Origin of the sequence: Variovorax nivicola, assembly GCF_051216475.1 — a bacterium.
Taxonomy (GTDB): Bacteria; Pseudomonadota; Gammaproteobacteria; order Burkholderiales; family Burkholderiaceae_C; genus Variovorax.
Map to the genome: position 1 here is coordinate 1 of NZ_JBPJZK010000006.1, position 55,015 is coordinate 55,015.

Genomic DNA, 55,015 nt, shown 5'->3' on the forward strand with positions numbered 1-55,015 from the left:
CTTCTGCCACCACCCGTTCATGCGGCTGGACTTGAACTCCTTGCTTGTAAAGCGCTAACCTGCCAACGTGTTTCCTATGTCCGCGCACACCTGTTTCCAAGGTCCCCGGTCCATACAGCGAAGCAAAAGAAAGTAGCTCGCCCGCCGGGGCGAGACCCGGCCTCGGGAAGCAAACCCCGCCGGAGGTCAGCCACATGCTGAGCCCAGGCAAGCCCTTCCCGCTAGGAGCAACACCTTCACAACAAGGCGTCAACTTCGCCCTGGCAGCCCCAACAGCAGAAGCAGTAGAACTCTGCATCTTCGACAGCACAGGCAAAAACGAACAACAACGCCTAAAACTGCCAACACAAACAGACGGCATCTGGCACGGCCACCTCCCCAGTGCAGCCTCAGGCCTGGTCTACGGCTACCGAGTCCACGGCCCCTGGTCCCCACACGAGGGAACCCGCTTCAACCCAGCCAAGCTCCTGCTAGACCCCTACGCCAAAGAGATCGTGGGCAGCTACGACGGCAGCGACATCTTCCTAGGCCATGACCCAGCGAATCCAGACAAGAGGGACACCCGAGACAACGCCGCAGTAGCCCTCAAAGCCCGGGTAACTGCCTCCGCCCCAGCACCAGCCACTCCCGGCCACGCTCGCATCGCAGCAAGCAACCGAGTCCTCTACGAACTGCACGTAAAAGGCCAGACAAAGCTCCACCCCGCCGTCCCCGCAGCCCTGAGAGGCACCTACGCCGCCCTGGCAGAACCCGCCGTACTCGACCACCTCCAGGCCCTGGGCATCACCACCCTGAACCTCATGCCCGTCCAGCACCGAGCAGACGAACAACGCCTGCTGCACATGGGCCTGAGCAACTACTGGGGCTACACCACCATCGGCTGGTTCGCCCCCGAAGCCCGCTACTGGAGCGGCCGCCCCGGCACCACCCCCGCCGGCGAATTCCGCGCCATGGCCGACGCCATCCACGCGCGCGGCATGGAACTGGTGATCGACGTCGTCTACAACCACAGCGCCGAAACCGACGAGCTCGGCCCCACGCTTTCGCTGCGCGGCATCGACAACACCCTGTACTACCACCTTCGCCCCGACGACCGCGCCCTCTACGAGAACTGGACCGGCTGCGGCAACTGCCTCAACCTCGGCGAGCCGCGCGTGCTGCAGTTGGTGATGGACAGCCTGCGCTTCTGGGCCTGCGAGATGGGCGTGGACGGCTTCCGCTTCGATCTCGCGCCGGTGCTCGGCCGCGATGCACAACGGGGGTTCGATGCTCGAGCGCCCTTCTTCGCCGCCATCGCCCAAGACCCGGTGCTCTCGCGCACGCTGCTCATCGCCGAGCCATGGGACATCGGCCCCGGCGGCTATCGCCTCGGCGAATTTCCGCCCGGCTGGCTCGAATGGAACGACCGCTACCGCGACACGCAGCGCGGCTTCTGGCTGCGGCAAGACCACGACGACAAGGCCAGCCTCGGCGACTTCGCCCATCGCTTCACGGCCTCCAGCACCCAGTTTGCGCACAACGGCCGCGCGCCGACCGCGAGCGTCAACTTCGTCACCGCGCACGACGGCTTCACGCTGCGCGACCTCGTGAGCTACAACGAGCGCCACAACCTCGCCAACGGCGAGAACAACCGCGACGGCCACGGCCACAACATGAGCAACAACTGCGGCGTCGAGGGCCCGAGCGACGACCCCGCCGTGCTGGCATTGCGCAGCCGCCTGCAGCGCGCGCTGCTCGCCACGCTGATGCTGTCCCAAGGCACGCCCATGCTGCTGGCCGGCGACGAGCTTGGCCACAGCCAGCAGGGCAACAACAACGCCTACTGCCAGGACAACGAAACCACCTGGCTCGCATGGATAGGCGCATCCGCCCCCGGCAGCGACGCCGCTCGCATGAGCGCCTTCGTGGCGCGCCTGGCCGCCCTGCGCCGCGAGGCCCCGGCACTGCGCAGCACCCGCTGGTGGCCGGCCGAAGCGCCGCAGGGCACGCCACCGGGCATCCGCTGGCTGCGCCCCGACGGCGAACCGATGACGCCCGCCGACTGGAACAGCACGGGCACGGCCCTTGCAATCCTCTTCGGCGATGGCACTGACAACGACAGCAGCGCATGGCTGGTGATGGTGAACGCAGGCCCGCAGACCGTGTCTTTCACGCTGCCCGCGGGCACGTGGCGCCTGAGCCTTTCCACCGATCCCGGGCTCGACCCGGGCGAGGTCGCTCAACCGCTCGGCGACACGGCACAAGTGCCTTTTTCAAGCATCGGGATTGCAAGAACGTAGGAGCCAGGCGCACGGCGCGGTGCTAGTCTCGATGCAGAAACTCTGACGACGAATTCCAACAAGCGAACGATCGAACGAACGGAGACACAGGATGGACAACCTCACACCGCAAGCGCACCCGCAGCAGGAGCTGCAGGCCCATCAACTGGTACGCCGCACCATCGCCCTGGTGCTGGCCGGCGGGCGCGGCTCCCGGCTCAAGCAGCTGACCGACCGGCGCGCCAAGCCGGCCGTGTACTTCGGCGGCAAGTTCCGCATCATCGACTTCGCGTTGTCCAACTGCCTGAACTCGGGCATCCGGCGCATGGCGGTGGTCACGCAGTACAAGTCGCACTCGCTCATGCGCCACCTGCAGCGCGGCTGGAGCTTTTTGCGCGCCGAGCTCAACGAGATGGTCGACGTGCTTCCTGCGCAGCAGCGCGTGGGCGACGAGCACTGGTACCGCGGCACGGCCGACGCGGTGTTCCAGAACCTGGACATCATCCAGACCCGCTCCACCCGGCATGACTACGTGGTGGTGCTGGCCGGCGACCACATCTACAAGATGGACTACTCGATCATGGTGAAAGACCATGCCGAGCACGGCCTGGGCTGCACGGTCGGCTGCATCGAGGTGCCGCGCATGGAAGCCACGGCCTTCGGCGTGATGGCCATCGACGACGGCCGCCAGATCACGGCCTTCCTGGAAAAGCCCGCCGATCCGCCCGCCATGCCCGGCAACCCCGACGTGGCGCTGGCGAGCATGGGCATCTACGTGTTCGACTCCGAGTACCTCTACCAGCTGCTGGAAGAAGACAGCGTCAACCCCGATTCGAGCCACGATTTCGGCAAGGACATCATCCCGCGCGCCGTGGCCCAGGGCCGCGCGCTGGCCCATCCTTTCGGCATGTCGTGCGTCACGCGGGCCTCGCGCGGGCCGGACGCCAAGGCCTACTGGCGCGACGTGGGCACGATTGATGCATTCTGGGCAGCCAACCTCGATCTGGCCTCCATCACCCCGGAGCTCGACATCTATGACACGGACTGGCCCATCTGGACCTACCAGCGGCAGCTGCCACCGGCCAAGTTCGTGCTCGACCGGCACGGCCAGCACGGCATGACGGTCAACACCATCGTCTCGGGCGGCTGCATCGTCTCGGGCTCCAAGGTCAGCAGCTCGGTGCTGTTCTCGGGCGTGCGCATCCATTCCTTCTGCGAGATCAACGAGGCCGTGCTGCTGCCCGACGTGGAAGTCGGGCGCGGCGCCCGGCTCAACCGGGTGGTGATCGACCGCGCCTGCGTCATACCCGACGACATGGTGATCGGCGAAGATGCCACGGCCGACGCCGCGCGCTTCGAGCGCACCGAGAACGGCGTGGTGCTGGTCACGCGCGAAATGCTCAAACGATTGGCCGCCTGAGGCCACAACGCCACACGATGCGAATCCTCCAGGTCAGCGCCGAACTCTTCCCCCTCCTCAAGACCGGCGGCCTGGCGGACATTGCCGGCGCCCTGCCCCTGGCGCTAATGGCCGAAGGCGAGGACGCGCGCGTACTGCTGCCGGGCTTTCCGGCCATCGTTGCGGGTGTGCGCGACCTGGCGCCCGTGGACGGTTTCAACGCGCCCTGGGGCGAGCGCTTCGGGTTGCGCCTCGGGCACATCGACATCGACGGGGCGCCCGGCATCCCGGCCTACGTGATCGACGCACCGGCGCTCTACGGCCGGCCCGGCAATCCTTACGAAGACACGTCGCGCCAGCCCTACGGCGACAACCACCGCCGGTTCGCGCTGCTCGGCTGGACCGCGGCGCAGCTGGCGCAAGGGCTCGATCCGCAGTGGCAGCCGGAGGTGGTGCACGCGCACGACTGGCATGCCGCGCTCGCGCCGGCCTACCTTCACTTCGCGCGGCAGGCCGGTGGCCCGCACGTAGGCAGCGTCTTCACCGTGCACAACCTGGCCTACCAGGGCATCTTCGCGCCCTGGCACTTCGCTGAGCTCGGCCTGCCGGGCACGGCGTTCCAGATGAACGGCCTCGAATACCACGGCCAGGTCTCGTTCATGAAGGGCGGCCTGTACTTCGCCGACCGGCTCACCACGGTAAGCCCCACATACGCGCTCGAGATCCAGACGCCCGAGCAGGGCTGCGGGCTCGACGGGCTGCTGCGCCAGCGCAGCGGGGTGCTCAGCGGCATCCTCAACGCGGTCGACGACAAGGTCTGGAACCCGGCAACCGACGCCGCGCTGGTTCAGGGCTATCACACGCCCGAAGGCCGCCACATGGCCGGCAAGGCGCGCTGCAAGTCGGTGCTGCAACATCAGTTGGGGCTGGCCGAGCGGCCGGATGCGCCGCTCTTCATTCTCGTGAGCCGGCTCACCGAGCAGAAGGGCCTGCACCTGGTGCTGGGCGGGCTCGATGCACTGCTCGCCCAGGGCGGCCAGCTGGCGCTGCTGGGCAGCGGCGAGACCTGGCTGGAGGAAGCCTTCCGGCAGCGCGCGGCGGCGGCGCCGCAATCGGTCGGCGTCACCATCGGCTACAACGAGACGCTGGCGCACCAGATGTTCGGCGCGGGCGACGTGACGCTGGTGCCTTCGCTCTTCGAGCCCTGCGGCCTCACGCAGATGTACGGCCTCAAGTACGGCAGCCTGCCGCTGGTGCGCCGCGTCGGCGGGCTGGCCGACACGGTGGTCGACAGCTCTCTCGAAGACATGGCCAGCGGCGAGGCCACCGGCTTCGTATTCGACAGCTTCGAGGTTGCCGACTACGAGCGCGCCGTGCGCCGTGCCTTCGCGCTTTACGAGCGTGCGCCCGACTGGCGGCGCGTGCGCGGCAACGCCATGCGGCGACCGGCCGATTGGGCCACTGCAGCCGCGCAGTACATCGATGTTTACCGGCAGGCGCTCGAACAGCCGCGTGCCTGACCACCACAACAACTTCCACGCAACAAGGGCGCCCATGACGATCAAAGACTTCGCCTATGACCACCCCGACCGCGACGTCGCGGCCTTCAAGCGCGCGGTGGCCAACAAGCTGATCTACGCGGTCGGCAAGGACCCGGTCGCCGCCAGCCAGGACGACTGGCTCAACGCCACCTCGCAAGCGGTGCGCGACCAGCTGGTCGAGCGCTGGATGATGACCACGCGCGCCAACTACGCACAGGACCTGAAGCGCGTCTACTACCTGTCGATGGAGTTCCTGATCGGGCGCACCTTCACCAATGCGCTGCTGGCCGTGGACCTCTACGACACGGTGCGCGAGGCGCTGGCCGACTTCGGCGTCGACATGGACGCGCTGGCCGAGCGCGAGCCCGACGCAGCGCTGGGCAACGGCGGCCTGGGCCGGCTCGCGGCCTGCTTTCTCGACTCGATGGCCACGCTCGGCGTGCCGGGCATGGGCTACGGCATCCGCTACGAGTACGGCATGTTCCGCCAGCGCATCGTCGATGGCCAGCAGGTCGAGACGCCCGACTACTGGCTCACGCGCGGCAACCCGTGGGAGTTCCAGCGGCCAGAGGTGAACTACCGCGTGCGCTTCGGCGGCCACGTGCAGAAGCGCGAGGGCACCAACGCACCCTACGGCGCCGCAGACTGGGTCGACACGCACGACGTGCTGGCCGTGGCCTACGACACCATCATTCCGGGCTATGGCACGCAGGCCACCAACACGCTGCGGCTGTGGTCGGCACGCGCCACCGAGGAAATCGATCTCTCGGCCTTCAACCGCGGCAACTACATGCAGGCGGTGGAAAGCAAGAATCACTCGGAGAACGTCTCGCGCGTGCTCTACCCCGACGACTCCACGCCCTCGGGCCGCGAGCTGCGGCTGCACCAGGAGTATTTTTTCTGCAGCGCGAGCGTGCAAGACCTGCTGCGCCGCTACCTGCGCAACCACAAGACCTTCGACCAGCTGTCCGAGAAGGTCAGCATCCACCTGAACGACACGCACCCCGTGCTGGCAGTGCCCGAGCTCATGCGCCTCTTGCTCGACGAACACGGCCTTGCGTGGGACATAGCGTGGGCGCACACGCAGAAAGTGTTCAGCTACACCAACCACACGCTGATGCACGAGGCACTGGAGACCTGGCCGGTGGAGATGCTGGGGCGCATCCTGCCGCGGCACCTGCAGATCATCTACGACATCAACGCGAAGTTCCTCGCCACCGTGACGCAGAAGGTCGGCAACGACGTGGAGCTGATGCGCAGACTGTCGCTGGTCGACGAGGCCGGCGAGCGGCGCGTGCGCATGGCCTACGTGGCGGTGCTGGCCAGCCACTCGATCAATGGTGTGTCGGGGCTGCACTCGGAGCTGATGAAGCAGTCGATCTTCTCGGACTTCGCGAAGATCTTTCCCGAACGCTTCAACAACAAGACCAACGGCGTCACGCCGCGCCGCTGGCTGGCGCAGGCCAACCCGCCGCTGGCGGCGCTGCTCGACCAGCGCATCGGCAAGGGCTGGCGGCGCGACCTGTCGCAGCTCGAGGCGCTCAAGCCCATGGCCGCGCAACCGGCGTTCGTGCGCGCATTCCGCCATGCCAAGCGCGAGAACAAGCTGCGGCTGGCCAACTGGGTCGAGCAGCACCTGAAGCTCGACATCGACACCGACGCGATGTTCGACGTGCAGGTCAAGCGCATCCACGAATACAAGCGGCAACTGCTCAACGTGCTGCACGTGGTGGCGCGCTACCACCGCATCCTCGACGCGCAGGCAGCGGGGGGCCCCGTCGACATCGTGCCGCGCGTGGTGGTGTTCGCGGGCAAGGCAGCTTCGGCGTATGCGATGGCCAAGCTCGTCATCCGGCTCATCAACGACGTGGCGAGCACCATCAACGCCGACGCGCGCGTCGGCAAGCTGCTGAAGGTGGTGTTCCTGCCGAACTACAGCGTGAGCCTGGCCGAGATCATCATGCCGGCGGCCGACCTGTCGGAGCAGATCTCCACGGCGGGCACGGAAGCCTCGGGCACCGGGAACATGAAGTTCGCGCTCAACGGCGCGCTCACCATCGGCACGCTGGACGGCGCCAATGTGGAAATGCGCGAGAACGTGGGACCGGAGAACATCTTCATCTTCGGCAACACGACGCCCGAAGTGGCCGACATCCGCGCGCGGGGCTACCAGCCGCGCGAGATCTACGAAGAGAACGCCGAACTCAAACGCGTGCTCGACGCGATCCGCGACGGCGCGTTTTCACCCGGCGAGCCAGCGCGCTACCAGGGCATCTACGACGCGCTGGTGAACTGGGGCGACCACTATCTGCTGCTGGCCGATTACGCGAGCTACGTGGCCAAGCAGGCCGAGGTCGATGCGCTGTACCGCGATTCGGATGCGTGGACGCGGATGGCGATTCTCAATGTGGCGGGGATGGGTGCGTTCTCGTCGGACCGCACCATTGCGCAGTACGCGCATGAAATCTGGCACACCAAGCCCGTGGTGCTGGGCTGACCAGCTAGCTTCCCGGCTTCTTAGGCGGCTCGGCCTCGGTCACGAAGCCGATGCGGCTCAGCCCGGCCTTGTTCGCGATGCCCATCAGCGCCACCACCTTGCCGTAGGGCACGGTCTGGTCGGCGCGCAGCTGCACCTCGGTGTCCTTGTTGTCGGCGGCGGCCTTTTCGAGGCGGGTGGCGAGTTCCTCGTCGGTCACGGGCTGGTCGTTCAGGAAGACCTTGCCCGAGGCGTCGACGGAGAGGCTCACGAACTTGGGCGCGTCGTTGGGCTGGCCCGCATCGGTCTGCGGCAGGTCGAGCTTGATCGAGCTGGCCATCAGCGGCGCGGTGATGATGAAGATCACCAGCAGCACCAGCATCACGTCGACCAAGGGCGTGACGTTGATGTCGGACAGCGGCCGCTGCGCGCCCGCCCCCATGGCACGCCCACCGCCGCCGGCGCTGCTACCCAGTGAAGTGCGACCGAAGGCCATCGTGTGGGGTGCTCAGACCGGCATCGGCCGCGCGGGCGGCGGCGCAGCGGGCTCTGGTGGGGCGCCGAAGCTGCCCAGCAGGTCGTGCGCGAAGCCTTCGAGCTCGGCTTCGATGCGGCCGATGACGCGGCCGAAGACGTTGTAGGCCAGCACGGCCGGAATGGCCACGGCCAGGCCGAAGGCCGTCATGATGAGCGCCTCGCCGACCGGGCCGGCCACCTTGTCGATGGTGAAGCCGCCGGTCTGGCCGGCAATGCCCGTCAACGCACCGTAGATGCCCCAGACCGTGCCCAGCAAGCCGACAAAGGGCGCGGTGGCACCGACCGTGGCGAGCAGGATCTGCCCCGCCTGCAGCCGGCGCAGCGCGCCGTGCAGGGCGTCGCGCAGCACGCGCGTGAGCCGCTGGTTGCGGTCGACCGTGGCGCCCAGCGTGCCGGCCGGCGCACCGGCGGCCACGCTCTTGATGGCCGACACGGCGGGCGACACCAGCGTCGCGCGGTCGAAGGCCTTGAGCTTCTGCTCGGCGTCGGCCAGCGTGGACGACTGCCAGAACGCCGCGATGCTGCGCAGCACGTCGCGCGTGCCGCCGCGCAGCAGCCACGCCTTCCAGAGAATGATGACCCAGCTTGCGATCGACATCGCCAGCAACAGCGCCGCCACCGAACGGCTGACGCCGTCGCCATGGGTCAGCAGATCGAGCACGCTCATCGACGGTCCTTTTGGTTAGCGCAAGCCCAGCACGTCGTACATGTCGAACAGGCCTGCGCGCTGTTCGGCCAGGAAGCGCACCGCGCGCAGGCTGCCCTGGGCGTAGGTGGTACGGCTCGACGACTTGTGGGTGATCTCGATGCGCTCGCCGGTGCCCGCGAACAGCACGGTGTGGTCGCCCACGATGTCGCCGCCGCGGATGGCCGAGAAGCCGATGGTGGAGGGGTCGCGCTCGCCGGTGATGCCTTCGCGGGCGTACACGGCGCAGTCCTTGAGGTCGCGGCCCAGCGCATCGGCGATCACTTCGCCCATCTTGAGTGCGGTGCCCGAGGGCGCGTCGACCTTGTGGCGGTGGTGCGCCTCGATGATTTCGATGTCGTAGCCCGTCGACATGGCCTTGGCCGCCATTTCGAGCAGCTTGAAGGTGACGTTGACACCCACGCTCATGTTGGGCGCCATCATGATCGCGATGTCTTTGGCGATCTCGGCGATCTCGGCCTTCTGCTCGTTGCTGAAGCCGGTAGTGCCGATGACGGCCTGCACGCCGAGTTCGCGGCAGACCGCGAGGTGCGCGAGCGTGCCTTCGGGGCGGGTGAAGTCGATGAGCACCTGCGCATCCTTCAGGCCGGTGCGCAGGTCGGACACGATGGACACGCCGCTGTCGAAGCCCAGGAAGGCGCCGGCATCGGTGCCGAGGGCCGGGCTGCCCGCGATGTCGAGTGCACCGGCCAGGCGCAGGTCGGGCGCATTGCGCACGGCCTCGACCAGCATGTGGCCCATGCGGCCCGAAGCCCCGGCAACGGCGACACGGCGCGGTGCGGCGATGGAACTGGAAGGAGTGGAGGTGGATTCAGTCACGCGGATTCAGTCTTCGAAATTTCGAAATGGCCAATGGCATGCATGGACACGGGACGGACGCCGCCTGACTCGGCGGGCGCCGCCCGCGGTTGCTGCTGATGCTCGTGCGCTCAGCGCGCGGCTTCGAGCGGGGGGTAGGCGGCCGGCAGCGGCGGCAGGGAGGCCGACGTATCTGCGGCAGTGCCGGCTTTTTTCTCGTCCTTGGCGGGTGCGTATTTCTTGAGATCGTCTTCCGAGGCCTCGAGCGGCGGCACCTTGCCCGATTTTTTGCGGGTGTCGAGCGTGGCGACGAATTCTTCCTCGCTGGGCATTTCGTCGCCCTCGAAGCGGTCCATGAGCTCGCCGTTGAAGAACACGGTCAGGTGGCGTTCTTGCGGGTCGACGCCCTGGCGGCGGATGGTGAACACGTAGTCCCAGCGGTTGGCGTGGAACACGTCGTTCAGCAGCGAGGTACCGAGGATTTCACGCACCTGCTGGCGCGACATGCCCGGCTTGAGCGCCGCGACCTGTTCCTTCGACACGAAATTGCCCTGCACCACTTCGACTTTGTAAGGAGTTACAGCAGCCAGCGCGCCACGCGTGCGATCGCTGAAACCGCTGCAGGCACCAAGGCAGAGCGTTGCGGCAACGGCAGCAACCAGCAGCCAGGGACGGCGTTGGAGAATGGCAGGCATGGGAGGAAAAAGGGGGTAGCGATATGATCGGCCATTGTAGCGGCTGGCCTTTTTCGGGGCCTTTTTGCCGCAGCCCCAGGGCGCAGGAACCAACATGGCCAACATCGACGAACTGAAGAACACCGGCCTCAAGGCCACTCTGCCACGCCTGAAGATCCTCGAGATCTTCCAGACCGGCAGCCAACGGCACATGACGGCGGAAGACGTGTTCCGCGTGCTGCTGAACGAACATTCCGACATCGGCCTGGCCACCGTCTACCGGGTGCTGACGCAGTTCGAGCAGGCTGGCATCCTGGAGCGCAGCCACTTCGAAAGCGGCAAGGCCGTGTACGAACTGAACGAAGGCACGCACCACGACCACCTGATCTGCACCTCCTGCGGCAAGGTCGAGGAGTTCTACGACGCCGAGATCGAACGCCGCCAGCAGATGATCGCCAAGGACAAGGGCTGGATCCTGCAGGACCATGCCATGTCGCTTTATGGCCTGTGCGGAGACTGCGCAAAAAAGCGCTGATCCGTCTCCCTCGTTTTCAGTCCCCGTCGCGGGAGTTTTCCATCGCCTTGTGGTGGCGCGCCACGAAGTCGGCATACGTGTCGATGCCGCGCAGCTGCAGGATCGAATTGCGCACCGCCGCCTCCACCAGCACGGCGATGTTGCGCCCGGCCACCACCTGGATGATGACCTTGCGCACCGGGATGCCCAGCACGTCCTGCGTGAGCGGCGCCGAGGGCATGCGCTCGTAGTCGCGCTCGAAGCTGTCACGCCGCACGAGGTGCACGATGAGCTTGAGCCGCATCTTCCGGCGCACCGCTGTCTCGCCGAAAATCGCGCGAATGTCCAGCAGGCCGATGCCGCGCACTTCGAGCAGGTTCAGCAGCAGGTCGGGGCAGCGCCCTTCGATGGTGTTCTGGTTGATGCGGAACAGGTCGACCGCGTCGTCGGCCACGAGGCCGTTGCCGCGGGAGATCAGCTCCAGCCCCAGCTCACTCTTGCCCAGGCCCGACTCGCCCGTGATCATCACGCCCATGCCCAGGATGTCCATGAACACGCCGTGCATCGAGGTGCGCTCGGCAAAGTGCTTGGACAGGTAGGCGCGCAGCAGGTCGATCACAAAGGCCGACGACTCGCGCGTGGCGAACAGCGGCAGCTGGGCGCGCTCGCAGATCGACAGCAGCTCATCGGGCGCCGCCTGGCCGTCGGCCAGCACCAGCATCGGCGGCTCCAGCGTGACGATGCGGGCGATGCGCCGCGCGCAATCTTCCTCGCTGCCGCGCGTCAGATAGGCCACCTCGCGGGCGCCGAGGATCTGCACGCGGTACGGATGGATGTAGTTGAGATAGCCAACAAGGTCGGCCGCCGACTGGGCGCGGCTGATGACTTCGGGGTCGAACTGGCGCTCTGAAGCACCGAGGCCGGCGAGCCATTCCCAGCGGAGCGAACCGCGGAACTCCTCGAACATGGCATCGGCGCTGATGACGGTCGGCTTCATGCGTTCAGGAGGCGGCGCCCGGCGCCGGCATTGGATGAGTGACGGGAAGAAGAGCCGCGCAGCTTATCAGCAGCCGCACGCGCCGACACATGCGCTCAGGCGACTTGGGTCGACTGCCAGCCGGCGATGAGACCGTGCAAGGCGGCGGCGTCGGTGCTGGACTTGATCTGTTCGCGCAGGCTGGCGTCGCTCAGCAGTTCGGCGATTTCAGAGAGGATTTCGAGGTGTTTCTGCGTGGCCGCTTCGGGCACCAGCAGGAAGATCAGCAGCGCGACGGGTTGCTCGTCGGGTGCGTCGAAGCCGATGGGGTTGGCCAGCTGGAATACCGCGGCCATCGGCGCCTTGAGGCCCTTGATGCGGCCATGCGGAATGGCAACGCCGTGGCCCAAGCCGGTGGAGCCGAGGCGCTCGCGGGCAAACAGGCTGTCGGTGATGAGGGCACGGCCCAGACCGTGAAGGCTTTCGAACAGAAGGCCGGCTTCTTCGAAAGCACGTTTCTTGCTAGTAGCGTCAACGCTCACAAGCACTTGAGCGGGCGGCAGGATGGACGCGAGGCGATTCATGGTGGGTGCAGAGCGGGGGCGATTATGCACCCGCTTGGTAAAAACCCCCAGTCCCCCTATTTACTTTCTGTCTACATGTTGTCCAGAGACCTCGTGCTCCCTCTGGGGGCTTGCCAAAGCCCTACCGCAGCAGTCGGAAAACAAAAAGCCGCCCGAAGGCGGCTTTGATGCGAGCTCAGGGCTCTTACATCACGCGCTTGGGCGCCGCGTGATGATGGTCCTGCAGGCGATCCTTGTGGCGCACCACCTGGCGGTCGAGCTTGTCGACCAGTTCATCGACCGCAGCGTAGAGATCAGCGTGGCTCGACTCCGCGAACATGTCATTGCCCTTGACGTGAATGTTGCACTCCGCCCTTTGGCGGCGTTCCTTTTCCTTCTGCTTTTCCACCGTGAGGATCACCTTCACATCGACCACCTGGTCGAAGTGTCGGATGACCCGGTCCAGCTTGCTCGTGACGTAGGTGCGCAAGGCAGGGGTGACGTCGAGGTGATGACCGCTGATCGTCAAATTCATGAATGACCTCCTGGAATTGACGGTTGGGGAAATGACCGCGCTACGGAATGCAGCGTGGCCGGCGAAACGGGAGTTTTGAGAGGGAGCGGGGGGAAGGGGGAAGAAGGAGAAAGAGGGGTAGGTCGATTCACTATGCCCAAGCTGTCACGGTATTGCAATACCTGAGTTGCCCGGGGTTTTGCGGCTTCGTGCGCAGCTTTTCACACGCTAGCGAATCAATAGCAGTTGGCGCTCGCGGGGCAGGCGATGCGGCGCTTCGGGAACAAATGTTTCAGCGTCGGGCCGCGTGTGACCCTGCCACCGGAAGGGCCAGCAGCCCGCTCAGTGGTTCAGCGCCAGGCCGCACGCATCCGGTTGCGCAGGTCGATCACCGCACTTGGCGGCGGCACGGCCGGCGGGCGCTCGGGCGGGGGCGGCCAGATCTGTTGCTCGAAGCCTTCGAGATCGGCATCGGCGATGAAACGCGTGCGGTTGGCGTACAGGTGCCGGTCGCCGCGCGCCGCTTGCTGCGTGATGTGGAAGCGCTGCGGCATCAGCAAGTGCAGGTGGTCGCGTGCACGGGTCATTGCCACGTAGAGCAGCCGGCGCTCTTCTTCCAGCTCGTGCGCGCTCTGCGCCACATCGGCCGGCAGGCAGCCGTCGACCACGTTGAGCACGTGCACCGAATTCCACTCCTGCCCCTTGGCCGAATGGATGGTCGAGAGGATCAGGTAGTCCTCGTCGAGCAGCGGCGGCCCAGGGCGGTCGCTGGTGGCTTCGGGTGGATCGAGCGTGAGTTCGGTGAGGAAGCGTTCGCGCGAGGCATACCCGGCCGCGAGCCGCGCGAGCTGTTCCACGTCGGCGCGCCGCACGCCGGAGGTGTCTTCGTACAGCCGCTCCAGGTGCGGCAGGTACCAGTCCATTGCCAGTTCGACATCGGCCGGCCACTTCAGCGCGGGTGCGCGCAAGGCTGCGTAGGCCTCGGCAAAGTCGGCCCACTGCGCGCGTGCCGCGGAAGGCGGTACAAACTCGCGCACCGCCGCGGCGGGGTCGGCAGCCTGGTCCATTGCATCGAGCAGGCGCGAGCCCGTGACGGGGCCGATGCCCGGAATCAACTGCGTCACGCGAAAACCCGCCATGCGCCCACGAGGGTTCTGCGCAAAGCGCAGCACCGCGAGCAGGTCCTTCACGTGCGAGGCTTCGAGAAACTTGAGCCCGCCGAATTTCACGAACGGGATGTTGCGGCGTGCCAGCTCGAGCTCGAGCGCCGCGCTGTGCGTCGAGGTGCGGAACAGCACCGCCTGCGACTTCAGCGCGAGCCCGCCCTCGCGGTGCGCCAGCACCTTGTCGGCCACCCATCGCGCCTGCCCCGCTTCGTCGGGAACGAGCACCAGCAGCGGCTTGCCGGCCGAGGGCTTGTCGGTCCACAGCGTCTTGGCATGCCGCTCGGCCGCATGCGCGATCACGCGGTTCGAGGCATCGAGGATCGGCTGCGTCGAGCGGTAGTTGCGCTCCAGCGTGACCACGCGCGCGGCCTGCGTGAACTGCGACGGAAAGTCGAGGATGTTGCGCACCGTCGCGCCACGAAAGGAATAGATCGACTGCGCGTCGTCTCCCACCACGGTCACGCCGCGCCCATCGGGTTTGAGCGCCCGCAGGATCGAAGCCTGCAGCAGGTTGGTGTCCTGGTACTCGTCGACCAGCACGTGGTCGAAGCGCGCGCCGACGTGCGCGGCCAGCGCGGGCTCGGCGGCCATCTCGGCCCAGTAGAGCAGCAGGTCGTCGTAGTCGAGCACGCTCTGCCGCTGCTTGGCCTCTACGTAGGCGCCGAACAGCTTCTTCAGCTCTGCCTCCCATTCGTCGCACCAGGGAAAGGCCTCCTTCAGTACCTCGGCCAGCGGCGCGCGCGTGTTCACGCAGCGCGAGTAGATCGACAGGCATGTGCCCTTGCGCGGAAAACGATTGACGGTGGAAGACAGGCCCAGCTCGTGACGCACCAGCCCCATCAGGTCTTCGGCATCGCCGCGGTCGTGGATGGTGAAGTTCTCGTCGAGCCCGATCTGCGGCGCGTACTCGCGCAACAGCCGCGCGCCGATGCCGTGGAAGGTGCCGGCCCACGGCAGTGCGGGCGGCGCCTCCGACTTCAGGCCGAGCACACGTGCCAGCACCTGGCCTGCGCGGCGCTCCATCTCCTGCGCGGCGCGGCGCGAGAAGGTCAGCAGCAACAGGCGCTGCGGATCGACACCGCCGGCAATGAGGTGTGCGACGCGATGCGCCAGCGTGCTGGTCTTGCCCGAACCGGCGCCGGCAATGACGAGCAGCGGCCGCTCGTCGCGCTCGCCGATGGCTGCACCCACCCCGTGTTCGACCGCCGCGCGCTGCGCGTCGTTGAGCGTGCTCAGCGCGGCGGCCAGGCGCTCGGCCTGGGTCTTCGCGGCAGCGGAAAAAACGGGGAGCGCAGCGGTCTGCATGGGGCAGACTTTACTGTATGCCCGTCCAGTCCAGCCACCGCACTGCCATGTGGCCGGTGACATAATCGCGCCTCGCTGCAACCGGAGATTCTTCCCAATGGAAACCGCCCCGTCTCGGCAGCTTTCAACTCCCTTTCACTGACGCGTTTTTCTTAGCGCACGTCGGGCCCGGGAATTGAAAGCGCCCCTCCCTCGCCCATCGTTCAGTCATTCCCGGGAGTGAGCCAATGCTCAACATCTTCACGCTCGCCAACGGCCGCCTCGTTCAGGAAGAAATCGAGGCACTCGAGGAGCTCTCCAAGTTCCAGCCGATCTGGGTCGACCTCGAGTCGCCCACGCTCGAAGAGAAGCGATGGATCAAGCAGTACTACGGCCTCTCCATTCCCGAAGACGCGATGGACGAGGACATCGAGGAATCGGCCCGCTTCTACGAGGAAGACAACGGCGAGCTGCACATCCGCTCCGACTTCTTGATCGACGACGACGAAGACCCACGCACCGTGCGCGTGGCCTTCATCCTCAACCAGCACAACACCGACCTGCGCAGCCGCGGCGTGCTGTTCTCGATCCACGACGAAGACGTGCCCGTGTTCCGCCTGCTGCGCATGCGCGCGCGCCGCGCGCCGGGGCTGATCGAAGACGCCAAGGAAGTGATGCTCAAGCTCTTCGACGCCGACGCCGAGTACTCGGCCGACACGCTGGAGAACATCTACGACGAGCTCGAAGTCGCCGGCAAGAAGGTGCTGTCGGGCAACGTCAGCGACGAGCTGGCCGGCGAGGTGCTCGGCGCCATCGCGCGGCAGGAAGACTTGAACGGCCGCATCCGCCGCAACGTGATGGACACGCGCCGCGCGGTCAGCTTCATGATGCGCAGCAAGATGCTCAACGCCGAGCAGTTCGAAGAGGCACGGCAGATCCTGCGTGACATCGAATCGCTGGACAACCACACGGCATTCCTCTTCGACAAGATCAACTTCCTGATGGATGCGACCGTCGGTTTCATCAACATCAACCAGAACAAGACCATCAAGATCTTCTCGGTGGCCAGCGTCGCGCTGCTGCCGCCCACGCTGATCGCGAGCATCTACGGCATGAACTTCAAGTTCATGCCGGAGCTCGACTGGGCCATGGGCTATCCGTATGCCATCGTGCTGATGGCGGCGAGCGCGCTGGTGCCGATGTGGTACTTCCGCCGGCGCGGCTGGCTCAAGTAGCCGGTCTTCAGGAATGCCGCGTGGCCAGCCACGCATCGACCAGCGCGAGGCTGTAGCGGCTCGCGACCTCCACCACGAAACGCGCGAAGTCGCCATGCGCCTCGTCGTCCGCGCGGTCCGAGATCGTCCGCATGGCCGCAAAGGGCACGCCGTAGTCGTGACACACCTGCGCCACCGCGGCGCCTTCCATCTCGACCGCGAGTGCGTCGGGCAAGCTGAGGCGCAGCGCTTCGCTTTCGGCGGCGGTCGAAACGAAGCGATCACCGCTCACCAGCAGGCCCCGATGCACCTTGGGTGACTGGAGGCCGAACTCGTCGACGGCCTCCTGCCCCACCAGGGCCACCGGGTCGCGCAGCGTCACTTCAGCAACGCCCGCCAATGCATTGCTGATCGCCACATCGGCCGTGAAACGCGAAAGGCCCAGCAAGGGCACTTCGTACTTCGGAAAGATGGGCGAGGCATCGAGGTCGTGCTGCAGCAGCTGCGTGGCAACGACCACGTCGCCCACATTCACGCCCGGCGCGAGTCCGCCCGCGACACCGGTGAAGACGATGGCCCCAACGGCAAATCGCTCGAGCAGCATCGTGGCCGTCACCGCCGCCGCGACCTTGCCGATGCGCGACAGCACCGCGACCACGGGCTGGCCATGCAGATGGCCAACCCAGAAGTCGCGCCCTGCAATGCGCACGCGCTGCTCGTCGGGCATCTGCGCGAGGAGCGCGCTCAGCTCCTCGTGCATTGCCGCGACGATGGCGATGGGCGCGGCCACCTGTTACTTGATGTCCACGCCGTAGAAAGTGTGGCGGCCGAAGGGGCTGAGCTTGAAGTCGACCACTTCCTTGCGCACCGGCTTCAACTGCACCGCGTGCGCAATCGTGAACCACGGCGCCTGCTCCTTGAAGATCACCTGGGCCTTCTTGTAGAGCGCGTCGCGGTCGGCCTGCTTGGTCGTGCTCTTGGCCTTCACCACAAGGTCTTCATACGGCTGGTAGCAGAACTTCGAGATATTGCTGCCGCTGGCCGACTTGGCCGAGGCGCAGCCCAGCAGCGTGTACATGAAGTTGTCCGGGTCGCCGTTGTCGCCGGTCCAGCCCAGCATGCCCATCTGGTGCTCGCCGGCCTGCAGGCGCTTGCGGTACTCGCCCCACTCGAAGCTCTTGATCTCGGCCTTGACGTTGATCTTGGCCAGATCGGCCTGCATCAGCTCGGCAATGCGCTTGGCGTTCGGGTTGTACGGGCGCTGCACCGGCATGGCCCACAGGTCGGTGGAGAAGCCGTCGGGGAAGCCGGCCTGCGCCAGCAGCTTCTTGGCGGCTTCAGGGTCGTACGGGTCGTCCTTCACGGCATCGTTGTAGGACCACATGGTCGGCGGAATCGGGTTCTTCGCGGCCACGCCGGTCGAGAGGTACACGCCGTCGATGATGGCCTTCTTGTTGATCGCCATGTTGATGGCCTTGCGCACGCGCACGTCGTCGAAGGGCTTCTTCGTCGTGTTGTACGAGAGGTAGCCGACGTTCAGGCCGGGCTGCTCCAGCAGTTGCACGTTCGGGTCCTTGCGGATCGCGTCGAGGTCGGCCGGGTTCGGGTACGGCATGACGTGGCACTCGCCCTTTTGCAGCTTGGCCCAGCGCACCGAGGCATCGGGCGTGATCGCGAACACGAGGTCGTCGATCTTCGCCTTGCCGCCCCAGTACTGCGGGAAGGCCTTGAAGCGGATGATCGCGTCCTTCTGGTACTGCACCAGGTAGAACGGACCGGTGCCGATCGGGTCCTGATCGACCTTCTCGGGCGTGCCGGCCTTCAGCATGGCAATGGCGTATTCCTTCGACTGGATGCCCGCGTACTGCATCGCCAGGTTCGCGAGGAACGGCGCCTCGGGCTGGTTGAGCACGATCTTCACGGTGTAGTCATCGATGCGGTCCACCGTCTTCAGCAGCTTGGGCATGCCCATGTCGTTGAAGTACGAGTGGTTCTGGCTCGTGACCTTGAAGAAGGGATCGCTCTCCTTCCACTGGCGCTCGAGCATGAAGATGAAGTCGTCGGCGTTGAAGTCGCGCGTGGGCTTGAAGCTCTTGCTCGTGGTGTGCCACTTCACGCCCTTGCGCAGGTGGAAGGTGTAGACCGTGCCGTCGGCGGAGATGTCCCACTTCTCGGCCAGGCCCGGCACGACCTTGGTGCCGCCGCGCTCGAACTCGACGATGGTGTTGTAGACCTGCGTGGTCACGTCGAACGAGGTGCCGGTGGTGTTCATCCCCGGATAGAAGTTCTCGGGGCTGCCTTCCGAGCAATACACCAGCGTCTTGGCAGACACCGCGCCACAGGCCAGGGTAAGGGCCGCAAGCGCTGTCGGTGCCAGGAGCGCCAGGCTTCGTGAGCGGCGCGAAACGGTGGGCTGGGTCTTCATGTGGACTCCTTGAGACACGGTTGAAAAAGCGAACGTTAAGGGTTCGTCGCCATCGCGATGGCGGCGGGGGGAACATCGGCGTGCACGAGCGGCGCGCCGTCGAGAAACTTCTCGGAGAAGTGGCAGGCCACCAGCCGCTCGTCGAGCATGCGCAGCAGCGGCCGTTCTTCGTGGCAACGCGGCGCCACGTGCGGGCAGCGCGTGCTGAACACGCAGCCCGAAGGCGGATTCAGCGGCGATGGCAGTTCGCCCTTGAGCACGATGCGCTGGCTACTGAGGCCCGGTGTCGAGGCCAGCAACGCCTGCGTGTACGGATGCAGCGGCCGCGCGAAGATGCGCGACTTGGGCCCCTGCTCCACCGCGTGGCCGAGGTACATCACGAGCACGTCGTGCGCAATGTGCCGCACCACGCCGAGGTCGTGCGAGATGAAGAGATACGCCAGGCCCAGCTCGGCCTGCAGGTCGGCCAGCAGGTTCAGCACCTGCGCCTGGATCGACACGTCGAGCGCCGACACCGGCTCATCGGCCACCAGCAGGCGCGGGCTCAGCATCAGTGCACGCGCAATGGCGATGCGCTGGCGCTGGCCGCCCGAGAACATGTGCGGATAGCGGTTGGCGTACTCGGGCCGCAGGCCCACGCGCGCGAGCATGTCGCGGGCCTTGGCGGCTCGCTCCGACTTGCCCATGGTGGTGTTGATGGCCAGCGGGTCTTCGAGCACCGTCGATATCTTCTTGCGCGGATTGAGCGAGCCGTACGGGTTCTGGAACACCAGCTGCACGGCTTGGCGCAGCTCGCGCTTGCGCTCTGGCGGCGGGTTCACCGCGTCGGCGCCAACCAGCGTGAGCTGGCCCGCCGTCGGCTTCTCGATCAGCGCGACCATGCGCGCCAGGGTCGACTTGCCGCAGCCCGATTCGCCGACCACGGCCAGCGTGCGCCCGCGCTCGATGCGAAACGAGATGTCGCCCACCGCGCGCAGGTGCGACGGCGCGCGGAACAGCCCGCGGCGGATGTCGTAGGTGCGCTGGAGGTTGTTCGCCTCCACGACCACTTCAGCCGAAGCACTGGTCGATGTGCTGGTCGATGCACTCTCGCTCATGACAGCACCTCGGCCACTTGCTGCTTCGGCGGATCGCTCTCGATGGCCGCCTTGCGCCCCGGCTCGCCGAGCGGAAAGTGGCAGCGCACCTCGGCGCTCTGCCACTCGCGCAGCACGGGCCGCACCTGGCAGGCACGCTCGGTGACGTAGCTGCAACGCGGCGCGAAAAGGCAACCCGCGGGCCGGTCGTGCACGCCGGGCACCACGCCGCTGATGGTGGCGAGCCGGCCTTCGGGCGCGGCGCGCTCGGGCAGCGCCGCGAGCAGCGCCTCGGTGTACGGATGCTGCGGCGACGCGAAGAGCCGGTCGACGCGCTGGTGCTCCATCACCTGCCCCGCATACATCACGGCAATGCGCTGCGCCATTTCGCTCACCACGCCCATGTTGTGCGTGATGAGCACCAGCGCCATGCCGCGCTCCTTCTGCAGGTCGCGCAGCAGGTCGAGAATTTGCGCCTGGATGGTCACGTCGAGCGCGGTGGTCGGCTCGTCGGCGATCAGCAGGCGCGGGTTGCAGGCGATGGCCATGGCGATCATCACGCGCTGGTTCATGCCGCCCGAGAGCTGGTGCGGATAGCTGCCCAGTCGCGACGACGCGGCCGGGATGCCCACCTGCTCGAGCAGCTCGGTCGCGCGCTTCTTCGCCTCGCGCCTGTCGAGCTTCAGGTGCAGCCGCAATGTTTCCATCAGCTGGAAGCCGATGGTGAAGCAGGGGTTGAGGCTGGTGGTCGGCTCCTGGAAGATCATCGCGACCTCCTTGCCTACCAGCGCGCGGCGCGCCTTGTCGGAGATGCCGAGCAGTTCCTTGCCCGCGAAGCGCATGTGGTCCGCGCGCACGCGGCCTGGAAAGCCGACGAGCCCCATCAGCGCCATCATCGTGACGCTCTTGCCCGAGCCCGATTCGCCGACGATGCCGAGCACCTCGCCTTCTTCGAGCGTGAGGCTCACGCCGTCGACCGCATGCAGCACGCCACCTTGCGTCGGAAACTCGACGTGCAGATCTTTTATTTCAAGCAAAGGCATCTGTTCTTTCCTTTGCTTCAGCGTTTGAGCTTGGGGTCGAGCGCGTCGCGCAGACCGTCGCCCAGAAGATTGAATGCCAGCACCGCCGCGAGGATCGCCATGCCCGGAAAGGTGACGACCCACCACGCGCGCAGCACGAACTCGCGCGCATCGGCCAGCATGGTTCCCCACTCGGGCGAAGGCGGCTGCGCGCCAAGGCCGAGGAAGCCGAGCGCCGCTGCATCGAGGATGGCAGTCGAGATGCCGAGCGAGGCCTGCACGATCAGCGGCGCGGCGCAGTTGGGCAGCACCTCGCTGAACATCAGCCGCAGCGTGCCGGCGCCGCTCACGCGCGCGGCGGTCACGTAGTCGCGCGAGACCTCGGCGATGACGGCGGCGCGCGTGATGCGCACGTAGTGCGGCAGCACGACGATGGCCACCGCGAGCATCGCGTTGACCAGCCCCGGCCCGAGGATCGCGACGATCACGATGGCCAGCAGCAGGCTCGGCAGCGTGAGCACGATGTCCATCAGCCGCATGATCGCGATCTCGAGCACGCCGCGGAAGAAACCCGCGATCAGCCCGAGCACCACGCCCACGACCACCGACAGCGCCACCACCGCGACGCCGATCGACAGCGACAGCCGCGCGCCGTACATCAGGCGCGAAAGAATGTCGCGCCCGATCGCGTCGGTGCCCAGCAGGTAGCTGACGGAGCCGCCCTGCTGCCACGCCGGCGGCTGCAGGAAGACTGCACTATTGGTCTCGTTCGGCGCATGCGGTGCGATCCACGGCGCGAACAGCGCAACCAGCAGCAGGAAGACGATGGTGGCGAGCCCGATGACCGCGCCGCGGTTGGCCGAGAACGCCGTCCAGAACTCGCGCCACGGGCCGGGAGGGGTGGTGCTTTTCGCACCGTTCGAAATGGTTTGTGTCGAGGCCATGAGCTCAGCGCCGGATGCGAGGATTGATGACGCCGTAAGCCACGTCGACGAGCAGATTCACCAGCATCACGATGCCGCCGAGCAGCAGCATGCCGCCCTGCAGCACCGGATAGTCGCGCCGGCCAATGGCCTCGATGAGCCACTTGCCGACGCCGGGCCAGGAGAAGATGGTCTCGGTGAGGATCGCGCCCGTGAAGAGCACACCCACCTGCAGACCGATGACGGTCACGACCGGGATCAGCGCATTGCGCAGTGCATGCAGCCCCACCACGCGAAAGCGCGACAGGCCCTTGGCGCGCGCGGTGCGGATGTAGTCCTCGCCAAGCACTTCGAGCATGGCCGAGCGTGTCATGCGCGCGATGACCGCGAGCGGCACCGTGCCGAGCACGATGGCCGGCAAGATAAGGTGATGCAGCGCCGACCAGAATGCATCGGTGTCGCCGGCGCGCAGCGAGTCGATCAGCAGGAAGCCCGTGTCGGGCTCGATGTAGTACTGCACCGCGATGCGCCCCGACACGGGCGTCCATCCGAGCTGCACCGAGAAGAACAGAATCAGCAGCAGCCCCCACCAGAAGATCGGCATCGAATAGCCGGTGAGCGATGTGGCCATCACGCCGTGGTCGAAGATGGAATTGCGCCGCACCGCCGCAAGAATGCCGGCCGGCAACCCAAGCAGCAGCGCGAAAAGAATGGCGCAGACCGCAAGCTCGACAGTGGCCGGGAAGAGCGCGAGAAACTCGCTCATCACCGTGTCCTGCGTAATGAGCGACTTGCCGAGGTCGCCGTGCAGCACGCGGCCGATGTAGATGCCGTACTGCACGATCACCGGCTTGTCGAAGCCGTAGGCGGTGCGCAGCTCGGCATGGCGCGCGGGGTCGATCCCGCGCTCGCCAGCCATCGTTTCAATAGGGTCGCCCGGCACGAGCCGGATGAGAAAGAAGGCGAGCAATGTCATGCCGATGAAGGTCGGCACCAGCAGGCTCACACGGGTCAGTAGGAATCGAAACATCGACCCGCGAATATGCAAGATCGATGCCGTGGCCCTACCCGGGCCGAACCCTTACTTCAGCGCTTACTTCTTGGCGTCGCGCAGCTCGCGGCGAAGGATCTTGCCGACCGGCGTCTTCGGCATGTCGCTACGAAACTCTACGATTCGCGGCTGCTTGTAACCCGTAAGGTTTGCTCTGCAGTATTCGCGCACCTGCGCCTCAGTGAGCGAAGGGTCTTTCTTCACGATCACGAGCTTCACGGCCTCGCCGGTCTTGTCGTCGGACACGCCGACCGCCGCGCATTCGAGTACGCCCGGAATCAGTGCAACCACGTCTTCGATCTCGTTCGGGTACACGTTGAAGCCCGACACCAGGATCATGTCCTTCTTGCGGTCGACCACCTTGAAGTAGCCGCGCTCGTCGACCACGCCGATGTCGCCGCTCTTGAAGTAGCCGTCGGGCGTCATGACCTTGGCGGTCTCGTCGGGGCGCTGCCAGTAGCCGGCCATCACCTGCGGGCCCTTGATGGCGATTTCGCCGCGCTCGCCGGTCGGCACTTCGTTGCCGTCGTCGTCGAGCAGCTTGAGCCAGGTGCTCGGCAGCGGCAGGCCGATGGTGCCGGTGTAGGCGGTGCTGTTGGTCGGGTTGCAGGTGGTCGACGGCGAGGTCTCCGACAGGCCGTAGCCTTCGCAGATCGGGCAGCCGGTTTTCTCGAGCCAGAGCTTCGCGACCGCGGCCTGCACCGCCATGCCGCCGCCGACCGAGACCTTGAGGTTCTTCCAGTTGACGATGTTGAAGTCGGGGTGGTTCGCCAGCCCGTTGAACAGCGTGTTGACGGCAGGGAAGCTGTGGATGGTGTGCTTCGACAGTTCCTTCAGCACGCCGGGAATGTCGCGCGGATTCGGAATCAGGATCAGCTTGCCGCCCGTGCGCATGTTCAGCATCATGCCGACCGTGAACGCGAAGATGTGATACAGCGGCAGCGCGCACACGCTGGTGGGCTGCTCGTTGGCCGGCACCTTGTTCATGACCGGCTCGTTCCAGGCTTCCGACTGCAGCACGTTGGCAATCACGTTGCGATGCAGCAGCACCGCGCCCTTCGACACGCCGGTGGTGCCGCCGGTGTACTGCAGCACCGCCACGTCATCGGGGCCGATGGCCACGGGTTTGAGCGATGCGCTCGCGCCCTTGTCGAGCGCGTCGTTGAAGCGCACCGCGCCCGGCAGGTTGAACTGGGGCACCATCTTCTTGACGTTGCGCACCACGTAGTTGACGAGCGCGCCCTTCAGGAAGCCGAGGCGGTCGCCCATGGAAGCCAGCACGATGTGCTTGACCGGCGTGGCCCCGATGCATTGCTGCAGCGTGGTGCCGAAGTTCTCCATGATGATGATCGCCTTCGCGCCCGAGTCCTTGAGCTGGTGCTCGAGTTCGCGCGGCGTGTACAGCGGGTTCACGTTGACCAGAATCAGCCCGGCGCGCAGGATGCCCGCGACCGAGATCGGGTACTGCGGGCAGTTGGGCATCATGACCGCCACGCGGTCGCCCTTGGCTAGGCCCAGGCCCTGCAGGTAGCCCGCGAAGGCCTTGCTCTGCTTGTCGGTCTCCGCGTAGCTGATGTCCTTGCCCATGAAGCTGTAGGCCGTGCGGTCTGCGTACTTCGTGAAGCTCTCTTCCATGAGCGCGACCAGCGAGGGGTACTGCGAGGCATCGATATCGGCGGGCACACCTTGCGGGTAGCTGCTGAGCCAGGGACGATCGGTCATTGGATTTGTCTCCTCCGGGAAGTCGGACTTGTTGAAAACGAAAACGGCGCTCGAAGTGGCGCCGCGAAGAACTCGCCCGCCGTGCGGGCAGGGACCTTCGGCCTATTCGATGGCCTTGCCCATATCTTCCACTACTTTTTTAGCATCGCCAAAGACCATCATGGTCTTGTCCATGTAGAAGAGCTCGTTGTCCAGGCCCGCATAGCCGGCGGCCATGGAGCGCTTGTTCACGATGACGGTCTTGGCCTTGTAGGCCTCCAGGATGGGCATGCCGTAGATCGGGCTGCCCTTGGTGTGCGCGGCGGGGTTCACCACGTCGTTGGCGCCCAGAATGATTGCCACGTCAGCCTGGCCGAACTCGCCGTTGATGTCTTCCATCTCGAACACCTGGTCGTAGGGCACTTCGGCCTCGGCCAGCAGCACGTTCATGTGGCCGGGCATGCGGCCCGCCACCGGGTGGATCGCGTACTTGACGGTGATGCCCTTCTCGGTGAGCTTGGCCGCGAGTTCCTTCACCGCGTGCTGCGCACGTGCGACTGCAAGGCCGTAGCCGGGCACGATGACCACCGTCTCGGCGTTGCCGAGCACGAAGGCTGCGTCGTCGGCGCTGCCGCTCTTGACCGGGCGCTGCTCCTTCGCGCCGCCGCCGGCCGTGACCGCCTCGCCGCCGAAGCCGCCCAGGATCACGTTGAAGAACGAACGGTTCATCGCCTTGCACATGATGTAGCTCAGGATCGCACCCGAAGAGCCCACCAGCGAACCGGCCACGATCAGCATCGCGTTGTTCAGGCTGAAGCCGATGCCCGCGGCCGCCCAGCCCGAGTAGCTGTTGAGCATCGACACCACCACCGGCATGTCGGCGCCGCCGATCGGGATGATGATGAGCACGCCCATCACGAAGGCCAGCGCCAGCATCGCGAAGAAGGCTGGCCAGCTTTCGGTGAAGACGAACACCAGGCCCAGCGCGATCATGGCCAGGCCGAGCACGAGGTTCAGCAGATGCTGGCCCGCGAACTGCACCGGCGCGCCCTGGAACAGCCGGAACTTGTAGGTGCCCGAGAGCTTGCCGAAGGCAATGACCGAGCCGCTGAAGGTAATGGCGCCGATGGCCGCCCCCAGGAACAGCTCGAGCCGGTTGCCGGTCGGAATGGCCGCGCCCTTGGCGATGCCTTCGAGCATGGCCGCGGGTTCGACCACGGCCGCGACCGCAATGAACACCGCGGCCAGACCGATCATGCTGTGGAAGAAGGCCACCAGCTCGGGCATCTTGGTCATCTCGACCGTCTTGGCGCGGTAGGCGCCGTAGCCCCCGCCGACCACCAGCCCCAGCAGCACCCAGGCCAGGCCCATGAGGTGGCCGCCGGCCATGTTGTAGATCAGCGCGCCGGTAGTGACCACCGCAATGGCCATGCCGGCCATGCCGAAGACGTTGCCGCGGATCGAGGTGGTGGGATGGCTCAGGCCCTTCAAGGCCTGGATGAAGCAGACGCTGGCGATCAGGTACAGCAGCGTGACGACGTTCATGCTCATTGGGCGGCTCCCGATTCGGCCTTGGGTGCGGCGGCTTTCTTTTCCTTCTTCTTGAACATCTCGAGCATGCGCCGCGTGACGAGGAAGCCGCCGAAGATGTTCACCGCCGCAAGCGCCACGGCGAGCACGCCCATGGTCTTGCCCAGCGTGGTTTCGGTGAGCGCGGCGGCCAGCATGGCCCCCACGATCACGATCGCAGAGATGGCGTTGGTCACGGCCATCAGCGGCGTGTGCAGCGCGGGCGTGACGGTCCACACCACGTGGTAGCCCACGTAGATGGCCAGCACGAAGATGATGAGGTTGATGACGGTATGGGAAACGGGATCCATGATTTCTTCTCCTCGCGTGAGCGCTTATTTCTTCGTGACCTGGCCGTCTTGCGTGACGCGGCAGGCGGCGACGATGTCGTCCTCGAGGTCGATCTTCAGCGCGCCCTCCTTGGTGACGATGAGCTTGAGAAAGTCGAGCACGTTGCGCGCGTAGAGCGCCGAGGCATCGGCCGCCACGAGCGCCGCGAGGTTGGTTTCGCCGACGATGGTCACGCCGTGCTTCACAACCGTCTTGTCGGCTTCCGACAGCGGGCAGTTGCCGCCCACGCCGCCCGCGCCCTTGCCGGCGGCGATGTCGACGATGACGGAACCCGGCTTCATCGACTTGACCATGTCCTCAGTGATGAGGGTCGGCGCGGCTCGGCCCGGGATGAGGGCGGTGCTGATGACAACGTCGGCCAGCGCCACGCGCTTGGCGACTTCGACCTGCTGGCGCGCGAGCCAGCTTGGAGGCATCGGCTTGGCATAGCCGCCGACGCCGACTGCGGCTTCTTTTTCCTCGTCTGTGTCGTAGGACACCTCGATGAACTTGCCGCCGAGCGATTCGATCTGCTCCTTGACGCTGGGGCGCACGTCGGACGCCTCGATGACGGCACCCAGGCGCTTGGCGGTGGCAATGGCCTGCAGGCCCGCCACACCCACGCCGAGAATGACGACGCGCGCGGCCTTCACGGTGCCGGCCGCCGTCATGAGCATCGGGAAGAAGCGTTGGTATTTGTCGGCCGCGATCATCACGGCCTTGTAGCCGGCGATGTTGGCCTGCGACGAGAGCACGTCCATGCTCTGGGCGCGGGTGGTGCGCGGCGCGGCTTCGAGCGCGAAGCCGACGACGCCGGCAGCCGCCAGGCGCTGAAGGCCGGCCGCATCGAAGGGGTTGAGCATGCCGATGACGACGGCGCCCGACTTCAGCAGCGCGGTCTCGGCATCGGTGGGCGTGCGCACCTTGAGCACCATGTCGGCTGAGAAGGCCCCGGCCTGGTCGGTGATCTCGGCGCCTGCGGCCTGGTACGCGGCATCGGGGACGCTGGCTGCAACGCCGGCCCCCGACTGCACCCGTATGGAGTGCCCTGAGGCGACCAGTTTTTTCACCGTCTCAGGTGTAACAGCCACGCGGGTTTCGCCAGCCAGTGTCTCGGCGGGCACGCCTATCAGCATAGAGATCTCCTCAGAGCAAGGGGGCACAGGGAATGCGGGCAGAGCTTACAGCAAGATTACAGCCGCCCGCTGTCGCCAAAACGCTCTGTGGTTTTGACCCCAAAGTGCCGATGAATGCTACCGATGTCGCTATTTAATTGATAGCGAATTCGGGTATTCGATAGCCGCCTCGCGCAGACCGCGGCACGTGTTTGCCCTCGCGCCGGTCGAACTCCAGGCGGTTTGTCCAGCGAGAAATTGCCGATGGGCGCCCATAACGCCATTCATTCAAGATCTCGATTTGTATTCAATTGCTGTTAACTTCGTTAACAAGTGAACTGAAAACCCCGATTTGCGTGCATTAGTTGCAATTCAAAAACTTTACGTTAGTCGCAGATAGATACACTTCAGCCCAATCGCCAGTTCTCAGAGACTGACGAAGGGGAGGAAGAAGGGGATGGAATGCGAATCGCGGTACTCAATGACGGTGTAGATCAATTCAAGCGAATCAATCGAACCATGGCGGCACTCGAGCACGAGTGCCATCCCTATACAGAAGGAAAAGCGCTGTTGCAGGCCATGCGCCGGCAGACCTTCGACCTGCTGATACTCGACTGGAACCTGTCCGACATGGAGGGCCCCGACGTGGTGAGGTCCATCCGTAACGAACTCAACAGCCGGCTTCCCATTCTTTTCGTGACCGACAAGCGTGACGAGGCGGACATGGTCGAAGGCCTCAACGCAGGCGCGGACGACTTCATGGTCAAGCCCGCTCACGCCGGCGAACTCGAAGCCCGCGTGAATGCGCTGCTGCGCCGGTCCTACCCGGCCCAGCACGAGATGGAACTGGTCTTCGGCCCCTATCACTTCTATCCGCCCTCGCGCGTCCTGAAGGTTCGCGGCGTGCAGGTCGAGCTGAAGAACCGGGAGTACGAGCTCGCACTGTTCCTGTTCCAGAACCTCGGGCGGCTGCTTTCGCGGGAGCACCTGCACGAGGCCGTCTGGGGCCTTGGCATCGAGGCACTGTCACGCTCGCTCGACACTCATATCTCGCGCCTGCGAACCAAGCTCGACCTGCGCCCCGCAAACGGCTTCCTGCTGCTGGCCATCTACGGCCTGGGCTATCGGCTGGAAACAATCGAGGCCGACGCACTCTCCAGCATCAGCGCGCGCTGAGCCGGGAATCTCCGGCACGCTACAGTCTCCAACGGCACCCCGCCGTCATGTGCTTGCGCCACAAGGAATGAGACGAATGAATTCGATGATCCGGTTGCTGCTCGCCACCACGTTGTTCTGGAGCTGGTTCAGCCCGGCCGCTGCGCAGGAGGTCGAAGCCAGCGACATGGTGCGAGGCGGCATGCTGGCGATCCAGATGATCGACCAGGGCAAGGCTGGCGAATTGTGGGACGGCGCCACCCCGGCCACCCGCAAGCGCGTGACGCGCGCCGACTTCACCAGCCAGATCGCCAAAAGCCGCGCCCCGATCGGCCCACCGCAGATGCGCACCTGGGTGGCGGTCAATCGCCAGGTCGTGGCCGACGCGGATGGCGACACAGCCGGTCAGTACGTCAGCGTCGAATACGAGACCCGCTTCACGAACAAGCCCGGCGGCACGGCGCGCGAGCTCGTGAGCTTTCACCTCGACACCGACCGCGTCTGGCGCTTCAGCGGCTATGTACTGAAATAAGAGCCGAAAACATGGCAAGTCCGCGCTGGAAACCCAACGTCACCGTGGCCGCGGTGATCGAGCGCGACGGTCGCTTCCTGCTGGTCGAGGAGCAGACCAGCGACGGCCTGCGGCTCAACACGCCCGCAGGCCACCTGGACCCCGGCGAATCCCCGGCCGAGGGCTGTGCGCGCGAAACCCTCGAAGAAACCGCTCACCATTTCACGCCAACAGCGCTCATCGGTGTCTATATGGCGCGTTCCCGGCCACTGGCCGAGCGCGGCGAAGACACCACCTATATGCGCTTCGCCTTCACGGGCACGCTGGGCGCGTTCGAAGAAGGCCGACCGCTCGACGAAGGCATCGTGCGCACCATCTGGATGACGGCGGACGAAATCCGCGCCAGCGTGGCGCGGCATCGCAGCCCGCTGCTGCTGCAGTGCATCGAAGACCATCTGGCCGGCAAGCGTCACCCGCTGGACCTGATCCACGTCGACGAATCGGTGCGGTCGGCGCCCTGAACAATCAATCAGACGATGACGCCGCCGCCAAGGCAGCGTTCGCCGTCATAGAGCACAGCCGACTGTCCGGGCGTCACCGCCCATTGCGGCTCGCCAAAACGCAAGCCGAATGCGGCGGCATCCCCGGCATCCATCTCGCAGGCCGCATCGGCCTGCCGGTAGCGCTCCTTCGAGCCGTAGCCGCCCGGCACCGGCGCCTCGCCGGAGACCCAACTCGCATCGTCCGCCTTCAGCACCGACGACAGCAGCCACGGATGGTCGTGCCCCTGCACCACCCACAGCGTGTTCTTCTCGACGTCCTTGCGCGCCACGAACCATGGCGAGTGGTCGCCCGAGCCGCGCTGCGCGCCCTTCTCCTTCACGCCGCCGATGCCCAGCCCCTGCCGCTGCCCCAGCGTGTAGAAGCTCAGCCCCTGGTGCTCGCCCAGCTTGCGGCCGCGGTCGTCCTTGATCGGGCCCGGCTCCTTGGAGATGTAGCGGTTGAGGAAATCGCGGAACGGCCGCTCGCCGATGAAGCAGATGCCGGTCGAGTCCTTCTTCTTCGCGTTGGGCAGGCCGATTTCTTCCGCGATGCGGCGCACTTCTGTCTTGTGCAGCTCGCCCACCGGGAACAGCGTCTTCGACAGCTGCGCCTGGTTCAGGCGGTGCAGGAAGTAGCTCTGGTCCTTCGAGGGATCGAGCCCCTTCAGCAGCTCGTGCTTGCCGGTGGCCTCGTTCAGGCGCACGCGCGCGTAGTGCCCGGTGGCGATCTTCTCTGCGCCCAGCCGCATGGCGTGGTCGAGAAAGGCCTTGAACTTGATCTCGGCGTTGCACAGCACGTCGGGGTTCGGCGTGCGGCCGGCCTTGTATTCGCGCAGGAACTCGGCGAACACGCGGTCCTTGTAGTCGGCCGCGAAGTTGACGTGCTCGATCTCGATGCCCAGCACGTCGGCCACGCTGGCGGCGTCCACGAAGTCGATGTTCGACGAGCAGTATTCGCTGTCATCGTCGTCTTCCCAGTTCTTCATGAAGATGCCGACCACCTCGTGCCCCTGCTGCTTGAGCAGGTGCGCCGTGACCGCGGAGTCCACTCCGCCGCTCAGTCCCACCACGATCCGTTGCTTTGCCATAAGCCCTCCATTGTCCCAGCCCGGCGGTAGGAGCCTCCGGCGTGTGGGAAATCGGGAAAACCCCTGTCGCCGGCTTGTCAGGGCCAGGTCCACAGTGGGAAGGCCCGGCGCTACAGTGCCGCTGAAGAAGGCGGCGCAGACCCGCCAGCCGATTTGCAACAACAGCACAGCGGAGACAAGACGCATGGCCACCCCCTCCCCCGCCGCCCTTTCTGGCGACAACACCCCCTGGACACGCGCCTACCCACCCGGCATGCGCTGGGACGCCGAGCTGCCAGTGAAGCCGGTGCAGCAGATGCTCGACGAGGCCGTCGAGCGCTGGCCCGACCGATCCGCCGTCGAGTTCATGGGCCAGGCCATCACCTACCGCCAGCTCGGCGCCGCGGTCGAACGTGCCGCCAAGGGCCTGCAGGACCTGGGCGTGAAGCCCGGCGTGCATGTCGGCCTCTACCTGCCCAACACGCCTCACTACCCGATCGCCTTCTTCGCCGTGCTGAAGGCCGGTGGCACGGTGGTGAACTACTCGCCGCTCGACGCCGAGCGCGTGCTGGCCCACAAGATCGAGGACAGCCGCACCGACATCCTGATCACGCTGGACCTCGTCAACCTGTACCCGCAGATGGCGCGCCTGCTCGACAACTCGCGCCTGCAAAAGCTGGTGGTCGGCAGCCTCGGCGACTACGGCGCGATGGGCGACAAGGTGCAAGCCCAGTTGCAGGGCGCCGGCCAGATCGCCCCCGTGCCCACCGACGACCGGCATGTGCGCTTCACCGAGCTGCTGAAAAGCGAGGGCACGCACAAGACCTACCCGCTTGGCGACCTCGCCGAAGAAATCGTGGTGCTGCAGTACACCGGTGGCACCACCGGCCTGCCCAAGGGCGCGATGCTCACGCACGCCAACCTCACATCGGCCTCGGCGCAGTACTACGAGTCGACCAAGGGCGATCCGCCCATCCTGGCCGAAGGGGCAGAACGCTTCCTGGTCGTGCTGCCGCTCTTTCACATCTTCGCGCTCAGCGCGGCGATGCTGCTCGGCGTGCGCCTGGGCGCGGCGCTGGTGCTGCACACGCGCTTCGATGTCGACGCGGTGATGAACGAGCTCGCAGCCAGCAAGATCAGCGTGTTCCCCGGCGTGCCGACGATGTACACCGCGATCCTCGCGCACCCCAAGGCCAAGGAGATGGACCTGCGCTCGCTCAAGTTCTGCGGCTCGGGCGGCGCGCCGCTGCCGGTGGAGGTGGAGCAGCGCTTCTTCGATCTCACCGGCTGCCATCTCAACGAAGGCTGGGGCATGACCGAGACATCGCCCGTGGGCACCTTCACGCCCGCGCGCGGCGTGCGCAAGGCGGGCTCGTGCGGCATGCCGCTGCCGCAGGTGCGCATCAAGCTCGTGAGCCTGGACGATCCGGCGAAAGACGTCACCGCGTTCGGCGAACCAGGCGAGCTGTGCATCAAGGGCCCGAACGTGATGAAGGGCTACTGGAACAACCCCAAGGCCACAGCCGAATCGATGACGGCCGACGGCTACTTCCGCAGCGGCGACGTCGCGAAGATGGACGCCGACGGCTACTTCTACATCGTCGACCGCACCAAGGACATGCTGCTGTGCGGCGGCTACAACGTCTATCCACGCGTGCTGGAAGAGTCGATCTACGAGCACCCCGCTGTGGCCGAGGTCTGCGTCATCGGCATCCCCGACGAGTACCGCGGCCAGTCGCCCAAGGCCTTCGTGAAGCTGAAGGAAGGCGCGGGCGAACTGACGCTCGATGCGCTCAAGGCTTTCCTGAAGGACCGCCTGGGCAAGCACGAGATGATCGGCGCGCTGGAGATCCGCCCGGAGTTGCCCAAGACCGCAGTGGGCAAGCTCTCCAAGAAGGACCTCGTGGACGAGGAAGCCCGCAAGCGGGCCTAGCCGCTGTTGTTAGCGCTGCTGCTGGCCGAACGCACCGGCCAGCAGCTCATAAGAGCGCAACCGGGTCGCGTGGTCGAACACCTGCGAGGTGATCATGAGTTCGTCGGCGCCGGTGCGCGCGACGAAGGCTTCCACGCCCTTCTTCACCGTCTCGACCGACCCCACCGCGGAGCACGACAGCACCGAGTCGAGCAGCGCGTTTTCCGCGGGCCCGATCTTCTGCCGGTAGTTTTCCACCGGCGGCGGCAAGCGCCCCGGCCGTCCACTGCGCAGGTTCACGAAGGCCTGCTGCCACGAGGTGGCGCGGAACTCGGCCTCTTCATCGGTGTCGGCCGCGAACACGTTGAAGCCCAGCATCACATAAGGCTTCTGCAGCTGCGCCGAGGGCTTGAAAGTCTCGCGGTAGATCTGGATGGCCTGCATGATCTGCTGCGGCGCGAAGTGCGAGGCAAAGGCATAGGGCAGCCCCAGGTGCGCCGCGAGCTGCGCACCGAAGGTGCTGGAGCCGAGGATCCACACCGGCACTTCGAGCCCCGCGCCGGGCACCGCCCGCACGGGCTGCTGTGGCGTTTTCGACATGAAGTCCATCAGCTCGATCACGTCTTGCGGGAACTGGTCCGCGTCCGATTCGAGGTTGCGCCGCAAGGCCCGCGCGGTGCGCTGGTCGGAGCCGGGTGCGCGCCCCAGGCCGAGATCGATGCGCCCCGGGTACAGCGACTCCAGCGTGCCGAACTGCTCGGCAATCACCAGCGGCGAATGGTTCGGCAGCATCACGCCGCCTGCACCGATACGGATGGTGGAAGTGCCCGCCCCCACGTGCGACAGCAGCACCGCAGTGGCAGCGCTCGCGATGCCCGGCATGCCGTGGTGCTCGGCCAGCCAGTAGCGCGTGTAGCCCAGCTTCTCGCCATGCTGCGCCAGCGCAAGCGAGTTGCGGAACGACTGCGCGGCGTCGCTGCCCTCGGTGATCGGGGAAAGGTCGAGGATCGATAACGGAATCATGGCCGCGATCATGGCGCGAACCGCCCAACGCCGTTGCCCGAGGGGCTATTCGGTTTGGTATAGCGTCGTCACGCTCGCGAAGTCGCGGCCGTTCTGCTCCACGTTCACCTGGAACGGCACGCTCTCGCCCGGCGCGATGGCCGGCAGGTTCTCCACCAGCTTGAAGCCCGTGAGCTGCCCGTTGCGGTCGCGCAGGCTGACCCACAGCCGCACCTTGCCGACGATGCCCGTGCCCGGGTTCTTCACGCTGCCCGTGACCTCGACGCTCTTGTAGGTGAAGCGCTGGCTGAAGTTGAGCAGCACGCTGCCGGTCTCGGCCTTGGTGCCCGTCACCTTCACTTCCAGCGGCTTGCGCGGGCCCGGCAATGCCGCGCGGCGCATCGGCTTCCATTCGATACGGGTCGCGGTGATGCGCTCCATGTCCTCGGGCTCGAGAAAGATCGGAAAGCGCTCACCCGGATAGAGATACGCCAGCCCCGCGATGTTGGTCGTGCCATGTGCCTTGCTGCCGCTGAAGCGCGAGATCACGCCGCCCGGCGCGAGCACGACCGCGTCGGCGCTGCGGTTCACGAGTTCGCCCAGGAACAGCCGCTGCTGGATGTTGTTGCGCCCGTCCACCAGCGGCAGCAGTTCGAGCTGCTTGTCGTCGAAGCGCTCGCTGTCGTCGGCCAGCAGGTCGTCGGTGCCCAGGCGCAGCTCGGGGTTGAAGGCCTCGGGGCCGCCCGCCGTGCGGATCACGCGGTCGGCGTTCAGCACCGGCGTGCGCGTGCCCGAAGACTCCACCGCGCTGTAGCCAATGCGGTAGTCCCACGCCGCGATGGCCGTCGCGCGGCCGAAGCGCGCGATGCTCACGTCCATCGAGGTCCGCGCGCCGGGCTGGATCTCGTTGGCCTGCCCGTAGCCGTGGCCGAAGCCGATCACCTGGCCCGCATCGTCGTACAGCGTGACCAGCACCTCGAAGCCGCCGAGCGCGGTGGCGTCCTTGCGGTCGTTGACGACGCGGCCCACCAGCCGCACGCGATCGCCCTGCTGGATGAGCCGCACGCGCGAGAAGGTCATGCGCGGCCCCTGCACCGCGCTGTAGGGCTCGGCCAGCTTCTGCACGCGCAGCTCCTGCCGGGTGACGTTCTTGCCGCTGGGCATGTCGATCAGCGCTGGCGCGCTCTCGCCGGGTTCCAGCACGGACACCGGCAGCATCTCGCTGCGCTCGTCGAGCTTGCTGTCGCCGTCGTAGTACGTGGCGCGAATGCCCGCGCGCGAGAGCGACTTGCCGGTTTCGTTGCGCGCCACCACCAACAGCTTGGGCATGGCCGAACTGCCGCTGCCTACCAGCACCTGGCGCGGCTCATTGAGCTTCAGGCCATCGGTAGGAATGGTGCGGTCGACCGCGGCGGCCACCACGGAGCGCGGCGCACCGGACGTGGCATCGCGGGAGTCGAAGAAGAACAAGCCCACCACGCGAAACACCAGCACCACGCCCAGCAGGATGGCCACGGCTATGCCGACCTTGCGCAGCACCAGCTTCTGCCTCAGCGCCTCTTCGGCCGCGAGCTGGCGGCCGGCTTCGCTCTTCACCTGGTTGAGCACACGCTCCAGCCGGTCGGACACGTTGTCTTCCACCAGCGTGACCGAGCCGCAGTGGTCGCAGGTGTATTCGTTGAGGCCGGTGCGCTTGAGCACGCTGCTGCCGCATTCGCCGCACTTGAGCGTCTGGAGGTCGATGGTCATTGCAGTGCTGCTTCCGTGTTATTTTTTCTTGCCGCGCGCCAGCTGACTACCAGTCGAACAGGTCCGCGATGTCGCCGGCCTCGCTGGCACCGATCAGCGGCGTGAGCCGCTCGATCAGGCGCGCGCGGTGCACCGGGTTGACGGAACAGTCGTCCATGAAGATGTCGTCGCCCGCCTCGTCCCAGACCTGGCCGATGGTGCCGAGGCACACGGCCATCTCGAGGATGTCGGCAAAGATCGGTGCATCGTCTTTCCATGCACCCTCGCCGTGCCGGGCGAACTGTATCGCGCCTGTGTTCAGGTCGAAGATGAAGGGGTCCGCTCCCTGGTCGGCCACCACCAGCCAGTGATCGGGCCATTCGGCAATGCGCTCGCCGGTGATGCCATGCCAACGGTAGCCGGCCTGCAGTTCCCACAGGCGCGCGAGCGGCGGAATGCTGAAGGGGTTGCCGGCGGTCGGCACCGTGAGGCCCTCATGACCCACGCGGTCGTTGATCCACTCGCCGAGCGGGCCGACCTGTGCGTAGAAGGTTTCGACGGCGGCCGGCAGAGGGATCTCTCCGCGCCAATGCTCGGCGGCGGATTGCGACGCCAGCGCACCATGGGGAGCCAGCGCTGCGCGAGCCTGTTCGATCGATGCCACGTGTCTTCTCCGTTCAGGGGATGCAGGCGGCCTGCAATGCGGCGCGCAGGGCCTCCACGTCGCCCGGCGCCACCTCGCGCACGCCGGGCAGGTTGGCGAGGCCACAAGCGGTCGAGGCGACCACGGGCACGCCCGCCGCCACGGCGCGCAGTACCGCGCGCGGCGCGTGCTCGACGTGCGCAGGCAGCACGACGACGCTGGCGCCGGCCAGCCAGTCGCCTTGCCAGTTCATGTGTTCGATGTGCGCGATGCCACGCCAGAGCTGCTTGTCGTCCGAAGGCGAACCCATCACACGCAGCCGGTACGGCCAGTCTTGCAGTGCAGCGGCAAGCTCGCGCGCGCCCTTGCGTGCCAGTGCGCTTGCGGCGAACACGACGAGCGGCGGCCCCTTGCGTTCGACGGCCGCAGCAGCCTTGACCGGGGGCAGCATCCAGTCGAGCCGCATCAATGCCGCATGCGGCGCCGACTTCGCGAGTTGCCGGGCGATCTCCGCGTGCGGCGTGACCACGGCCTTCGCACGGGCAAACGCCAGCGTCTCGGCATGCACAAGCACGGGATCGGCACGGAAGTCGCGCAGCGTCGCATCGCCGGGCCAGTGACTGGCCGCGGCATCGAGCCGCTGCTCGATCCCCGCCATCGGCAACGCGCTGGCCAGCACGGTGACGCGGCGCCCGTCGAGCACGCCGATGCGCTGCAGGTGCGGCAGCAGTGCCTGCTCGACCACCAGTTCCGTGTGCTCCGGCGTCAGGCGGCTTGCCAGGGCGTGCGCAAGCCAGCGCTGGCCGTCGATCAGGCTCGCCTGCCGCCGGCCTGCATGCCGCGCCCAGAGCCGCTGCCACAGCGTGCGGCACAGACTCACGGCCCACAGCGTTTGCGCGGGCACTACCGTCTCACGGTGCCAGCCCGTCGCGGGCAGACGCCAGAACGCAAGCCGCAGCGGCGCCGGCTGCAGGCGCTGCGCGTGCGGATGCTTCTCGCGCAGGTAGCGCGCGAACTCCGGCGTCCAGCCATCGACCAGCACTGCGGTGAGTCCCTTGGGCCCGACATCGACCTGCGGACGATGGCGAAAGCACGTGGTCTGTTCGCAGCTCAGGCAACCGCGCGCCAGCGGCAACGCAGCGCCCGCGTCATCACTTGTGCGCCGCAACACGACAGGAGCGGACGGTGCCGCCAGTGGAGAGCGCGCGCGGATGCGCAGCACCAGTTCGCTGTCAGTCAGCTCCACCTCAAGCCGCCACGCATGCTTTGCGCGCAGCTTGAGATCGACGTAGTTCCAGAACACCGTCGCATCGACCGCGTCACCGTCGGCCGCGCCGGCCTGTTCGATGCGCGCCGTGTGCCCGTGGCGCTCGACCAGTTCGAAGCCCGCGCGCACCGCCACGGTGGCCAGCGCGTTCGACAGCTGACAGAGCCCGCCGGCCAGCGTCGGCACCACGCAGCCGCCGCGCAGTTCGCGGCCCTGCACGAAGCCGCGCCATGCGCCCGGCCGCCCCAGCTGGCGCCAGAAACTCAGCACTTCGCCGGCCGGCACCTCGATGGCATCGAAGGCGCGCCGCGCCACGCGCAGGTTCTGCACCTTGCCGGCCACGAGCGGAAATTCTTCGGCGCGGCCGTCGGACCACAAAGGGGTTCGGTATTGCGCGAGCACCGGCGCGCCAGCCAGTGCGTTGTCGCCGTCATGCCAGCGCCGGGCCGAAGGCCGAAGCGTCTCGCGCAGCGCATGGGCCGTGGCCAGCAGCCGCGAGCGCAGCCAGAAATCGATCGCGTCGATGCGGCGCGGCGGCTGCCAGGCCTGTTGCACGCTCACGCGGAGGGGCCGCGCTTGCGCCATTGGCCGAGGTCGGCTTCGATGCGCTCGTCGATGTTGCCACTCCATTGCGCGTCGAAGCCGGCCGCGCGCAGCAGCTCGACGATGCGGTGGCCCACCACCACGGTGTTGGCATCGCGCTGCTCGATCTCGGGGATCATGCCGCCGCTGAAGGCCAGGTGCAGGCGGCCGGTGCGCACCGCCGCGTCGAGGTCTTGCGCGTGATAGAAGCAGCAGCCGCGAATGCCCGAGTCCATGCGGCCCGCGGCGCGCCAGTGCTCGCGCACGTCGTCGTGGCCATCGGCGAGCGTGTTGCCCGCGCGGTGCAGTGCAATGATCTTTTCGCTTCGCAACTGCGCGAACACGGCTTCGAGCCGGTCGTATTCGGTCTGCGCGGGCCACCCGGCCTCGGCCGCGCGCTTGGCGGCGCAGGCACTTGCGGCCTCGGCCTTGACCCAGGCCCGGTCTTCGGCGGTGATCTCATCGGGATCGAGGTACTCGTCGGTGATCAGCCATTCGACATCGGCGTCGGGATAAAAGCCGCTCCACACCAGGTCATGGATGCGTCCGCGCGTGTCTTCGGGGTCGAGAGTAAGGGCCATGCGTGTTGGGTTGCCGCCTCGGCTGCAACGGGATCATGCTTTCTTTTTTCCTGACGGAAGCGTGCGCGTATTTTCACCCGACCGCACCACGATGACGCACTAATGCGAAAGCATGAATCCTGCGGCCGCCCCTTCCGCGCCGCGCCATCATGAAGGATGCGCCGTGGCAAGGCAATGCGCCTTTTGGCGAAGGCGGCTCTGCCACTTGGCCGGGACCTGCACCGGCGTGGTGCTGCCTGCTTGCTGCGTGACTGGCTATGCTCGGCGGCTCTCCATGCCGCAGCGCCATCCATCCATTGACCCGATCGCCCAGCCGGACGACGAAACGCTGCCCACGGAATGGACCTCGCGCGCGCCGCAGGCCACGGAGCGCGCGCCGAAGTCGGCCGCGGACTGGGCCGCCTGGCTGGTCGCGCTCGCGGTGCTGGTGTTCATGGCGGTCTTCGGCTTCCAGGCGATGACCTGGGCGCTCGCCGGCGGCTGGCAATGGCTCTGGCTGGCGGTGGGGCTGCCGTTCTTCGGGGTCTTCTCGGTGTCGACGGTGCTGCTCATCGTCACGAGGCTGCGCGAGCGCCGCCGGGTGCGCGTGGCGCTGGCGAACATGTCGCTGGAGCGCGGGGAAGGCTTTCGCATCGGCGAGCCGTTCGAGCTGCGGTTGCGCGCGACGGTGCCCGTTGCGCAGGAAGGCGAACGCACAGTGGCGCCGAAACGCATCGGCATGCGGCTGATGCGGGGGGCCTTCATCCGTGCAGGGTCGCCGGTCAACGAGTGCTGCGATGAAGCCGTCGCGTCCCGCGAGGATGCGCGGGACGGGAGGCTGCTCTATACCTGCGAACTCCGTGCAGGCTCCGAACACGGAGGCACCGCGCAATGGTTCGTCGAACTGCACGACATGGCCGACGACGGCGCCTCCATCCTCGTCGCCCCGCTGCGGCTATTGCCCGCGCGCTGACTCGGCGCTGCGACCCAGACGCAAAAAGGCCGGGCCATGCATTGCATGGCCCGGCCTTTTGTTTTGACCCTGTCGGGGACTGATTACAGCGGCAGTGCGTCACCACGAGCAGCAGCGCGGGCTGCGGCACGCACCGTGGCGCGGTCCACCGAGCTCGCCACGACCGGTGCGACACCGGCGGAAGCGCCTTCGGCGTACGGGTCAGCGCTGTGTGCAGCGGCAACTGCATCTGCGCGAACGGCGGCACGATTGGCCGTCGAGACGATCACGCGGGCGGGGCCTGCGTCGGCGCCGGTGGCGTAGGGGTTGGCGTTGTGGGCTGCAACCACGGCCTGGCCGGCAACGTCGGCGCGGCTGGCGACCGAGGTCACTTGGTGCACGCCTTCATACGTTTCAGCGTGTGCGGCGCCGGCAGCGGCCAGCAGGGCGATGGAGATAGCGGAGAGGAGCTTAGAGGCGGTCATTTGGATGTCCTTCAATTCGTTTCAGTTCTTTTGCACTTGGATGATTTCGAACCGGTCTTGGGTGGGTCACCGTCCCTCCGGGGGCGGCCACCTCGCTCGGGGCCCTGTTCACCCAGATCGGCTTGGGGGCCGGTCTGTGAGATGAATTGTGCGCCGTTGCCTAAGTAAAAACCCTTAGAGAAAAGAACCACGGCGTTCACGAAGTGGAAACAATCAGCCGCCTCAAAGGGAGATCAGGGCTTGTCGTAGAGTCTTTGCATGAGCGCGCCGGCCCCTGCCTTTCCACCTTTGGCCCCCTGGGGCACCGCGGACACCGTCTTCGACGGGCTGGTAGGTGCTTGGGACCTGGAACGAACCATCGAGGGCCAGGCCTCCATGACCGGCGTCGCTGTGTTCACGCCGCTCGAGACAGGAATGCTGAAGTACCGCGAAGAGGGCCGGATCCGCCTGGCCGACGGCAAAGAATTCGACGGGCACCGCGAATACTTGTTCGAACGCGCCCCGGGCGGCTTCGTCGTGCACTTTGCCGAGACCCCGCCGCGCCTGTTCCACGCCATCGGCATCGTGCGCGACGGCGATGCGCTCGCCGGTTCGGCCACGCACCTGTGCACACCCGACACCTACGACAGCAGCTACCGCTTTCTGGCCGACGGCTCCTTCACCATCCGCCACACGGTCCACGGCCCGCGCAAGGACTATGTCTCGGCCACCGTGTTCAGGCGGCGCAGCGAATAGCTCAGTCGCGGTCGAGCCGCCAGCCCGGCATGCCGCGCATCACGGTCTGCACGAGCATCGCGCAAATGCCGCACTTGATCAGGTCGCCGGGAATGAACACCAGCATGGCCAGCGCGGCCTGCGACAGCGACATGTGGGCGATCAAAGAAAGCCCGACGATGCCGAAGGCGTAGACCACGACGATCCCCCCGACCACCGACGACACAAAAGCCGCCACCAGCAGCCCCACGCCGGTGGCCCCGGCCATACGGCGCACGGCCAGGCGCATCAGCAGGCCGCAGGCGAAGGCTCCGAACATCCAGCCGAACAGGAAGCCCCCGGCGGGCGCCACGAACACGCTCAGGCCGCCACGGCCGCCGGGCAGCAGCGGCAGGCCGAGCGCCACCGCGAGCAGGAACAGCGCAATCGCCAGGAAGCCGCGGCGTGGCCCGAGCAGGCAGCCCGCCAGCATCACGCCCAGCGACTGCAGCGTGATCGGCACGCCGAACGGCAGGTCGATCTTCGGGATCAGGCCGAACACCGCCATCAGCGCCGCGAACAGCGCGATGTACGACAGGGAACGGGACGAAGTGAGGGAGCCTGAAGTGGTGGTCATGGCAATCGCAATCGAGAAAAGAGAAGGAAGCTCAGCGCCCGAGCCGCGCGGCCAGCGCATCGGCCACGCGCTCCGCCGTCTGCAGCGTGCGGATGGTCAGCGGCGCCAGCAGCCGCAGGCCGCCGCCGTGGCCCGAACGCGCGCGGTAGGCGTCGTCGAGGCGCTGCCACTGCACATAGAAATTTTCGGCGAAGCGCAGCATCAGGCCAAGGCCCAGCGCGATCCGCTCGGTCGGCACGCCCAGGCGCTGCAGCGGATGCAGCACCGCTTCGAGCACCGCCAGGAGGTCTTCGAAGCGCGTGGTCAGCGTAAGCATCAGCGCGAGCGTGGCCGCGCTGGCAAGGCGCAGCGCACTGGCCACGCCGAGCGGGGTCGTGCCCATCGCCCAGTGGAAGCCGACGATCAACCCGCCGGCGATCGCCACGCCGACCAGCATGCGCACCCGGCGCCACGCGGGCGGCCCGAGCGAAGCAAAGATCAGCAGCACCACCGCGCAGGCAACGGCCAGATGCACGGGCCGCTCGACCAGCACCAACAACGTGCCGCACACCGACAGCACCGCGAGCTTGACCCACGCCGCCATCGCATGCATCCACGTCGGCTGCTCCGAATACAGGCTACGCATGGCGGCCCCGCTCTGCCGCGGCGCGCTCGCGCACGTTTTCGGCATAGGCCTCGCACACTTCGCGGCCCGGCCCGTCGGCGCGCACCTTGCCCTGTTCGAGCCACAGCACGCGTTCGAAGTCATAGACGTGTTCGAGCAGATGCGTGGACACAAGGATCTGGTGATCGCTCGCGTCGAGCTGCGAGGCCAATCGCGCCTGGCTCAGCAGGTCGAGACTCGCAAAGGGCTCGTCGAGCAGCAGCGTGGCGGGCTCGCTTATCTGCAAGGCCAGCAGGCACACCTGCTGGCGCTGCCCCTGGCTCAGCTCGCCCACGGCGCGCCCGGCCCAGGCTTCGAGCCCGCGCTGCGCAAGAAAATCGCGCGCCTGCTGCCGCGCCGCCTGCCGCGTTTCGCCGCGCGCCGTGAGGCTGAAGGCCAGCTCCTCGGCCACGGTCGGAAAGATGATCTGGTCGTCGGGGTTCTGGAACATCAGCCCCACGTGCTTCGACAGCTGCCTGCGGTCGGCCTGCGTGTCGCAGCCATGCACGACCACGCGCCCCTGCTGCGGCTGGTCGAGCCCGCTGATGAGGCGGAACAGACTGCTCTTGCCAGCCCCGTTGTCGCCGATCAGGCCGATGCGCGTCTCCTGCAGGCTGAGCGTCAGCCCCTCGAAGACATGCTGGTTGCCGCGCACCAGCGTCACCGCCTCGAGGCGGATGCTGTGCGGGGAACTGGGTACTGGCGGGGTCGGCTGCGGCAAGGGGCGCCCACTGTACCCGAACGCACAGCGGGGCTACGGGGCTCAGGAAGTGGCAGCAAAGAGCCCGTTGATCTCGCCGACCGACAGCATGCCCTCGCCCATCGTGCCGAAGCGGCCATGCTCGAAGGCTTCCTTGGCGATGCGGCTCACCAGCCCCAACGCCGACTGCAGCGGACCGCAACCAAGGCTGATGCGCCTCGCGCCGGCGCGTGCAAGGGTTTCGGCCGGCGGTGCACCGGCATAGCCCGCGTACACATTCAAAGGCACGCCCAGCGCACCGGACAGCCGCCCGATTTCTTCCAGGCTGGACATGCCGGGCACGAAGATGCCGTCCGCGCCCGCCGCCGCGTAAAGCTTCGCGCGGCGCAGCGCCTCCTCGAAGCGCGCCACCGGGTCGTCCCAGGGCACGAAGTAGACGTCGGTGCGCGCGTTGATGAAGAAGCGCGGATCGAGCTTGCGGATGGCGGCGACGCGCTCGCACAGCACCTCGGGCGGCGTCAGCTCGCGCGTGCCCGGCCGTGTGCCGTCTTCGATGTTGATGCCGGCCGCGCCCATGCCGATCAATGCACCCGCCACGTCGCACACCGCCTGCGTGCTGTCGCCGAATCCGCTTTCTATGTCGATGCTCACCGGCGCGCCCGTCACACGGCAGATGCGCGCACAGGCCGCGATCAGCTCGCTGACAGGCATGCGCTCGCCGTCCGCGTAGCCGAGCGACCAAGCCATGCCCGCGCTGGTGGTGCCGATGGCCGTCGCGCCGGCGCGCTCGACAATGCGGGCGCTCGCGGCGTCCCATGCGTTCACGAGAACCAATGGATCAGGGCCGACGTGCAGCCGGTGAAAGGCGTCCGCCTTCTGTTGTGCGTCGCTGGATCGCATGTTTGGTCGTTCCAAAGAAGTTGAAGGATGACCGCAGCCTAGACGCAATGCGCCGCCGGGACTTGGAAAAAACTGCTGTCCGCGCCACGACCTGCCTACATCAACGCGACCACCGGATAGCGCCGCCACCCCGTCTCCGCATGGCGCCGGCCGTGCGCGAAGAGAAAGCCCAGCACCGCTTGCGGATCGGACAGCTTCCCAGGGTTGTCCGCCTTCCATTGCTCGAACTGGCGCTTCAACTCGGGCTCGTCCTCCAGCATCCGGAGCGCGGTGTCTTCGAACACGTAGGCCGAGAAGTTCTCCTTCTTCTCCAGCACGCTGTTGAAGAAGCCCCAGCGGAAGAAGCTGTCGTGAGCCTCGGGCTCCAGCGTCTCGACTGCGTAGCGGGCATTGGGCTGGTCCAGTGGCACCCACACGTCGCCCGCGCGTGCCTGGAAGCGCTCGGTGTGCGTGGCTAGCACCACCTGGTCGTGGAACATGTGGCCTTCGTAGGCGTTCGCGCGCGGGATTGCGCTCTGCACGCGATACACCCGGGCCGTGTCGAACAGCTGGTCCGCTTCCAGGCGCCTCAGCTCGACGCCGTTCCATTGCAGACGCTCGATCACTTCTCGCCAGGCCTGGGGCACGAGATAGGCCTTGGGCGCGGTGACCGCCACGTCTTCGACACAGCGATCGAAATGAACGATGTCCTTCTCCCACGGCTGACTGCGGTCGTAGGCCAGGCGTTCATAGTTGCCCAGCCGGCTGGGCGAGCGAACCGCGCGATAGCCCTTGAAGCGAAGGCTGGCTGGCCGGTTGCGGTCGTTGCGCCATGTCAGCGGCCAACGCGTCTGCTGCGCTGCAGCAGCCCTGGCGTCGCGGCGCAGCTCCTGAATCTGCGCCGCATGCGCGACGGTGAACTCCAGCACTACATCGACCAGCGTCCCCATGGAAGCCACGCGGTCGGCAAAGGGCTTGAGCATGTGGGTCTCGGGCATGAAGCCGATGGTGTGGTGCAGCGCCGCATAACCGGTGGAAAAGCGCGGCAGGTCGAGGAAGTCTTCGATGCCGTCGTCGGGCGTCTCGGCCAGCAGGTTCATGTACGGGCAGGTGGGCCAGCCGCGTTGTGCCATATCGCCGTAGATCGCAGGCAGCATGCTTTCGCGCAGGAACTGCCCGAGCCCGCCGCCCAGTTTGTCGGGCTGGGTCGGGATCAGCGTCATGGTGTAGCTGTAGTCCGCGCCGTTGGAGGTGTGGGTGTCGACCATCACGTCCGGGTCCCACGCGGTGAAGAACCGGTTGAACACCTGCGCGGCCAGGCTGTCGCACTTGATGAAGTCGCGGTTCAGGTCCAGGTGCCGGCCGTTGCCGCGGAAGCCGAAAGATTCGGGCCCGAGCTGGTTCACGCGCGAGGTGTTCTGCCGGTTGATACAGCCGTCCACGTTGTAGACGGGAATGAACAGGAACACCGTGTCGCCCAGCGCCGCCAACCGCTCGGGCTGCGTGCAGAAATCGCGCACCAGCGCCATGCAGGCGTCGATGCCTTCGGGCTCGCCGGGGTGGATGCCGTTGTTGTTGAAGAACACCGGGCGGCGCTGTTGCTTGAGCGCTTCGCGGTCGAACACGCCGTCCGCAGTGACCACGCCGGCGTGAAGGGGAACGCCGGTGTCCGACACACCGATCTCGCCCCAGCGCAGCACGCCGGGAAATTCCCTGGCCAGCCGCTCGTAGAAAGCGATGCATTCGGCCCAGGTCGTGGTCTGGTTGCCGTTGCCCGATTCGAACGGCGTGGGGTACCGGGTGTCTGTTGGAGCGGTCATGGGAAGAAGGCTACAGTAGTCGCCCCAATCCGGTCATCCAGCCCTTCTTTCTGCAAAGAGCCAGGAGCCTGCCAGACACGGCCGCACGCACAACACACATTCAAGGAAACAGACATGGGCGCCCAATGGAAAGCGAAACACAAGGATCTGGCGGCCAATGCCAAGGGCCGGCTGTTCAGCAAGCTCGCCAAGGAAATCATGATGGCCGCGCGCAACGGCGCCGATCCGGCCTCCAACTCGCGCCTTCGGCTGGTCGTGGAGCAGGCGCGCAAGGCCTCGATGCCCAAGGACACGCTCGACCGCGCCATCAAGAAAGGTGCGGGCCTCACGGGCGAGGCAGTGCATTTCGAGCATGTGATGTACGAAGGCTTCGCGCCGCACCGCGTACCGGTCATGGTCGAGTGCCTGACAGACAACGTGAACCGCACCGCGCCTGAAATGCGCGTGCTGTTCCGCAAGGGCCAACTGGGCACCTCGGGCTCGGTGTCGTGGGACTTCGACCACGTCGGCATGATCGAAGCCGAACCCGCCAAGCCCGACGCCGACCCCGAAGTGGCCGCCATCGAAGCCGGCGCGCAAGACTTCGAGCCGGCCAGCGAAAGCCATCCCGCGGTCTTCCTGACCGACCCCACCGACCTCGACCTCGTGAGCCGCGCGCTACCGGCCCAGGGCTTCACCGTGCTGTCGGCCAAGCTGGGCTACAAGCCCAAGAACCCGGTCGATCCGGCAAGCCTGAGCGCGGCAGACCTGGAAGAAGTCGAAACCTTCCTGGCGGCCATCGACGCGAACGACGACGTGCAGAACGTGTTTGTGGGCCTGGCGGGCTGAGGCGCTGCCGTGCAGTGCCCTGTCTGCAATAACCTCAACGCGGCGACCGATGTGCGCTGCTTTCAATGCAACACCACGCTGATCCATGAAGCCGTGGGTCATTCCGACGGCTACCGGAAGACGACGCAAGCGCTGGATTCCCGCGTGTACAGCGGAGTCGGAGCGTTCTTCGGGTTCTGCCTCGTGGCGATCTTCCTGAAGTTCATCCTGCCCGGCGTGACGCTCAACGACCGGGAGATCTATCTCGCTGCCGCAGTGGGTGCCGGGATTGGCGGCTTCATAGGCCGTGCATTCCTGCGCGCGAAGCTGAAATAGGCCAAACGCCGCGCAAGAAGATGCCACCGCGGCGCCGACAACCGCATCCTGTGCCGTGACGCGGCCCAAGTTCGGGCCCGCGCTCGCAGGGTGCGCACCTATGCTCGATGAAGTCCTCTTCTTCATCCTTGGAGCTTTTCCATGTCCCTGCAAGATTTCAAGGTCCTCACCTTCGACGTCGTCGGCACGCTGATCGATTTCGAGGGCGGCATGCTCGCCTACCTGCGCAGCGCGGCGCCCGATGCCGACGTGAGCGACGACGACTTCCTCGCCGCCTACCGGCGCGCTCGCGCCGATGGCAACTCCGGCTGGTACCCCGACGACCTGGAGCGCTGCTGGCACGCCGTCGCGCCCGCGCTGGGCCTGCCCGACACCGACGCCATCGCACAGGGCCTGCGCGACTCGGTCGCGCAATGGCCGGCTTTCCCCGATTCGGTGGAGGCGCTGAAGCGGCTCGGCAAGCGCTTCAAGCTGGTGACGATGACCAACGCGCAGGCCTGGGCGCTCGCGCATTTCGACAAGACCCTGGGCTCGCCCTTCGACATGCTGCTGAGCTGCGACGATGCGCTGTGCGAGAAGCCCGACGCGCGCTACTTCGCCTATGCACGCGGCCGCTTCGAAGGCGCCTGGGGCTACAAGCAGGCCGACAACCTGCACGTGGCGCAAAGCCAGTACCACGACATCGGCATCTCCAAGCAGCTGGGCATCACCACCTGCTGGATCGAGCGCCGCCATGCGCAAAAGGGTTCGGGTGGCACCCTCGAATCGAAGCACACCGTGCCCGACTACCACTTCCACACGCTGGCCGAGCTGGCCGATGCAGTCGAGGCGGGGCTTTGAGCATGACTGGCATCACCATCCTTCGCCAGTCAGCCACCATCGGCGGCCTGCAAGACCAGGGCACGCCTGCGCGGCCCGTGAGCCAGCCGCCCTGCCGGCTGAGCGGCATTGACGTCGAGCTCGCGGGCGCGGGCGACAACAAGAGCGGCATCTGGCAATGCGAGCCCGGTCGCTTCGAGCGCCAGCTGGCCAACGCCGAGGTCATGCACATCCTCGCCGGTGCCTGCACCTTCACGCCGACCGATGGCGCCCCGCTGGAGATTCGCGCGGGCGACACGCTGTTCTTTCCGGCGCACACCACCGGCGAGTGGCACGTACACGAGACCTTGCGCAAGGTCTTCGTCGTAATGGCGCAGCAATAAGCGACAGCGGCCTCAGGCCGCTTGCTTCGCCAGCTCGTTCGCAAACCGGCCGATGGAGAAGCTCTCGATAGGCGTCGAGGTCTGACCGGTGGCGATCAGCTCGGCCATCGTCTCGCCCACGCCCGGGCTGATCGCAAAGCCTTCGCCATTGAAGCCGAAGGCGTAGTGCAGGCCCGGCACGCGGGCGCTAGCGCCCATCACGGGCTGCCAGTCGGCGGTGTAGCCCTCGATGCCGCTCCACACGCGAATCAATTGCACGTGCTCGAAGGCCGGCACGAAGCGGCGCAGCTCGCGCATCTGGCGCAGCACGTTGTCAGGCTTCACGTAGGCGCGGATGTGCTCCGCATGCGCCGGCCCCTTGAGCCCGCCGCCGAAGACGATGTTGCCGCGCGCAATCTGCCGGAAGTACAGCCCTTCGTGCTCGATGGGCGAAGAGATGCCGATGGATGGACCGATGGCGTAGGGCAGCGGCTCCGTCACCCCCATCTGCGGGCCGCGCGCCTCCATCGGCACAGCCTCGCCGAACTGTTCGGCCATGCGGTTCGACCACGCGCCGCAGGCCACGAAGAGCTGTGCCGCGCGAAAACGCCGGCCGTCCGCCGTGTGGGCGACGAAGCCCGCGCCGTCGCGCTCGACCTGCACCACCTCGGCCTGCTCGACGATGTTCGCACCCGCACGCCGCGCAGCGCGCGCGAAGGCCGGGCCGGCCAGTCGCGGGTTGGCATGGCCGTCGTCCGGTGAGAGCGAACCGCCCACGATGCCGGGCGCGAAGATGCCCCAGCGCTTGCGCAATTGCTCCGCAGTGAACAGTTCGAGATCGAGGCCCAGCGGCTCCACGTCTCTTGCATGCTGCTCCAGCACCGCCGCCTGCTGCTCGGTGTAGCAGACACGCAGGTGGCCGTAGGGCACGAACTCCAGGTCTTCACCGAGCAGTTCCTTCACGCGGCCCCAGACGGCGCGCGCACGGTTGGCCAGCGGCATCTGTGCCAGCGCGCGGCCCTGGCGGCGCACATTGCCGAAGTTGGTTCCGCTGGCCTGGCGGCCCACGAGCTCGCGCTCGAGCAGCGTGACCGACAGGCCATGCTGGCGGCGCAGGAAGAAAGCGGCGGTGGTGCCCATCAGGCCGCCGCCGAGCACCAGCACGTCGGTGGTGGTCGTCATTGCATTGCTGCTCATGCCTGTTGCACCTCGCGCGTGTTCATCATCAGCGGCTTGACCGGCGCCTGCGAGCGCAAGCGCCCCACCAGTTGCACCGGCACGCCGCTGGCCTGCGCCACGATCTCGGCCGACGCATGGCCGCAGAAGCGGCCCTGGCAACGTCCCATGCCAACACGGCTGAAGGCCTTGGCGCGGTTGACTTCATGGCTGTCCATCTCGTTGACGCAGCGGCGCAGTTCGCCGGCCGTCACGGCCTCGCAGCGGCACACGACCGCGTCGTCGGGCAGTGCCGCGGCCTGCGCATGCGGCCACGGAAATGCGCGCGCCAGGCCTTCGCGGAAGCGATTCATCTGCGCCAGGGTGCGGCGCAGCGCGGCGGACTCGGCGTCGTAAAGCGCACGGCCCGGCGCATGGCCGAGATCGGCCAGCGCAGCGAGCGCTGCCAGCCGGCCGGCGGCCTCGGCACCATCGGCCCCGAGGATGCGAACCCCGTCGCCGGCCAGGTACACGCCCTGCGTGCTGCTGCGGCCGTCGGCATCGATGCGCGGCAGCCACTGCCGGCTCAGCGGTTCGAATTCGAAGTCGCAGCGTGCGAGGTCGGCCAGCTGCGTTTCGGCGCGCAGATGCCAGCCGAGGCCCACCGCATCGCACTCGAAGCGCTGCTCACTCCCTTGGGCATCGCGCACGGCCACGGCCTGCACGCCCAGGCTGTCGTCGCCATCGATGCGCAGCGGCGCCACTCCCTGCAGCACCGGCACGCCCGTGCGGCGCAGCCCACGGATCAGCCCAAGCCCGCGCAGCGCCAGCCGCGGCCGCGCGAGCAACCCGGCCACGGCGCCCCAGGGCTTGGCAGCCGGTGCGGTGTCGAGCACCGCCGCCACCTGCGCGCCAGCCTGCACGTACTGCGAGGCCACGAGGTACAGCAGCGGGCCACTGCCCATGAAGACGACGCGCGAACCAATGGCGCAGGCCTGCGCCTTCAGCGCGATCTGCGATGCGCCCAGGCTGTAGCAGCCGGCGCGGTGCCAGCCCGCCACGGGCATCAGCCGGTCGGTGGCGCCGCTGCACACCAGCAAGGCATCGAAGGGCAGCGTCTGCGGCTCGCCGGCATGCACGACATGCAGCGCGCCTTCGCTCACGTTCCAGGCCAGCGTGTCGCCGCGGTAGTCGACGTGATCGCGCAGCGCGTCGAAGTCGCGGTGCAGCGCCTGCGCCTTCTCGGCCTCGGTGCCATAGAGCTTGGCGTAGGGCCGCTTGAAGCCCTCGGGCTGGCGGCGGTAGATCTGGCCGCCGTCGCGCCGGCCTTCGTCGATGACGATGGGCCGCACGCCGGCGCGCACTAGCGCCTGCGCAGCGCGCACGCCGGCGGGCCCCGTACCGACGACGACGATGCGCGGTGAAGAAGGAGGCACCCCGCTCATGCCCCGGCCTCCGGAGAGTGACGCGCCAGCGACTGCTGCAGGTCCGGCGTCACCGGCCATTGGTTCGCGGGCGGATGCGTGAGCACCGACATGCCCGCCTCCACGGCCGTCGAGCAGGCGCGCAAGCGCTCGCCGGCCGGTGTCCACACCCAGCAGTCCTGGCAGGCCCCCATCAGGCAGAAGCCGGCGCGCGGCCCGTCGCCGAACTCGCTGTCGCGCACGCGCCGTCCGTCGCTCAGCAGCGCCACCAGCAGCGTGTCGCCGGCCAGTGCGGTGCGGGCCTCGCCGTCGATGTGCAGGGTCAGCGCGGGCCGGTCGGTTTCCGCGAGCCGCACGAAGCGGGCGGGCGGCTGGAAGCGAGGCTTGGGTTCGGGCATGGAAAGTCGAAGGCGCCGGTCAGCGCTCGTGAGGGAAAAGCCGTTCGATCGGACAGTGCGTCTTGATGAACGGCGACTTGATGACGATGTAGCTGAAGTACTTCGCGATACCGATGTTGCGTTCGAGCAGCCCCTCGATCACTTCCTGGTAGTGGTTCACGCCACGGGTGAGAAAGCGCAACAGGTAGTCGTAGCCGCCGCTGACCAGGTGGCATTCGAGCACCTCGTCGACCTCGCGGATCGCGGCCTCGAAGCGCACGAAGTCCTCGCGGTGGTGGTCCGACAGCGTGACCTCGGTGAACACGGTCAGCGTGTCGCCGAGTTTTTCGAGCCGCAGGTGCGCGCCGTAGCCGGCGATGTAGCCGGCCTGCTCCAGCCGCTTCACGCGAATGAGGCAGGGGCTGGGCGACAGCCCCACCGCATCCGCCAGGTCGACGTTGGTCATGCGCCCGTTCTTCTGCAACTGGGCCAGGATGCGAAGGTCGAGTCGGTCGATCTTGAAAGCTTCTGACATGGCGGTGCCTGATAACGAGAGAAAACCCGATTCTGCGTCGTCGGCCGCCGGTCTTGCGGGCTTTGCGTGCCTGTTCGTTCAGGCTGCCAGCGCAGCGCGGACGTCGGGCGCATCGAGCACTTCGTCGAGCGTCTTCTTCAGCCGCGCGAACATCTGCGCAAACTCGTCCTCGGTGAAGGTGAGCGCAGGCGCAAAGCCGAGGATGTGGTCACCGAAGGAGCGGAACACCAGGCCGTTGCGGTAGCCGGCGGCGAAGATGCGATCGGACAGCCCCAGCGCCGCATCGAAGCCGCGCTTGCTGGCCTTGTCGCTCACCAGCTCGAGCGCGCCCAGCAGGCCGCGGTGGCGCGAATCACCCACCAGTGGATGCGCGAGCAGCGCGTCGAGCCCGGCGGCGAAGTGCGCCGCGCCGCGCTGGCCGTTGGCGAGGATGCCGCCTTCCTCGTAGAGCCGCAGCACTTCGAGTGCAACCGCGGCGCCGACCGGGTGCGCCGAATAGGTCGCGCCGTGGCCGATGGATGCTCCTGCCGGTGCGCCGTCGGCGATGCCGGCGTAGACCTTCTCCGACATCATGGTCGCACCCAGCGGCACGTAGCCAGCTGTCAGGCCCTTGGCCATGGTCATCAGGTCGGGCTCCACGCCTTCAGCATCGCAGGCGAACATGGGGCCGGTGCGGCCGAAGCCGGTGATGACTTCGTCGACGACGAAGAGGATGTCGAGCTCGCGCGCCGCATCGCGCATGGCCTTCAGCCAGCCCTTGGGCGGCACGACGACGCCGCCCGAGCCCTGGATGGGTTCGCAGAAGAAGGCGGCGACGTTGTCAGCACCCAACTCGGCCACCTTGGCACGCAAGGCCGCGACCGACGAGGCGATCAGCGCCTGCGGATCGGCGCCGTCGGCATGGCGATAAGCGTAGGGCGACGCGATGTAGTGCTGCGTGGGCAGCGGCAGGTCGAAGCCGCGGTGGAAGGCCGGCAGCGCCGTCAGGCCCGCGCCGGTGGACGACGATCCGTGGTAGCCACGCTCCAGCGAAATGAACTGCTTCTTCGACGGCCGGCCGGTCGCGTTGTAGTACTGCACGATGAAGCGCACGGCGGCATCGACTGCCTCGGAGCCGCCCAGCGTGAGGTACACGCGGGTCAGCGAAGCGGGCGTGATCTGCACCAGCTTCTGCGCGAGGCGAATGGCAGGCTCACTGCTGAAGTGGAAGTAGCCGGTTGCGTACGGCAACTGGCGCATCTGCTCGGCGGCGGCCTGCACCACGCTCTCCTGCCCGTAGCCCACGTTCACGCACCACAGGCCGGCGAAGGCGTCGAGCAGTTCGTGGCCGTTGTTGTCGGTCAGCCATGCGCCGCGGCCCGAGGCCAGCACGGTGGGGCCGCGCTGCTCGTGCACGCGCCAGGGCGAGACGGGGTGGATGAGGTGCGCGCGGTCGATTGCGTCGAGCGCGGCTTGGTGGGGCAATGCGGTGGGGTGCGTCATGGCGGTGTTGGAGGGAGCGAGAGCGAAGGAGGCTTTCGATGCCCTCAGCTTAGGCGGCACACCGCACGAGGTGGTGCTGCTTTGGGGGTGTCGCACAAAGCAGGCTGCGGTTGTGTGCGTGGCACGCAGCAGATCGTGCGGTCGGTCTTCCTTCTTCCCTTCTTCCCTTCTTCAATACCCGCGCGCGCGATCGACCAGCCCGAGCATCGGCTCGCCGGCTTCGAAGCGTTCGAGGTTGTCGAGCACCACTTCCGCCGCGCTCAGCGGCTGCGTCATGCTCGCGATGTGCGGCGTGAGCTGTATGCGCGGATGGCGCCAGAAGGCATGCTCCGGCGGCAGCGGCTCGGGGTCGGTCACATCGAGCACCGCATCGCCGATCTGCCCGCTTGCGAGTGCGGCCAGCAGGTCGGCGTCCACGAGCTGAGGTCCGCGTCCCACGTGCACCAGCCCAGCTCCCGTGGGCAACAACGAGAACAGCCGCGCATCGAGAAAACCACGCGTCGAATCGGTCAGCGGCAGCAGGCACACGAGGATGTCGGTGCGGGCCAGAAAGGCCGGCAGTTCGTCAGCGCCGGCATGGCATTGCACGCCATCGACGGCGTGCCGCGAACGGCTCCATCCGGCGCAGTCGAAGCCCAGCGCAACAAGCTGCGCCAGCACGGCCTGCCCGAGCGAGCCCAGCCCGAGCACGCCGATGCGCCGCTCAGCAGCGGGCCGTACGGGCAACGGCTTCCACAAGCCTTCCTGCTGCTGGCGCCGGTATTGCGGCATGTCGCGATGCAGGCCGAGCACAGCATGCGTGACGTACTCGACCATGCCGCGCACGATGCCGGGCTCCACCATGCGCACAACCGGCAGTTCGGTCGGCAACGCCGTGAAGTCGAACTGATCGACACCCGCACCGGAGGAGAACAGCACTTCGAGATTAGGAAAGCGCCCCGCCAGATCTTCCGGTGGCTCCCAGGCCGCGAGAAAGCGCACCTGCGCGGGATCGCCGATGTCGGGCCAGATGCGGAAGTCGATGTCGGGTGCGCGGCGCTTGAACACTTCGGCCCACAGGCGGCCTCGCGTCGGGTCTGACTTGTAGAGGAAGGTGGTTTTCATGATTGACTGGACTCGGCTGGAAACACGTTCAGGGTGCGTGCGAATGACACCGGGTACTCCCCTCCGCGAATGTCCCCCGGCCTTCGGCCTCCTCCTTTATTTCGCTGCGGGGAGCACCCGATGCCATTCGCACATGGGCGCAGTCGTTGCGCCGGCCGCATGAGCGCCGCGCCCATCGATCACGTCGATGGGGTGTCTTGCGCAGCGAAATAAAGGAGGAGGCCGAAGGCCGGGGGACATTCGCGGAGCAAGGCACCCCGTCGGCGTGATCGCACCCCGAAAAACGACCTTTCATCCAACAGCCTGAGTAACGATGGCAAAGAGCGAAGGCCCACCCGCCGGCGTGGCAAGCGGCGCACCACGCACCATCGTCGTGGGCGCATCCACGCGCAGCAAACCGATGCTCTCCAGACACTCGGACAGCCCACTGTCGAAATCGATGTCAATGCGCGTGAAGTGCCCGGCATTCACACTGGCCAGATGCGCGATCAACGCCTTCGCGCCATCGACATCAGGCGCAACCACCGGCCCTATCGAATGACCGCGCCCGAAGCGACGCAGCATCGCAAAGCCACGCGGTTCGTTGTCATGGTCGAGCACCACGCAGGCATCGGCGGCGGACAGCAGGTCGGCAATCAGTGCATCGCGCGGCATGCCCCGCGCCGCGGTGTCGAGGGCCTGCAACGCCGCTGCCTCGTGAACGCCAGCAGGTCGCAGACGCCAGCCCGGTTGCAAGGCCACCAGCGGCGCCGACTGCGCGATGCCCTGGTGTTGCCGAAGCTCGCCGGTGCGCACGAACCCCAGCCGCTCGTAGAGGCCGCGCCCTTCGGCGGTCGCATGCAGCAGCACCGTGCGGTCTTCCAGGCCGTCGAGCAGCGCGCTCATCAGGCGGTGCCCGATTCGGCGGCCCTGGCAGGCCGGCGCCACGATCACGAGGCCCAAGGTTGCGTGACGTTCGCCCCAGAGCCAGCGCAGGGCGCAGCCGACGATTTCGCCGTCGCGCT

At 66.8% G+C, this 55,015-nt stretch carries 53 protein-coding genes (1 of these 53 cut by a window edge); 16 read left to right on the plus strand and 37 right to left on the minus strand.

The features are described from left to right. Positions 1 to 194: 194 nt before the first annotated feature. The 4 genes from glgX (at position 195) to ACSFBF_RS23690 (ending at position 7,695) form a co-directional block, all read left to right on the plus strand. Positions 195 to 2,279, plus strand: a complete 2,085-nt coding sequence (gene glgX, locus ACSFBF_RS23675; RefSeq protein WP_435471261.1) for a glycogen debranching protein GlgX — start codon at positions 195 to 197, stop codon at positions 2,277 to 2,279. Positions 2,280 to 2,370: 91 nt separating this feature from the next. Then, on the plus strand, positions 2,371 to 3,678 hold the full coding sequence (gene glgC, locus ACSFBF_RS23680) for a glucose-1-phosphate adenylyltransferase (RefSeq protein WP_435471262.1): 1,308 nt from the start codon (positions 2,371 to 2,373) through the stop codon (positions 3,676 to 3,678). Between the two features lie 17 nt (positions 3,679 to 3,695). Further along, entirely contained in the window at positions 3,696 to 5,177 is a 1,482-nt protein-coding gene (glgA, locus tag ACSFBF_RS23685; protein ID WP_435471264.1) for a glycogen synthase GlgA, read from the plus strand. 34 nt (positions 5,178 to 5,211) lie between these two features. Further along, positions 5,212 to 7,695, plus strand: coding sequence for a glycogen/starch/alpha-glucan phosphorylase (locus ACSFBF_RS23690; RefSeq protein ID WP_435471266.1), 2,484 nt, complete (start codon positions 5,212 to 5,214; stop codon positions 7,693 to 7,695). A 4-nt stretch (positions 7,696 to 7,699) separates the two neighbouring features. Here the strand turns inward: ACSFBF_RS23690 and ACSFBF_RS23695 are convergent, their stop codons facing one another. The 4 genes from ACSFBF_RS23695 to ACSFBF_RS23710 all read right to left on the minus strand — a co-directional run bounded on the left by ACSFBF_RS23695 (position 7,700) and on the right by ACSFBF_RS23710 (position 10,410). After that, complete coding sequence (locus ACSFBF_RS23695) at positions 7,700 to 8,170, minus strand: ExbD/TolR family protein (RefSeq protein WP_435471268.1); 471 nt, start codon at positions 8,168 to 8,170, stop codon at positions 7,700 to 7,702. A 12-nt stretch (positions 8,171 to 8,182) separates the two neighbouring features. Further along, positions 8,183 to 8,878: a MotA/TolQ/ExbB proton channel family protein gene (locus tag ACSFBF_RS23700; RefSeq protein ID WP_258351609.1), complete on the minus strand. Its 696-nt coding sequence runs from the start codon at positions 8,876 to 8,878 to the stop codon at positions 8,183 to 8,185. 15 nt (positions 8,879 to 8,893) lie between these two features. Further along, positions 8,894 to 9,736, minus strand: a complete 843-nt coding sequence (gene dapB / locus ACSFBF_RS23705; RefSeq protein ID WP_435471270.1) for a 4-hydroxy-tetrahydrodipicolinate reductase — start codon at positions 9,734 to 9,736, stop codon at positions 8,894 to 8,896. A gap of 110 nt (positions 9,737 to 9,846) precedes the next feature. Beyond that, entirely contained in the window at positions 9,847 to 10,410 is a 564-nt protein-coding gene (locus ACSFBF_RS23710) for an outer membrane protein assembly factor BamE (RefSeq protein WP_435471272.1), read from the minus strand. 94 nt (positions 10,411 to 10,504) lie between these two features. Here ACSFBF_RS23710 and fur point away from each other — a divergent pair, with 94 nt between their 5' ends. Further along, entirely contained in the window at positions 10,505 to 10,924 is a 420-nt protein-coding gene (fur, locus tag ACSFBF_RS23715; protein WP_019655576.1) for a ferric iron uptake transcriptional regulator, read from the plus strand. Positions 10,925 to 10,940: 16 nt separating this feature from the next. Here the strand turns inward: fur and hprK are convergent, their stop codons facing one another. The 4 genes from hprK to ACSFBF_RS23735 form a co-directional block, all read right to left on the minus strand. Continuing rightward, positions 10,941 to 11,900, minus strand: a complete 960-nt coding sequence (hprK, locus tag ACSFBF_RS23720; RefSeq protein WP_093053985.1) for an HPr(Ser) kinase/phosphatase — start codon at positions 11,898 to 11,900, stop codon at positions 10,941 to 10,943. Positions 11,901 to 11,995: 95 nt separating this feature from the next. Beyond that, positions 11,996 to 12,463: a PTS sugar transporter subunit IIA gene (locus ACSFBF_RS23725; protein WP_093127334.1), complete on the minus strand. Its 468-nt coding sequence runs from the start codon at positions 12,461 to 12,463 to the stop codon at positions 11,996 to 11,998. Between the two features lie 184 nt (positions 12,464 to 12,647). Beyond that, positions 12,648 to 12,977 carry a ribosome hibernation-promoting factor, HPF/YfiA family gene (gene hpf, locus ACSFBF_RS23730; RefSeq protein ID WP_125948955.1) on the minus strand — a complete coding sequence of 110 codons (330 nt, stop codon included), beginning with the start codon at positions 12,975 to 12,977 and terminating at the stop codon, positions 12,648 to 12,650. A 329-nt stretch (positions 12,978 to 13,306) separates the two neighbouring features. Next, complete coding sequence (locus tag ACSFBF_RS23735) at positions 13,307 to 15,427, minus strand: ATP-dependent helicase (protein WP_435471275.1); 2,121 nt, start codon at positions 15,425 to 15,427, stop codon at positions 13,307 to 13,309. A gap of 227 nt (positions 15,428 to 15,654) precedes the next feature. On the opposite strand from ACSFBF_RS23735, the gene corA reads away from it, so the two are divergent. Continuing rightward, entirely contained in the window at positions 15,655 to 16,641 is a 987-nt protein-coding gene (gene corA / locus ACSFBF_RS23740) for a magnesium/cobalt transporter CorA (RefSeq protein WP_093053979.1), read from the plus strand. A 7-nt stretch (positions 16,642 to 16,648) separates the two neighbouring features. On the opposite strand, the gene ACSFBF_RS23745 is transcribed toward corA, so the two are convergent. The 10 genes from ACSFBF_RS23745 to ACSFBF_RS23790 form a co-directional block, all read right to left on the minus strand. Then, on the minus strand, positions 16,649 to 17,410 hold the full coding sequence (locus tag ACSFBF_RS23745; RefSeq protein WP_435471278.1) for a 5'-methylthioadenosine/adenosylhomocysteine nucleosidase: 762 nt from the start codon (positions 17,408 to 17,410) through the stop codon (positions 16,649 to 16,651). A 3-nt stretch (positions 17,411 to 17,413) separates the two neighbouring features. Next, complete coding sequence (locus ACSFBF_RS23750; protein ID WP_258351616.1) at positions 17,414 to 19,045, minus strand: ABC transporter substrate-binding protein; 1,632 nt, start codon at positions 19,043 to 19,045, stop codon at positions 17,414 to 17,416. 35 nt (positions 19,046 to 19,080) lie between these two features. Further along, positions 19,081 to 20,142 carry a dipeptide ABC transporter ATP-binding protein gene (locus tag ACSFBF_RS23755; protein WP_435471280.1) on the minus strand — a complete coding sequence of 354 codons (1,062 nt, stop codon included), beginning with the start codon at positions 20,140 to 20,142 and terminating at the stop codon, positions 19,081 to 19,083. Beyond that, positions 20,139 to 21,164, minus strand: coding sequence for an ABC transporter ATP-binding protein (locus tag ACSFBF_RS23760; protein WP_435471282.1), 1,026 nt, complete (start codon positions 21,162 to 21,164; stop codon positions 20,139 to 20,141). The genes ACSFBF_RS23755 and ACSFBF_RS23760 overlap by 4 nt, the downstream gene beginning before the upstream one ends. A gap of 17 nt (positions 21,165 to 21,181) precedes the next feature. Then, a complete protein-coding gene (locus tag ACSFBF_RS23765) occupies positions 21,182 to 22,087 on the minus strand; it encodes an ABC transporter permease subunit (RefSeq protein WP_435471284.1) in 906 nt (301 codons plus the stop codon). A gap of 4 nt (positions 22,088 to 22,091) precedes the next feature. Continuing rightward, positions 22,092 to 23,096 (minus strand): ABC transporter permease subunit, encoded by a 1,005-nt coding sequence (locus ACSFBF_RS23770; protein ID WP_435471286.1) that lies wholly within the window; start codon positions 23,094 to 23,096, stop codon positions 22,092 to 22,094. Positions 23,097 to 23,159: 63 nt separating this feature from the next. Continuing rightward, complete coding sequence (locus ACSFBF_RS23775; protein ID WP_435471288.1) at positions 23,160 to 24,839, minus strand: long-chain-fatty-acid--CoA ligase; 1,680 nt, start codon at positions 24,837 to 24,839, stop codon at positions 23,160 to 23,162. Positions 24,840 to 24,941: 102 nt separating this feature from the next. Beyond that, positions 24,942 to 26,369 (minus strand): NAD(P)(+) transhydrogenase (Re/Si-specific) subunit beta, encoded by a 1,428-nt coding sequence (locus tag ACSFBF_RS23780; RefSeq protein ID WP_435471290.1) that lies wholly within the window; start codon positions 26,367 to 26,369, stop codon positions 24,942 to 24,944. Next, a complete protein-coding gene (locus ACSFBF_RS23785; RefSeq protein ID WP_435471292.1) occupies positions 26,366 to 26,698 on the minus strand; it encodes an NAD(P) transhydrogenase subunit alpha part 2 in 333 nt (110 codons plus the stop codon). The genes ACSFBF_RS23780 and ACSFBF_RS23785 overlap by 4 nt, the downstream gene beginning before the upstream one ends. A gap of 24 nt (positions 26,699 to 26,722) precedes the next feature. Beyond that, positions 26,723 to 27,853: a Re/Si-specific NAD(P)(+) transhydrogenase subunit alpha gene (locus ACSFBF_RS23790; protein ID WP_435471294.1), complete on the minus strand. Its 1,131-nt coding sequence runs from the start codon at positions 27,851 to 27,853 to the stop codon at positions 26,723 to 26,725. A gap of 441 nt (positions 27,854 to 28,294) precedes the next feature. Here ACSFBF_RS23790 and ACSFBF_RS23795 point away from each other — a divergent pair, with 441 nt between their 5' ends. From ACSFBF_RS23795 to ACSFBF_RS23805, 3 genes are all read left to right on the plus strand, one after another. After that, positions 28,295 to 29,008 carry a response regulator transcription factor gene (locus ACSFBF_RS23795; protein ID WP_435471296.1) on the plus strand — a complete coding sequence of 238 codons (714 nt, stop codon included), beginning with the start codon at positions 28,295 to 28,297 and terminating at the stop codon, positions 29,006 to 29,008. A gap of 76 nt (positions 29,009 to 29,084) precedes the next feature. Further along, positions 29,085 to 29,519, plus strand: coding sequence for a DUF4019 domain-containing protein (locus ACSFBF_RS23800; RefSeq protein WP_435471298.1), 435 nt, complete (start codon positions 29,085 to 29,087; stop codon positions 29,517 to 29,519). An 11-nt stretch (positions 29,520 to 29,530) separates the two neighbouring features. Further along, complete coding sequence (locus tag ACSFBF_RS23805) at positions 29,531 to 30,019, plus strand: NUDIX hydrolase (RefSeq protein WP_435471300.1); 489 nt, start codon at positions 29,531 to 29,533, stop codon at positions 30,017 to 30,019. Positions 30,020 to 30,027: 8 nt separating this feature from the next. On the opposite strand, the gene mnmA is transcribed toward ACSFBF_RS23805, so the two are convergent. Beyond that, complete coding sequence (gene mnmA, locus ACSFBF_RS23810; RefSeq protein WP_435471302.1) at positions 30,028 to 31,128, minus strand: tRNA 2-thiouridine(34) synthase MnmA; 1,101 nt, start codon at positions 31,126 to 31,128, stop codon at positions 30,028 to 30,030. Positions 31,129 to 31,312: 184 nt separating this feature from the next. Between mnmA and ACSFBF_RS23815 the strand changes: the two genes are divergently transcribed. Next, positions 31,313 to 33,040, plus strand: coding sequence for a long-chain-fatty-acid--CoA ligase (locus ACSFBF_RS23815; protein ID WP_435471304.1), 1,728 nt, complete (start codon positions 31,313 to 31,315; stop codon positions 33,038 to 33,040). 9 nt (positions 33,041 to 33,049) lie between these two features. Here ACSFBF_RS23815 and ACSFBF_RS23820 read toward each other — a convergent pair whose 3' ends face one another. From ACSFBF_RS23820 to ACSFBF_RS23840, 5 genes are read right to left on the minus strand one after another with little or no spacing between them, the layout of a single operon-like run. Next, complete coding sequence (locus ACSFBF_RS23820) at positions 33,050 to 34,042, minus strand: LLM class flavin-dependent oxidoreductase (RefSeq protein ID WP_435471306.1); 993 nt, start codon at positions 34,040 to 34,042, stop codon at positions 33,050 to 33,052. Between the two features lie 45 nt (positions 34,043 to 34,087). Continuing rightward, positions 34,088 to 35,770, minus strand: a complete 1,683-nt coding sequence (locus ACSFBF_RS23825; protein ID WP_435471308.1) for an FxLYD domain-containing protein — start codon at positions 35,768 to 35,770, stop codon at positions 34,088 to 34,090. A gap of 46 nt (positions 35,771 to 35,816) precedes the next feature. Next, positions 35,817 to 36,413 carry a hypothetical protein gene (locus ACSFBF_RS23830; RefSeq protein ID WP_435471310.1) on the minus strand — a complete coding sequence of 199 codons (597 nt, stop codon included), beginning with the start codon at positions 36,411 to 36,413 and terminating at the stop codon, positions 35,817 to 35,819. Positions 36,414 to 36,426: 13 nt separating this feature from the next. After that, positions 36,427 to 38,220, minus strand: a complete 1,794-nt coding sequence (locus tag ACSFBF_RS23835) for a VanW family protein (protein ID WP_435471312.1) — start codon at positions 38,218 to 38,220, stop codon at positions 36,427 to 36,429. Next, a complete protein-coding gene (locus tag ACSFBF_RS23840) occupies positions 38,217 to 38,822 on the minus strand; it encodes a DUF6891 domain-containing protein (protein ID WP_435471314.1) in 606 nt (201 codons plus the stop codon). The genes ACSFBF_RS23835 and ACSFBF_RS23840 overlap by 4 nt, the downstream gene beginning before the upstream one ends. Before the next feature lie 274 nt (positions 38,823 to 39,096). On the opposite strand from ACSFBF_RS23840, the gene ACSFBF_RS23845 reads away from it, so the two are divergent. Continuing rightward, entirely contained in the window at positions 39,097 to 39,774 is a 678-nt protein-coding gene (locus ACSFBF_RS23845) for a hypothetical protein (RefSeq protein ID WP_435471316.1), read from the plus strand. An 83-nt stretch (positions 39,775 to 39,857) separates the two neighbouring features. On the opposite strand, the gene ACSFBF_RS23850 is transcribed toward ACSFBF_RS23845, so the two are convergent. Next, complete coding sequence (locus ACSFBF_RS23850; protein WP_435471318.1) at positions 39,858 to 40,238, minus strand: helicase SNF2; 381 nt, start codon at positions 40,236 to 40,238, stop codon at positions 39,858 to 39,860. A 258-nt stretch (positions 40,239 to 40,496) separates the two neighbouring features. On the opposite strand from ACSFBF_RS23850, the gene ACSFBF_RS23855 reads away from it, so the two are divergent. Further along, positions 40,497 to 40,973, plus strand: coding sequence for a DUF6314 family protein (locus tag ACSFBF_RS23855; protein ID WP_435471320.1), 477 nt, complete (start codon positions 40,497 to 40,499; stop codon positions 40,971 to 40,973). Between the two features lies 1 nt (position 40,974). On the opposite strand, the gene ACSFBF_RS23860 is transcribed toward ACSFBF_RS23855, so the two are convergent. The 5 genes from ACSFBF_RS23860 to ACSFBF_RS23880 all read right to left on the minus strand — a co-directional run bounded on the left by ACSFBF_RS23860 (position 40,975) and on the right by ACSFBF_RS23880 (position 45,610). Then, the gene (locus ACSFBF_RS23860) at positions 40,975 to 41,568 is read right to left on the minus strand and encodes a biotin transporter BioY (RefSeq protein WP_435471322.1); all 594 of its coding nucleotides are present in this window, start codon (positions 41,566 to 41,568) and stop codon (positions 40,975 to 40,977) included. Between the two features lie 31 nt (positions 41,569 to 41,599). Then, positions 41,600 to 42,193, minus strand: coding sequence for an energy-coupling factor transporter transmembrane component T family protein (locus ACSFBF_RS23865; RefSeq protein ID WP_435471323.1), 594 nt, complete (start codon positions 42,191 to 42,193; stop codon positions 41,600 to 41,602). After that, the gene (locus ACSFBF_RS23870) at positions 42,186 to 42,932 is read right to left on the minus strand and encodes an energy-coupling factor ABC transporter ATP-binding protein (RefSeq protein WP_435471325.1); all 747 of its coding nucleotides are present in this window, start codon (positions 42,930 to 42,932) and stop codon (positions 42,186 to 42,188) included. The genes ACSFBF_RS23865 and ACSFBF_RS23870 overlap by 8 nt, the downstream gene beginning before the upstream one ends. Positions 42,933 to 42,974: 42 nt before the next feature. After that, positions 42,975 to 43,811 (minus strand): isocitrate lyase/PEP mutase family protein, encoded by an 837-nt coding sequence (locus ACSFBF_RS23875; RefSeq protein ID WP_435471327.1) that lies wholly within the window; start codon positions 43,809 to 43,811, stop codon positions 42,975 to 42,977. A gap of 95 nt (positions 43,812 to 43,906) precedes the next feature. Next, entirely contained in the window at positions 43,907 to 45,610 is a 1,704-nt protein-coding gene (locus ACSFBF_RS23880) for a M14 family zinc carboxypeptidase (RefSeq protein ID WP_435471329.1), read from the minus strand. A 114-nt stretch (positions 45,611 to 45,724) separates the two neighbouring features. Here ACSFBF_RS23880 and ACSFBF_RS23885 point away from each other — a divergent pair, with 114 nt between their 5' ends. From ACSFBF_RS23885 to ACSFBF_RS23900, 4 genes are all read left to right on the plus strand, one after another. Beyond that, positions 45,725 to 46,438 carry a YebC/PmpR family DNA-binding transcriptional regulator gene (locus tag ACSFBF_RS23885; protein ID WP_435471331.1) on the plus strand — a complete coding sequence of 238 codons (714 nt, stop codon included), beginning with the start codon at positions 45,725 to 45,727 and terminating at the stop codon, positions 46,436 to 46,438. A 9-nt stretch (positions 46,439 to 46,447) separates the two neighbouring features. Next, positions 46,448 to 46,753, plus strand: a complete 306-nt coding sequence (locus ACSFBF_RS23890) for a zinc finger Ran-binding domain-containing protein (protein ID WP_435471333.1) — start codon at positions 46,448 to 46,450, stop codon at positions 46,751 to 46,753. Between the two features lie 141 nt (positions 46,754 to 46,894). Further along, positions 46,895 to 47,593 carry an HAD-IA family hydrolase gene (locus ACSFBF_RS23895; RefSeq protein WP_435471335.1) on the plus strand — a complete coding sequence of 233 codons (699 nt, stop codon included), beginning with the start codon at positions 46,895 to 46,897 and terminating at the stop codon, positions 47,591 to 47,593. A 2-nt stretch (positions 47,594 to 47,595) separates the two neighbouring features. Beyond that, entirely contained in the window at positions 47,596 to 47,955 is a 360-nt protein-coding gene (locus tag ACSFBF_RS23900; protein WP_435471337.1) for a cupin domain-containing protein, read from the plus strand. 12 nt (positions 47,956 to 47,967) lie between these two features. On the opposite strand, the gene ACSFBF_RS23905 is transcribed toward ACSFBF_RS23900, so the two are convergent. The 7 genes from ACSFBF_RS23905 to ACSFBF_RS23935 all read right to left on the minus strand — a co-directional run. Next, positions 47,968 to 49,131, minus strand: coding sequence for an NAD(P)/FAD-dependent oxidoreductase (locus tag ACSFBF_RS23905; protein WP_435471339.1), 1,164 nt, complete (start codon positions 49,129 to 49,131; stop codon positions 47,968 to 47,970). Beyond that, the gene (locus tag ACSFBF_RS23910) at positions 49,128 to 50,534 is read right to left on the minus strand and encodes an FAD/NAD(P)-dependent oxidoreductase (RefSeq protein ID WP_435471341.1); all 1,407 of its coding nucleotides are present in this window, start codon (positions 50,532 to 50,534) and stop codon (positions 49,128 to 49,130) included. Before ACSFBF_RS23910 ends, ACSFBF_RS23905 begins: the two co-directional genes overlap by 4 nt. Further along, complete coding sequence (locus ACSFBF_RS23915) at positions 50,531 to 50,911, minus strand: (2Fe-2S)-binding protein (RefSeq protein ID WP_435471343.1); 381 nt, start codon at positions 50,909 to 50,911, stop codon at positions 50,531 to 50,533. The genes ACSFBF_RS23910 and ACSFBF_RS23915 overlap by 4 nt, the downstream gene beginning before the upstream one ends. Positions 50,912 to 50,930: 19 nt before the next feature. Continuing rightward, complete coding sequence (locus tag ACSFBF_RS23920) at positions 50,931 to 51,425, minus strand: Lrp/AsnC family transcriptional regulator (RefSeq protein ID WP_007828485.1); 495 nt, start codon at positions 51,423 to 51,425, stop codon at positions 50,931 to 50,933. A gap of 78 nt (positions 51,426 to 51,503) precedes the next feature. Further along, positions 51,504 to 52,907, minus strand: a complete 1,404-nt coding sequence (locus ACSFBF_RS23925; protein ID WP_435471345.1) for an aspartate aminotransferase family protein — start codon at positions 52,905 to 52,907, stop codon at positions 51,504 to 51,506. A 171-nt stretch (positions 52,908 to 53,078) separates the two neighbouring features. Beyond that, a complete protein-coding gene (locus ACSFBF_RS23930; protein WP_435471347.1) occupies positions 53,079 to 54,011 on the minus strand; it encodes a 2-hydroxyacid dehydrogenase in 933 nt (310 codons plus the stop codon). 291 nt (positions 54,012 to 54,302) lie between these two features. Then, positions 54,303 to 55,015: the 3' portion of a GNAT family N-acetyltransferase gene (locus ACSFBF_RS23935; protein WP_435471348.1), read on the minus strand. It continues 166 nt past the right edge of the window; only the last 713 of its 879 coding nucleotides appear in the window; its start codon lies off the right edge, out of view; the stop codon is at positions 54,303 to 54,305.

What these genes read in the sequence shown, in the direction of transcription:
- ACSFBF_RS23695 (WP_435471268.1), bottom strand. Translation starts at nt 8,170, where the DNA reads ATGGCCTTCGGTCGCACTTCACTGGGTAGCAGCGCCGGCGGCGGTGGG.
- ACSFBF_RS23790 (WP_435471294.1), bottom strand. Translation starts at nt 27,853, where the DNA reads ATGCTGATAGGCGTGCCCGCCGAGACACTGGCTGGCGAAACCCGCGTG.
- hprK (WP_093053985.1), bottom strand. Translation starts at nt 11,900, where the DNA reads ATGAAGCCGACCGTCATCAGCGCCGATGCCATGTTCGAGGAGTTCCGC.
- mnmA (WP_435471302.1), bottom strand. Translation starts at nt 31,128, where the DNA reads ATGGCAAAGCAACGGATCGTGGTGGGACTGAGCGGCGGAGTGGACTCC.
- ACSFBF_RS23825 (WP_435471308.1), bottom strand. Translation starts at nt 35,770, where the DNA reads ATGACCATCGACCTCCAGACGCTCAAGTGCGGCGAATGCGGCAGCAGC.
- ACSFBF_RS23780 (WP_435471290.1), bottom strand. Translation starts at nt 26,369, where the DNA reads ATGAGCATGAACGTCGTCACGCTGCTGTACCTGATCGCCAGCGTCTGC.
- glgC (WP_435471262.1), top strand. Translation starts at nt 2,371, where the DNA reads ATGGACAACCTCACACCGCAAGCGCACCCGCAGCAGGAGCTGCAGGCC.
- glgA (WP_435471264.1), top strand. Translation starts at nt 3,696, where the DNA reads ATGCGAATCCTCCAGGTCAGCGCCGAACTCTTCCCCCTCCTCAAGACC.
- ACSFBF_RS23770 (WP_435471286.1), bottom strand. Translation starts at nt 23,096, where the DNA reads ATGTTTCGATTCCTACTGACCCGTGTGAGCCTGCTGGTGCCGACCTTC.
- ACSFBF_RS23930 (WP_435471347.1), bottom strand. Translation starts at nt 54,011, where the DNA reads ATGAAAACCACCTTCCTCTACAAGTCAGACCCGACGCGAGGCCGCCTG.
- corA (WP_093053979.1), top strand. Translation starts at nt 15,655, where the DNA reads ATGCTCAACATCTTCACGCTCGCCAACGGCCGCCTCGTTCAGGAAGAA.
- ACSFBF_RS23700 (WP_258351609.1), bottom strand. Translation starts at nt 8,878, where the DNA reads ATGAGCGTGCTCGATCTGCTGACCCATGGCGACGGCGTCAGCCGTTCG.
- ACSFBF_RS23875 (WP_435471327.1), bottom strand. Translation starts at nt 43,811, where the DNA reads ATGCGATCCAGCGACGCACAACAGAAGGCGGACGCCTTTCACCGGCTG.
- ACSFBF_RS23880 (WP_435471329.1), bottom strand. Translation starts at nt 45,610, where the DNA reads ATGACCGCTCCAACAGACACCCGGTACCCCACGCCGTTCGAATCGGGC.
- ACSFBF_RS23785 (WP_435471292.1), bottom strand. Translation starts at nt 26,698, where the DNA reads ATGGATCCCGTTTCCCATACCGTCATCAACCTCATCATCTTCGTGCTG.
- ACSFBF_RS23840 (WP_435471314.1), bottom strand. Translation starts at nt 38,822, where the DNA reads ATGGCCCTTACTCTCGACCCCGAAGACACGCGCGGACGCATCCATGAC.
- ACSFBF_RS23735 (WP_435471275.1), bottom strand. Translation starts at nt 15,427, where the DNA reads ATGCAGACCGCTGCGCTCCCCGTTTTTTCCGCTGCCGCGAAGACCCAG.
- ACSFBF_RS23860 (WP_435471322.1), bottom strand. Translation starts at nt 41,568, where the DNA reads ATGACCACCACTTCAGGCTCCCTCACTTCGTCCCGTTCCCTGTCGTAC.
- ACSFBF_RS23915 (WP_435471343.1), bottom strand. Translation starts at nt 50,911, where the DNA reads ATGCCCGAACCCAAGCCTCGCTTCCAGCCGCCCGCCCGCTTCGTGCGG.
- ACSFBF_RS23690 (WP_435471266.1), top strand. Translation starts at nt 5,212, where the DNA reads ATGACGATCAAAGACTTCGCCTATGACCACCCCGACCGCGACGTCGCG.
- ACSFBF_RS23725 (WP_093127334.1), bottom strand. Translation starts at nt 12,463, where the DNA reads ATGAATCGCCTCGCGTCCATCCTGCCGCCCGCTCAAGTGCTTGTGAGC.
- ACSFBF_RS23755 (WP_435471280.1), bottom strand. Translation starts at nt 20,142, where the DNA reads ATGAGCGAGAGTGCATCGACCAGCACATCGACCAGTGCTTCGGCTGAA.
- ACSFBF_RS23800 (WP_435471298.1), top strand. Translation starts at nt 29,085, where the DNA reads ATGAATTCGATGATCCGGTTGCTGCTCGCCACCACGTTGTTCTGGAGC.
- ACSFBF_RS23865 (WP_435471323.1), bottom strand. Translation starts at nt 42,193, where the DNA reads ATGCGTAGCCTGTATTCGGAGCAGCCGACGTGGATGCATGCGATGGCG.
- ACSFBF_RS23765 (WP_435471284.1), bottom strand. Translation starts at nt 22,087, where the DNA reads ATGGCCTCGACACAAACCATTTCGAACGGTGCGAAAAGCACCACCCCT.
- ACSFBF_RS23845 (WP_435471316.1), top strand. Translation starts at nt 39,097, where the DNA reads ATGCCGCAGCGCCATCCATCCATTGACCCGATCGCCCAGCCGGACGAC.
- ACSFBF_RS23910 (WP_435471341.1), bottom strand. Translation starts at nt 50,534, where the DNA reads ATGAGCGGGGTGCCTCCTTCTTCACCGCGCATCGTCGTCGTCGGTACG.
- ACSFBF_RS23855 (WP_435471320.1), top strand. Translation starts at nt 40,497, where the DNA reads ATGAGCGCGCCGGCCCCTGCCTTTCCACCTTTGGCCCCCTGGGGCACC.
- glgX (WP_435471261.1), top strand. Translation starts at nt 195, where the DNA reads ATGCTGAGCCCAGGCAAGCCCTTCCCGCTAGGAGCAACACCTTCACAA.
- ACSFBF_RS23900 (WP_435471337.1), top strand. Translation starts at nt 47,596, where the DNA reads ATGACTGGCATCACCATCCTTCGCCAGTCAGCCACCATCGGCGGCCTG.
- ACSFBF_RS23905 (WP_435471339.1), bottom strand. Translation starts at nt 49,131, where the DNA reads ATGAGCAGCAATGCAATGACGACCACCACCGACGTGCTGGTGCTCGGC.
- ACSFBF_RS23750 (WP_258351616.1), bottom strand. Translation starts at nt 19,045, where the DNA reads ATGAAGACCCAGCCCACCGTTTCGCGCCGCTCACGAAGCCTGGCGCTC.
- ACSFBF_RS23795 (WP_435471296.1), top strand. Translation starts at nt 28,295, where the DNA reads ATGCGAATCGCGGTACTCAATGACGGTGTAGATCAATTCAAGCGAATC.
- ACSFBF_RS23895 (WP_435471335.1), top strand. Translation starts at nt 46,895, where the DNA reads ATGTCCCTGCAAGATTTCAAGGTCCTCACCTTCGACGTCGTCGGCACG.
- ACSFBF_RS23805 (WP_435471300.1), top strand. Translation starts at nt 29,531, where the DNA reads ATGGCAAGTCCGCGCTGGAAACCCAACGTCACCGTGGCCGCGGTGATC.
- ACSFBF_RS23710 (WP_435471272.1), bottom strand. Translation starts at nt 10,410, where the DNA reads ATGCCTGCCATTCTCCAACGCCGTCCCTGGCTGCTGGTTGCTGCCGTT.
- ACSFBF_RS23820 (WP_435471306.1), bottom strand. Translation starts at nt 34,042, where the DNA reads ATGATTCCGTTATCGATCCTCGACCTTTCCCCGATCACCGAGGGCAGC.
- hpf (WP_125948955.1), bottom strand. Translation starts at nt 12,977, where the DNA reads ATGAATTTGACGATCAGCGGTCATCACCTCGACGTCACCCCTGCCTTG.
- ACSFBF_RS23885 (WP_435471331.1), top strand. Translation starts at nt 45,725, where the DNA reads ATGGGCGCCCAATGGAAAGCGAAACACAAGGATCTGGCGGCCAATGCC.
- ACSFBF_RS23925 (WP_435471345.1), bottom strand. Translation starts at nt 52,907, where the DNA reads ATGACGCACCCCACCGCATTGCCCCACCAAGCCGCGCTCGACGCAATC.
- ACSFBF_RS23760 (WP_435471282.1), bottom strand. Translation starts at nt 21,164, where the DNA reads ATGCCTTTGCTTGAAATAAAAGATCTGCACGTCGAGTTTCCGACGCAA.
- fur (WP_019655576.1), top strand. Translation starts at nt 10,505, where the DNA reads ATGGCCAACATCGACGAACTGAAGAACACCGGCCTCAAGGCCACTCTG.
- ACSFBF_RS23850 (WP_435471318.1), bottom strand. Translation starts at nt 40,238, where the DNA reads ATGACCGCCTCTAAGCTCCTCTCCGCTATCTCCATCGCCCTGCTGGCC.
- ACSFBF_RS23815 (WP_435471304.1), top strand. Translation starts at nt 31,313, where the DNA reads ATGGCCACCCCCTCCCCCGCCGCCCTTTCTGGCGACAACACCCCCTGG.
- ACSFBF_RS23775 (WP_435471288.1), bottom strand. Translation starts at nt 24,839, where the DNA reads ATGACCGATCGTCCCTGGCTCAGCAGCTACCCGCAAGGTGTGCCCGCC.
- ACSFBF_RS23920 (WP_007828485.1), bottom strand. Translation starts at nt 51,425, where the DNA reads ATGTCAGAAGCTTTCAAGATCGACCGACTCGACCTTCGCATCCTGGCC.